Here is a 57,671-nt window from a genome sequence, read left to right as displayed (position 1 = left end):
GGGGACGCCCCAGAGTACATTTTTGAGCAGCCAGCCCTGCACCCAGGCGAAATCCGACACGCCATGACTGACGAACAGCAGGGCGAAGATGACGAAGGGAAACGCGGTGCCATCGTTCAGGCCCGCCTCGCCGGAGAGGCCGAAGCGCACGCGGTCGAAATCCTGCGCGTTATTGACCTGTACCAGTCCGGCGAGCACCGGGTCAGTGGGCGAAAGCATTGCCCCTAATAGCAGAGAAATGGCCCATGGCACGTCCAGCAGGTAGTGCGCTGCCAGGGAAACACCGGCAATGGTTGCCAGCATCACCGGTACCGCCAGCAGATAAGCAGAATGCCAAGCCTTACGGTGCAATGGCAGGCGCAGTTTGATCCCGGTGTTGAACAGCGAAAACAGCACAGCAACTTCAGTCAAGCGTTCCAGCCAGTGACGCGCGTCGCGGATGTCCAGTTGCACAAGGTCCAGCCCCCAGGGGCCAATGCCAGCGCCGAATGCCAGGCACACCGCCGAGGTGGTCACCGGCAGCCAGCGCAGGTAAGAAGAAGTCAGTGCCAGCAGCATCAGCAGGACACCGAACACGGTCATGCAAAGAATGAAACTCATCCGGCCTCGTCAACAGTCAGTGGGCATTTAAGGTGTGACTGTGACGAGGGGGGATAGTTGAATAAACAAATGGTTGGAGCGGTTCTTGATCGTTCCCACGCTCTGCTTGGGAGCGCATGGCAGGACGTTCTGCGTCAAGGTTGACGCGGAGCGTCAGATACTGCGTTACCACGCGGAGCGTGGGAACGATCATAAATCCACCGAAAATGCAGCGGATGTACCAGCCTCTTCGCGAGCAAGCTCCCTCCCACAGGATTTGCGGCGTTTCGGCGTTGAGCCCAGACTGCTACCGCTCGATCGTCCGGCTCCAGCGCGCATTCCACTCAGGGCGTATCTGGTTCACCTGATCCCAGTCGATGGTCACCGCGGTCTCCAGGTATTTGTTCATCGCCTCTACCTGGCCGCGGGTCCGTTCACTGGTCGGGGTTTTCGGGTTGGACGGGATCTGGTCACCCAGCTCCAGCGCAGGCGACTGGGCTTCTGGCGTGAGCAGGAACCGGGCAAGCTTCTGTGCCAGTTCCGGCTGGTCGTTGTTGGCGATGGTGCATTCCGCCACGTTCAATACCACGCCGCCTTCCTTCGGCGGCGCGTATTCGACCGGGATGCCCTTGAGTTTCAGCGCGGTGACCTGCGTCGGTGTCAGCGGGAACAACGCCGCTTCGCCGGTCTGCACCATCTCGGAGATCTTCGCCGAGCTTGCAATGTATTCCAGCACATTCGGGCCGACGGTCTTTGGCCAGGCCTTGAAGCCCGGTTCGACGTTGGTTTCATTGCCGCCCTGCAAGCGGTTGAACATCAGAAAACCATGCAGGCCGAAGGTCGAGGACGCCAGCGACTGGAACACCAGTTTGTCCTTGTAGCGCTTGTCGGCCATGTCAGCCCAGGAGGTGGGGGCCTTCCAGCCGTTTTCCTCGAACATCTTGGTGTTGTAGGCAAGGCCTGTGACACCCAGGCTCACCGCCACCGCTTCGTCCTTGATCTTGCCCTTGGCCGGAATGTCAGCCAGGGTCGCGCTCGGTTGCAGCTTGCCGCACAGGCCCATGGAAATCGCCCGGTACATGATGCCGTCATCGAGGAACATCACATGCATCTGCGGGTTGTCCTTGCTGGCCTGAACCTTGGCGAGGATGTCCGAAGAGGTGCCCGGCACGATCACCACCTTGACGTTGTTGGCCTTCTCGAACGCCGGCAAGACCGAATCGGCATACAGGCGCTCCATGGTGCCGCCGTTCATCCCCAGGTACAGCGTCGTCTCCGCCTGCGCGGGCATGGACGCGAGCAGGGCGGCGAACGGCAGACAAGACAGACCGGTCAGGGCAAAACGTTTGACGTTGTTCATGTGTTTCATGGCTGCGACCTTCCTCTGAGCAATGGGATGACGTTATCCGTACCGGTCGGCACGGCAGTGGCGGAGTGCATGGGCTGCAAGGTGGGTTGAGAAACGGCGTGAAAACGTTTGATCGAGAACGCGTCGAGGGCGATTTGCGGCGAACCGCTGCAGACGATCTGCGCCAGGGCTTCACCGGCCGCCGGGCCGATCTGAAACCCCGAGCCCGCGAAGCCGAAGCCATGCAGCAGGCCGGGTTGCGTCGAGCTTTCTCCGAGCACCGGTTCACGGTCCGGCAAGTAGCCTTCGGTGCCGCTCCAGGTGCGGATGGCCTGGGCGCCGGCCAGCGCCGGGTAGAGTTCGACGGCGTTGCGCAGGATTTCCAGAATCGCTGCCTGACCGGGACGCGCCCTGGTCGGATCGACAGGAAAACCCTGTCCGCCGCCAAGCACGCAATTGCCTCGCGCGACCTGTCTGGCATAGATACCGCCGCCTTCGACCCCGGTGCTGACGTCCATGAACAGCGGCAGCGGTTCGGTGACCAGCATCGCCGGATGCCCCGAGCGCATCGGTACCGGCTCGCCAAACTGCTCGGCCAGTTGCGCCGCCCAAGCCCCTGCGCAGTTCAGTAGCCAAGGGCTGCGAAAGCGTTGCCCGCCGGCAGTCGTGACGCTGAAGGCATTGCCGTCATGCGCCACTTCGGTGACATGGGCTTGCTCGAACAATTGCGCGCCCGCGCGGCCTGCCGCGAACGCGAAAGCGGGCGAGACGACTCGCGGGTTGGCATGGCCGTCGTCAGCGCACAACGATGCGCCCACCGCCACATCTCCGGCCCATGGGAATCGCGCCCGCAGTTGCGCGCGATCGAGCAATTGCAGATCGAGCCCGAAGCCTCGCGACGCTTGTTCGTAGGCCACCAGTGCGGCCATGTCCTTGTCACTGCGGGCCAGTTTCAGATGCCCGGAGCGCAGGTATTCGCCATCGATACCGATCAGGTTGTGCAAGTCGCCCCAGATGGCGTGAGCCCGCTGTGACAGCGGCAACTGCGACAACGGTCGACCCTGACGCCGTACGCCACCGTAGTTGACCCCGCTGGAATGCGAGCCAAAAAAGTCCCGTTCCAGCAATGCCACGCGCTTGCCGGTTCTGGCGAGAAACAGCGCGGCGGAGGCACCGACGATGCCACCGCCGATCACCAGCGCGTCCACTTCGATCGGCAGGCTCATTGTTCTGCCTCCACGCCGAAGGGCAGCGGCTTGATCGGAGCCTGGCCGCGCAGTCGACCGACGCTGGCAATGTCCCGGCCGCTGGCGTGAGCGACGATTTCCGCCGCCGCCAGCCCGCACATGCGTCCCTGACAGCGACCCATGCCAACGCGGCACATGGCCTTGACCCGGTTCACGTCCCAGTGGCCTTGCGCGACGGTCTGACGAATATCGCCTGCGCTGACTTCCTCGCAACGGCAGACGGTCATGGCGTCGGGTGCCTTCGCGGCCCAGTCCTCGGGGAAGGGGAACGCGGTCTCCAGACCGTGGCGGAAGCGTGCGATGCCGTCGAGTTTTTGTTGCAAACGGGCGCTGCGCGCCTGATCGATAGGGTGACCGGTGTCGCCAAGCAAGGTCAGCGCCGCCAGTTCACCCGCCATCTCGGCGGCATCGGCGCCCATGATTCCGGCGCCGTCACCGGCCAGGTAAACCCCTTTGACACTGCTGCGCCCGCTGTCATCACGGCTTGGCAGCCAGGCCCGGTTGAGCGCGCTCCAGCTGAATTCACAACCCAGCAGGTCCGCCAGTTGGGTTTCGCTGCGCAGGGCATGGGCGAAGGCCACGGCGTCGCAATCGAGGGTTTTGCGCTGTTCGCCAGCGAGCCATTCAACGCTACGGACGCGCTGCTGGCCTTGAATGCCGTTCAGCTGCACGCCCTGATGCACCGGGATGCCGTGGGCCGTGAGCCACCCTCGGTAGTACATGCCTTTGGCGAGTGTGGCCGGCTGGCCGAGCAGGGCGGGTAGAGCGCGGGTCTGGGCAGCAAGCGGCGAACTGTCGAGCACCGCCACAACCTTGGCCCCGGCCTTGGCGTATTGATAGGCGACCAGATACAGCAACGGTCCGCTGCCGGCGAACACCACCCGCTCACCGATGGCACAGCCCTGAAATTTCAAGGCAATCTGTGCCGCGCCGAGGCTGTAGACGCCGGGCAAAGTCCAGCCGGGCACCGGCAGAATGCGGTCGGTGGCACCGGTCGCGACGATCAGATGCTGGTAAGGCACCTGACCGGCAACTCCATTGCACAGTGTATCCAGCGTCTGCTCTTCGGCGTTCCACACCAGGGTTTCCGGGCGATAGTCGATGTCGGCCCTCAGGCGATCCAGCGTCCCATGCACGGCCTGGGCTTTCGAGGCTTCAAAGCCGTATAGCGCCTTGGCCGAGCGTTTGAAGTTTCCGGGCTGGCGACGATAGATCTGCCCGCCGCCGCGCAGGCTTTCGTCGATCAGGCAAGGCTGCAAGCCATAAGCGACCAGGGTTTGCGCTGCGCGAACCCCCGCAGGCCCGGCCCCGACGATGACGATCTCCGAGCCTTTCATTGGCAGCGCCCCGGCTCGCGACGCACGTCCTGCCCGGCTTCCAGCAGGGTTGCGCAGGCGCGCACCCGGCGACCGTCGCCGAGCTTGACCCAGCAATCCTGGCAGGCGCCCATCAGGCAGAAGCCGGCGCGGGGTTCGGCACTGAAGTCGCTGCCACGCAGATAGTCGCCGCCGGTCAGCACGGCGGTCAGCAAGGTGTCGCCCTGCATGCCGCTGGCAGGCTGGCCGTCGAGGGTGAAGGGCAGAACTTCGCGGTCGCGCTCTGCCAGGCGTTTCAGCAATGCCATGGTGCGTTCTCTGTGAGACCAAAACGGGGAAAGTGAAAATGAGTGGCAGGCGTCTGGTTCATCAGTGACGCCCCACGAGTACGCGGTCCAGGCCGTAAACCCGGTCGAGGATGATCATGGTCGCGGCGGTCAGCGCGATCACCAGCGCCGACACGGCGGCCATCATCGGGTCGATGGATTCGGTGGCGTACACGTACATGCGCACCGGCAGGGTCTGGGTGGACGGCGAGGTGACGAAGATCGACAGCGTGACTTCGTCGAAGCTGTTGATGAACGCCAGCAGCCAGCCCCCGGCAACGCCGGGCAAAATCATCGGCAGGGTGATCTGGCGAAATAGTGTGAAGCGGCTGGCGCCCAGTGATTCGGCGGCCTGCTCGGCGCTGCGGTCGACCCCGATGGCGGCCGCGATTACCAGACGCAGTACGTAGGGCGTGATCACCACGACGTGGGCGAACATCAGCCAGACGAAGCTGCCATTGACCCCCATCAGCGCGAACAGACGCAGCATCGCCACGCCCAGCACCAGATGCGGAATGATGATCGGCGACAGAAACAGGCCATTGAGGAAGTTGCGTCCGGGAAATTGATAACGGGTGATCGCCAGCGCGGCGGGCACCGCGATCAGCGTCGCCAGGGTCGCCGCCACGACCGCCAGAATCAGGCTGTTGTAGAACGACTGAATGAAGTCGGCGCGCTCGAACACCGCGGAAAACCAGCGCAGGGAAAAGCCGTGCCACGGCAGGCTCAGGGTGTTTTCCGGAGTAAACGCCACCAGACACACCACCGCCAGCGGCGCGAGCATGAACACCACGACCAGGGCGTGAAAGGACAGGGCCAGAGGGCCGTTCTTGGACATTGGTCATTCCCCCAGGGATTTTTTGTAGCGGCCTTCCACCAGCCGGTTCCACGACAGCATCACCAGCAGGTTGATCAGCAGCAGGGCCACGGCGATGGCCGCGCCCATGGGCCAGTTGAGTTCCGAGAGGTATTGGTCGTAGACCACCGTGGCCACCATCTTCAGGCGGCGCCCGCCGAGCAGACCGGGGATGGCGAAGGAACTGGCCGACAGGCCGAATACGATCAAGGTGCCGGACAACACCCCCGGCATGACCTGCGGCAGCACCACCAGACGCATGACTTTGGCCTGGGTCGCGCCCAGTGACAGCGCCGCTTGCTCGGCAGAGGCATCGAGCTTCTGCAGCGAGGTCCACACCGGAATGATCATGAACGGCAGCATCACGTGGACCAGCGCCAGAATGACCGCGAACGGGGTGTAGAGCATCTTGATCGGGCGCCCGCCGAGGGCCTGGATCGCCTGATTGACCAACCCGTCAGCGCCCAGCAGCAGGCTCCAGCCAAAGGCCCGTACCACCACCGAAATCAGCAGCGGGGTGAGAATCAGGATCAGGAAGATCGAGCGCCAAGGGGTGCCCATGCGGCTGAGGATGTAGGCTTCTGGAACGCCGATCACCACGCACAGCAGGGTAACCAGCGCGCTGATCCAGAAGGTGCGAAAGAAGATCTCGTAGAAGTACGAATCGGTGATCAGGTTCAGGTACTGGGCGAAGGTCCAGGCGTCGCCCTTGACCCCGACCTCGTAGTCGAACACGTTGAACGACAGCACCAGCGTCAGCAGCAGGGGTAACACCAGCAAGCCGATAAACAGCACCAGTGCCGGGGTCGACAGCAGATAACCGCGACCGCTGTCGCGCAGCACGCTTGCTCCACTCATGCCGACACCTCATCGACGGTCAGCACGCGCAGCAGCTCGGCCGGCCAGTCCAGGCCCACGGCGGTGCCTTCATTCAGCGGCGCATCGCCGTTGTTGCGGCGCACCACGGTGAGCTCGCCGATGGAGGTCTCGATGCGATACAGCCACTGACTGCCGAGGAAATAACGGGTAATGATCCGGCCTTGCAAACGACCTGCACCGGCGTCCACCAGATCGATCTTTTCCGGGCGCAGGCTGAGGGTCAGTTCGCCGTCGCCGTGCTCCTGACGAACTTGCGCCGCGCCACTGTGGTCGCGGTCGCCGCGCAGCAGGTTGGCCTTGCCGACGAAGCCAGAAATGAAGCGCGTGCGCGGGTGTTCGTAGAGCTTGTACGGTTCGTCGATCTGGGTGATGCGCCCGGCCTGCATGACCACCACACGATCACTGATCGACAGTGCTTCAGCCTGATCGTGAGTGACCATCAATGTCGTGATACCGACTTCGCGCTGAATGCGGCGAATCTCGAACTGCATCTCTTCACGCAGGTTGGCGTCGAGGTTGGACAGCGGTTCATCCAGCAGCAACACCGGCGGCTCGATCACCAGCGCCCGGGCCAGGGCGACGCGTTGACGCTGACCACCGGAGAGCTCGCGGGGATAACGTTCGGCGTGTTGATTCAAGCGTACGAGCTCCAGCACCCGTGACACCCGGCGCTGAATGTCGGCGGCCGGCACTTTGCGCATCTTCAAACCGAACGCCACGTTGTCGCGCACGGTCATGTGCGGGAACAGCGCGTAAGACTGGAACACCACGCCCAGACCACGGCTGGCAGGTTTGGCGTGGGTGATGTCGCGACCGTCAAGGAGGATGCGTCCGGCGCTGACATCGACGAAGCCGGCAATCATCTGCAGCGTGGTGGTCTTGCCGCAGCCGGAGGGGCCAAGCAAGGACACGAATTCGCCTTTGTCCACCGACAAGTCAGTGGCGACCACAGCGTCGACGGGGCCGTAACGTTTGCAGAGTGCCTGGAGTTGAAGAAAAGCCATGGCTGCGTTCCACCTTTTTTCGTGCGTGCCGGGGGCAAGCGTTTTTTATGGGCAGATGCGAAGAGAGAAGGCCTGCCGCAATGAGGTCGGCATGCTCTGTGGACGCTGGCGCTCGATCTGGGTCGGCTGCCGCTGTTATTCAAATCGCCCTGTGGACTGATCCTATGCCCGAGCATAGGATGGGCTCAACGTCGAATTTCATTGAATGAGTGGTTTTTTCAAGTTTATTCATTTGATGGATTGAATCAGGAAAACTGCAAGCATGAATTCCATTGAACGGAATAACCAAGAGCAAAAAGAGACCGGGGTGAGCGCTGTTTCCCGTCTGTTCGCCGTGTTGCGGTGTCTGGGTGATTGCCCCGAGGGCGGCGAGCGGGTGACGCAGATCGCGCAACACGTTGGTCTTTCGCAACCGACCACTCACCGTTTGCTGCGCAGCCTGGTGGACGAGGGGATGGTCGAGCAGGACGCCCGCAGCAAGCGCTATCGCCTGAGCCTGGAGTTTTTCGCACTGGCGGCCAGGGCGGGGCAGACCGGTAATCTGCGCGATGTGGTGCGGCCGAGTCTGCTCAGGCTTTCGGCGTCGCTGGGCGATTCGCTGTTTCTGCTGGCACGCAGCGGTTTCGATGCGGTGTGTCTGGATCGCAGCGAAGGGCCGTACCCGATCCGCACCTTCACCGGCGACATCGGTGGCCGTGTGGCACTGGGCGTGGGGCAGGGCAGCCTGGCGATTCTGGCGTTCCTGCCGGAGGAAGAGCGCGACACCGTGATCCGCTACAACCTGCCGCGCCTGCGTGATTTTCATCTGTACGACGAGGTGATGCTGCGCTCGGAAATCGACAACGTTCGGCGTCTGGGTTATGCGGCGCGCAACACCGGCGTGCTGGAGGGCATGGCGGGGCTGGCTGTGCCGATTCTGGATCGCGAAGGCCGTGCCGTTGCAGCCTTGAGCGTGGCCACCATCAGCGACCGCCTGAACGCCGAGCGCATGCCCACGGTGGTGGACATGCTCAAGCGCGAAGCGGCGGCGATCAGCCAGAAGATCAACCCGTTCGACCCGGTGCTGCGCCGGCCGTCCCAGGTGTTTGGGCAGAAGGAATAGAGGCAGGATTGTCCGCAGGCAACGGCAGAAATCGACGGGACTATATTTACACCACCCAAAGTGATAAACCGCTTGCCGCATACTTCACTTGCTACTCGGTGTAATCAATCGTGAAACGCCATTTCGATGATATTCAACTGGGCAGCATCGAGCTGTTCTGTCTGGCGGCGGAAGCCGGGAGTTTTACCGCCGCCGCACTGGCCGCAGGCGTGACCCCAGCGGCGGTGAGCCGTTCGATATCTCGTCTGGAAGAGCGGCTGGGCGCGCGAATGTTCGTGCGCACCACCCGCAGCATTCGCCTGACCGAAAGCGGGCGGGTGTATTTCGAACAATGCAACAGCGCGCTGGCCCAGTTGATCGAGGCAGAGCGTCAGGTCTCGGGCCAGCAATTGAAGCCCTCCGGCACGTTGCGCATGAGCATTCCCACCACCTACGGCCATCATCGCATCCTGCCGCTGCTTGCGGAGTTCCGCCGGCGCTTCCCTGATGTGACCGTGGACATCAACCTCAGCAATCGCAACATCGACTTCGTCGCCGAGGGTTACGACATGGCCATCCGCGTGCGGACCCAACCGGACTCGACGCTGATCGCGCGCAAGCTGGAAGACGGCGCGCTGGTGATGATCGCCACTCCCCAATACCTGCAACGTGCCGGAACCCCACAGACGCTGGAAGACCTCGCCGATCACGAATGCATTCAGTACGAACTGCCGAGCAACGGTCGGCGAATCCCTTGGCTGTTTCAGGAAAACGGCCAACCCAGGGAATTACTCGCCGAGAGTGGCTATTGCTGCTCGGACGATGTACTGGGTGGCGTGACCCTGGCGAAAAGCGGCGCCGGGCTGTTTCAGGCCTATCGTTTTTCCGTGGAAAAGGAATTGCGTGAAGGCGCCCTGGTAGAAGTGCTCAGCGACTACGCCGGGCGCTCGCGTCCTTTCACGTTGTTGTACCCAAGCAATCGCCATGTGCCGTTGAGGTTGCGGGCATTCATTGACTATCTGATGGAGTGCCGAGAGGGGTGGGCGTGATCATTAAATCAACCGTATTTCATACGGTTGGGCTCTTTGGGTCAGAATATTGACCCATGATTCAGCCGCTGTTTTGACGGTTTTGAACCGTCTATCGGATCTCTCGTCGACCGCTTAAAGAAGCCCTGCTGCAGGTCGAATCAACCTGTGTAAGGCCGCTGGTTTGAACGCTTTCGAACGGTTCAGGCAGCAACACAGGGAAGTGACTAGCGCGCGAACAGTCGGTTGTCAGAAAGACAGCCGAAGATGGCAGTCCTCCCTGATGAGATTCTCCGTATGTCGAAATCCCTGAAATTGCAGATCCTGGCGCTGCTCAGCGGCAGCCTGGTGCTGGTGGTGTTGATCGCGCTGGCCTGCTTCCATTTCCTCTCCAGTAACGTGCACGCCTATCGCGGATTGCTGGAAGGTCCACTGCACGCTTCGCAGTTGGTCGATCAAGCAAATCTGCAATTCAAGGTTCAGGTTCAGGAGTGGAAAAACGTGTTGCTGCGCGGCAAGCAGCCGGCTGATCGCGACAAGTTCTGGGGACAGTTCGAAGACCAGGAGCGTCAGGTTCAGGCGACCCTGGGGCAGTTGAGCGCCATGGCAGGGCTCGATGCAGTGGCCAAGTCTCAGGTCGACAAGCTGCGTGAAGAGCACCGTGCGCTGGGGGTGGCCTATCGCAAAGGGCGCGACGCGTTCGTTGCGGCGGGCGGCGATCCGGTGGCAGGCGATCAGGCGGTCAAGGGGGTGGACCGCGCTGCCAGCGAACAGATGAGCGAATTGGTGCTCAGCCTGCGCAAGCTCAGTGATGCACAATCCGTATCCATCAGCCGCACGGCCGATCAGACCATTCTCATTGGCACGCTGGTGATGCTGGCCTCAGCGTTGCTGGTGGGCGTGCTCACGCTGTGGATGGTCAACCGTAACATCGTCGGCCCTGTCAGCATGCTGATCGAATATGTGGCGCAGCTGAGTCAGGGCCGCTTCAGTGAACGCGTCAGCATTACCCGTAAGGATGAACTGGGGCGTCTGGCCGTTGCCGCCAATACGCTGCGAGATTTCCTTGCCGAGACCTTCACTCGGCTCAAGCGCAGTACCACCGACCTGGACAGCGCCGGTGGCGAATTGAAGGCGATTGCGGCGTTGATGGCCCAAGGCACACACGAGCAATTCGAGCGCACTGATCAGGTGGCGACCGCAATGACTGAAATGTCCGCCACCGCTCAGGAAGTCGCGCGTCATGCCGCCCAAGCCGCGCAGGCCGCCGATGAAGCCGATCGCAGTTCCCAGGATGGCGGCAAGGTGATGAGCGCGACCATTACCGCGATTACCCAGATGCGCGCAGAGATCAGTAATACCGCCGATGTCATTCGTCGTCTGGAAAGCGACAGCGGGCGCATCGGCAAGGTCCTGGAAGTGATTCGCGGGATTGCCGAACAGACCAACCTGCTTGCGCTCAACGCAGCCATCGAAGCGGCGCGCGCCGGAGATGCCGGGCGCGGTTTTGCGGTGGTTGCCGACGAAGTACGCACACTGGCGCAGCGCACAGCGGCCTCCACTGCCGAGATCAACCAGATCATCAGTTCGGTGCAGACCGGCGCCATCGATGCCGCGCAGGCCATCGAAAGCGGTCAGGCGCGCAGTCAGGAAAGCGTCGATCAAGTGGCGCTGGCCGGTTCCTCGCTGCAACGCATTACCACAGCGGTGGAAGCCATTCGTGACATGAACCGCCAGATCGCCACGGCGGCCGAAGAGCAGACCTCGGTGGCTGAAGACATCTCCCGCAACCTCACGGAGATCACCGCCATTGCTACCACTAACCAGAGCAACGTACAGCGCACTCAGACTGCAAGCGAGGATCTGCATGGGTTGTCGATGGGGTTGAACGATGTGATATCGCGGTTGAGTGCTTGATACACCGCGAGTTTCTGTCAGGCCGCATTCGCCACTGTCGTAACCTCCAGAAGCTCCCACAGTGGGCTATGTCCGGCGCAGGTCGCAGGTGCCTCAATTCCTGTGGGAGACGCCGGAGGTGACGACGGCAGCGATGGGGGGCCAGGTTAAGAGCTTCCACCGGATGCGACCCGCGCCAAAGTCCAGAATCCCAACGGATAGGTCCCATTGCAGAGTTCCAAGCCGCTCCGTTACTACGCGAGTGTTTAGCCCTGCCGGAAAACCAGCGCCTTCAACCCACCTCCAGGCTCGATATCGGCAAATTCCGGCGGGTTTTCGAGACGCTGTTCGAAGCGCAGCCCTGGTGCTTCGCGCATCACGCCCTCAATCAGGAAGTCCGCGCCGAGTGCCGGGTCGTTCATGCAGGCGAGGACTGTGCCGTCGGCGCTCAGCAGTTCGGGCAGTTTGCGCAGCACGCGCTGGTAGTCCTTGGTGAGCAGGAAGCTGCCTTTCTGGAACGAGGGTGGGTCGATGATCACCAGATCGTACGGCCCGCCGCTTTTCACCTTGCCCCAGGATTTGAACAGCTCATGGCCGAGGAAGCTGACCTTGCCCAGGTCATGGCCGTTCAGGCGGTGGTTGTCGCGACCACGGCTCAGCGCAGCACGAGACATGTCCAGATTGACCACGAAATCCGCTCCGCCCTCGATGGCGGCCACAGAAAACCCGCAGGTGTAGGCGAACAGATTAAGGATGCGTTTGCCTGCGGCGTTGGCGCGGACCCAATCGCGACCGTAGCGCATGTCGAGGAACAGGCCGGTGTTTTGTTTCTTGCCGAAATCCACGAGGTAGCGCAGGCCGCCTTCCGTCAGGGTCCAGTCATCCGGCATCTCGCCCAGCAGGGTTTCGGTCAGGCTGTCGGGCAGGTAGCGGTGTTGCAGCAGTAACGTGTGGGCTTCGCTGTTTTTCCAGGCCTGTGTCTGCATCAGATCCAGCAGCAGGCGTTTCAACCCGTCCAGTTCATCGGCCGCAGGTTCCTTGAACAGCGACACCAGTACCACGCCCTGCATCCAGTCCACGGTCAGCTGCTCCAGGCCCGGCCAGCGGCGACCGCGGCCGTGGAACAGGCGGCGGGTTTCGGCGGGCGCTGGGGCGAGGGCGGCGAGCAGGTGCTCGTTGAGGGTATTCAGGGCGTCGGCATTCATGGGGTGGCGGCGGTTCAGCTGTGAAGAAAGGGCGGCATTCTAAACCCAATCACGGCGCCAGCGTCTGCAAGGCTTCAAGGACCTGGCGCAAGGCCTTGCCCAACGGCTTGTCCTGACGCAGCACAATGCCCAGCGTGCGGCTCAGCGGAGGAGTCAATGGCTGCACCTGCAAACCCCGCCGATGGTGAGCAGCTGCAACCGACATCCGCGGCACGATGCTGTAACCCAGGCCTGCCGCGACCATTTCCTTGATTGCCTCGATGCTGCCCAGTTCCATCACCGGCTTGATGCGCAAGCCCGCACGCAGGTACCACTCATCAATCAGCAAGCGGGTGCTGCTGCCTGCTTCGAACACCACCAGCGGCAGAGTTTCCAGCGATTGTGGTGTGATCGCGGGCGGGAGGGTCTTTTGCTCGGCGCTGAAAATCGCCACAAACTCGTCGTCCAGCAGAGGCGTGATCGACAGGCTGCGTCCGGCGGCGGGGAGGGTGACCAGCGCCAGATCCAGCCGGTTTTCCTCGACCGCACGCAGAATGCCGTCGGTGTTGCCGGTGCTGACTCGCACGTCCAGCGCCGGGAACTGCCGACGCAAGGTTTGCAGAATGGGCGGCAGCAGATGAATGCAGGCTGTCGCGCCAGTGCCAATAGCGATCTGTCCGGCGACGCCCTGCGCGTGGCTGGCGAGGTCGAGCAAAGCGTCTTCCACCACCGCATCAATCCGCCCGATGTGTTCCAGCAGCGTGCTGCCGGCGGAAGTCGCCTTAATGCGTTTGCCTACTCGCTCGATCAACCGCAGGTTCAGGCGCTGCTCCAGTTGGCGGATATGCAGGCTGACGGCGGGTTGAGTCAGGTTCAGGCGTTCAGCGGCGGCCGAGAAACTGCCGTGGCGGATGACGTGGGCAAAGGTGTGCAGGTGATTGAGATTGAGCCGTTGCATGGCAAAGTTTTACTTATGCTGAGGATGACAAATCATAACTTTGTTTTGGTATATCGGCGCGTCATGATTGCGTCAGTGACAGCAAGCAAAAGCCATTACCCCGCACTTTCGTTCAAGAAGACTACTCATGCCCGACACTCTCATCCTGCGCGACGCCCATGAAGACGACATGCCTGCCGTACAGGCGATCTACGCCCACCACGTCATCCACGGCACCGCCAGTTTCGAGCTGGAGCCGCCGAACGTTGCACAGATGCTCCAGCGCCGCGCCGATGTCTGTGCCAATGGTTTGCCGTATCTGGTGGCCGAGCGCGACGGCGAGGTGGTCGGCTATGGTTACGCAACCCTCTATCGGCCGCGCCCGGCGTATCGCTTCACTGTCGAAGATTCGGTGTACGTGCGCGAAGGCATGGCAGGGCTGGGCATCGGTCAGGCTTTGTTGAACCTGATCATCCAGCGTTGTATCGAAGGCGGTCGGCGGCAGATGGTGGCGGTGATCGGCAACAGTGAAAACATTGCCTCGATCCGCCTGCATGAGCGTCTTGGGTTTCGAAAAGTTGGGGTGTTCGAGTCGGTGGGTTTCAAACATGGGCGCTGGCTCGATACCGTGCTGATGCAGCGCGAACTGGGCGAGGGCTCCGCCTGCGTGCCCCGTGGCTAGCGCCGCACTGGACTACCGGGTGGTCTGGCCGCTGGGGCTCGGGCAACTGATCAACTGGGGCGTGTCGTTCTACCTGCTCGGCGCTTTCGGCCAGGCCATGGTCGGCGATCTGGGATGGAGCGCGCCGCAGGTGTTCGCCGGCTTGTCGGTGGCGATGGTGGTGATGGGGCTGGTGTCGCCCCTGACCGGTCGTTTGATCGAGCGCTTTGGCGGGCGCAATGTTCTGCAGCTGGGGACCTTGATCAATGCGCTCGGTTGCGTGCTGCTGGCGTTCTGTGATTCACCGGTTGCGTATTACCTCACCTGGATGCTGTTAGGCACCGGCATGCGGCTTTCGCTGTATGACGCTTTGTTCGCGACATTGGCGGGGCTGGCCGGTGAGCGCGCCAGACCGGCGATGGTGCGTATCACCTTACTCGGCGGATTGTCTTCAGCGGTGTTCTGGCCGCTGGGGCACGCCCTGCAGGTAAGCCTGGGCTGGCGCAGTGGTGCACTCATCTATGCTGCGCTTGCCGTCGTCAGCGCCGCATTGCTCTTCGTTTTGCCAAAAGGGGGGGCTGTAATCGGCACAGATTGCCAAGCGAAGAGCGAACACGAAGACATCCCGGCACCCCTGTCGCGGCAGATTCTCTACGGCCTGAGCGTAACCCTGATTGGCGTGCTGTCAGCCGGACTCGGGCCGCAATTGCCCGGTTTGCTGGCGGGCATGGGCGCACCGATCAGCCTCGTGGCGCTGTGGGGAATCGGCCAGACCAGCGCGCGGTTGACCCAGAGCCTGTTCGGTCGATCGACGTCTGCGCTGTCGCTCAATCTGTTTGTGAGCGTTGGTCTGCCGCTGTGTTTCGCCCTGGGCTTGATGGCCCAGGGCAGAGTGATGCTGGCGTGTCTGTTCGTGTTTGGCTACGGCGCACTCAACGGGCTTTCGACGCTGTTGCGCGCCAGTTTGCCGTTCGAGCTTTTCGCGCACCGCCAGTACGCCCGATTACTCGGGCGGTTGGTGGCCCCGGGGTTCATCCTGTCGGCCTTCGCGCCCTGGTTTTTCGCTGCTGTGCGCGATCACTCAGGTGACCGGGCCTTGCTCGGCCTGGCCGTGGGCATTGGTATCGCCAGCCTCGTCGTGGCGCTGTTGCTCAGGCGTTTCGGCATGCAGGGCAAGGGTCTCGGGCACGGCCAGCCACAGCAACACGAAGGCCAGCGCGGCAATCACGGCCAGCGTGAGGAACGCGGCGCTGTAACCGGCTTCGCGAATCACCAGCCCGGCCAAGCCGTTGCTCAGCGCCGCGCCCAGGCCGAAAACCGTTGAAATCGCCCCGAGGCTGACGTTGAAGCGGCCAGTGCCCTGAGTCAGGTCCTTGACCACCAGCGGCAACAGGGCACCAAACGCCCCGGCGCCGATGCCATCGAGCAGTTGCACTCCGACCAGCCAGTACGGGTTATCGGACAGCACATACAACACGCCACGCAGCGGCAGGATGATGAAGCCCGCCAGCAGCAACGGCTTGCGTCCCCAGCTGTCGGCCTTGGCGCCCACCAGCCAGGCGACCGGCACCATCACCAGCTGTGCGGCGACGATGCAGGCGGAGGTCAGTGGCGTGGCAAGGTGGATGTCGATCTGCGAGAGCTTCTGGCTGACCAGCGGCAGCATCGCGGCGTTGGCCAGATGAAACAGTCCGCAGCAGATCGCAAAGACCAGTAGCGGCCGGTTGTGCAGCAGTACCGCCACGCCACTGGGTTGCTCGTTTGCCTGCTGAACGCCAGGGTCAAAACCCCGGGCGACCTCATGATCGATGGCGCTGCCGTCGACGAAACTCACCGCCACGATGCTCGCCGCTGCCATGAACGCCATCAGGTAAAACACCGCAATCGGCCCGAACAGCCACGAGCAACCGCCGGCCAGCAGCGCTGCACAGGCATTGCCGGCATGGTTCCAGGTTTCATTGCGACCGGTACGGCGAGTGAACGCCTTGGGCCCGGTGATCCCCAATGAGATCGCAGCGATGGCTGGGGCAAACACCGACCCCGCGATGGCGCTGAGGGATTGGGTAACCGTGACCCAGGTAAAAGAATGGATGAACGGCAATACCAGGCAACCGGCAGTCACCAGCAGGGCGGCGATTACCACCACCAGACGCTTGCTGCGGGTGCGGTCAATCAGCGCACCCGCTGGCGTCTGGGTGACCAAAGCGGCTATACCAGCGAGCGTCATGACCAGCCCGATGCTGGCCGGGTCCCACTTGTGGACAGCCAGCAGGTAGATCGCAAGATAGGGGCCGAGCCCGTCGCGCACGTCGGCGAGAAAGAAGTTGAGGCCGTCCAGCGAGCGGTTGTTGCGCAGGTCTGATGAGGTGTTCACGTTGGTCTCGATGCACGCGTAGGTGCAACCGGGATTGGCTGCCGCTCTTGCTTAATGACCCGGCCGCATGACGTTGGTTCGATGACCTCGATGGCACTGTTACCGGTTCGGTAATGGACTTTATTGCCGCGACATTTGAATCGAGAACGGCGCAGGCATAAGCTTCGCGCCATTGATATCGCCCGGACGTCGTACGTCCGGCGGTTTTCCGGAATATTTTCTTCAGGAACTGCCATGTCCAGTCTGTTTCCCGCCGCTCGTCCACGTCGCCTGCGCAGCAACGCAAACTTCCGCGCGCTGTTCCAGGAAACCGAATTCACCCTCAACGATCTGGTGCTGCCGATCTTCGTCGAAGAAGAGGTCGACGACTTCGTGCCGATCAACAGCATGCCCGGCGTGAGCCGCATTCCCGAGTCGAAGCTGGCGCAGGAAGTCGAACGCTATGCCCGCGCCGGCATCAAGTCGGTGATGACCTTCGGCGTGTCGCATCACCTGGACGCTACCGGCAGCGACACCTGGCAGGAGAACGGTCTGGTGTCGCGCATTTCTCGGACGATCAAGGACGCGGTGCCGGAAATGATCGTGATGTCCGACACCTGTTTCTGCGAATACACCGACCACGGCCATTGCGGCGTGATGCACGGTGCGCATGTCGACAATGACGCGACCATCGAGAACCTCGGCAAGCAGGCGGTCATGGCGGCGCGTGCCGGTGCTGACGTGATTGCACCGTCGGCTGCGATGGACGGTCAGGTGCGGGCCATTCGTGCCGCGCTGGATGCGGCGGGTTTCACCCAGACGCCGATCATGGCCTATTCGACCAAGTTCGCATCGTCGCTGTACGGTCCGTTCCGCGAGGCCGGCGGCTCGGCGCTCAAGGGCGACCGCAAAAGCTACCAGATGAACCCGATGAACCGCCGCGAAGCCCTGCGCGAGTCGTTGATGGACGAGGCCGAAGGCGCCGATGCGTTGATGGTCAAGCCAGCGGGCGCGTACCTGGACATCATTCGCGACATCCGTGAAGCCTCGAACCTGCCGTTGGCGGCGTATCAGGTCAGCGGCGAGTACGCGATGATCAAGTTCGGCGCACAGGCCGGCGCCATCGACGAAGGCCGCGTGGTGCGCGAAAGCCTCGGCGCAATCAAGCGCGCGGGTGCGGATCTGATTTTCACGTACTTCGCGATGGACCTGGCACTGGCCGGGATTTAATGGCGACAGGCATGCCGCCTTCGCCACCGTCGTAACCTCCGGCAGCTCCCACAGGTATCGCGTCGGACCCAAACATGTGGCGCCCCCAATCCCCGTGGGAGACGCCGGAGGTCACGACGGTACGGGCCGCGATTCGGACGAAGCGGTGTGTCAGACAACAACAGCTGCGACTGACCCACCGCTATCGTCCGACCGCGGCCCGGGCTGTCGCACAGCTCCAGCAGCTCCCACAGGGACGGTGTTGCCTGTTGCAGGTGCGCTGGCCTGCGGGTTGTGGCGTGTTTGCGAATGTTCGCCACGCCACAAAACCTGTGGGAGACGCCGGAGGTCACGACGGTACGGGCCGCGATTCGGACGATAGCGGTGGATCAGTTAGAAAACGAATCAGCTGAACCACCGCAATCGCAGCTGTTCCACAGCTCCAGCAGCTCCCACAAGGTCATGCGTACACCAGGGGCGCGGCTCTCCGGTCGTGCCCACTTGGCGACTTTCGGCTGGGTGCGCTACCCCTGCCAATCCTTGCTCGCTTCGGTCAGCATTTCCTCGATCAAAACCCCAAAACGCTGGCTCAGCAAGCTCTGCGGCCGATCCTCTGGCAGCAGCAGGTACGTCGAAAAGCGGATCTGCGGCAGGAACGGGCGGGTTTCGATGCCCATGTGCAGGTACTCCAGCGCCACCATCGGGCTGACGATACTCACCCCCAGCCCCAACGCCACCAATGAACACACGGTTGCCGCATAAGGCGTTTCCAGGTTCAACTTGCGGTGCTCCTTATCGCCGGCGAACGCCCGATCCACTCGGGTGCGCGAGCCGTCGTTCAGCGACAGCGAAATGAATTCCTCGCCTTTCAGATCCTCAGGTTTTACCGACTTCAGTTCCCCCAGCCTATGCCCCTTGGGAAACACGCAGACCCCCGGCACGTCGCAGATCTTCCGGGTGCGCACGCCGGGCATGTCCTCGCCAACATATGACGCCAGCCCCACATGACAGAACTGCGAGGCCGCCCAGTGGGCAACCATCGGTGAATCGCTGGTGTGGATCGAAATGGCCGCGTCGGGGTTTTCCTTACGAAAACGCTGGATGACCTTCGGCAACACCGTCAGTGACAGCGACGGCACGGCAGCGATGCGTAACTGACCCGTCCCGCCCTGGCGAATGTTCTGCGCCGACTTCTCCAGGCTTTGCAAGCCGATGAAAGCCCGTTCCACATCGGCGAACAGCGCCGCGCCTTCATCCGTGGGCAACAGGCGGCCGCCCACACGCTCGAACAGTTTGAAGCCACTGGCCCGTTCGAGCTGCGCGATCAGGCGGCTGATGTTGGGTTGCGAGGTGTGCAGCGACTCCGCTGCGGCGGTCATCGAGCCGCTCAACATCACGGCGCGGAAGGCTTCGACTTGTTTGAAGTTCATGGCAGGCCATATCAATTCGGTATGGGTGACCAATGTATTGTCATTTGTTGGCATGAGCTAGAGGCTTTATAACTGTTTTCGACATCGAAGATTCCGCGCAGACGGACGCGATGTTCAAGCGCACCTCGAACCCTGAGACCGCGCTGTAAATCCCGCTGCTCTCTGCCCTTGAAATCGTTGCGTGTCGTCGCATTCTGCGGCGCTGCGCTGGTAGGTAACCAGGAGGCAATATGTCGTTCTCATGCAAACTGTTTTCGTTGAACGTATTGGGTCGTGCACTCGCGTTCTCGTGTGTCTCCCTGGCTGGTGTGGCGCAGGTTCATGCCGCGGAACTGCCGCCGGTTCCTGATGAAATCAAGGACGCCGGTCAATTGCGCGCCGGGGTGCGTTGCGACCAGCCGCCATACGGCTTCCAGAACGGCAACGGCGAGTTCGCCGGGGTCGAAGTGGAGATGTCCAGGCAGATCGCGCTCTGGGCACTGGGCTCCAAAGACAAGGTGACCTTCACCTGCGTCACCGCTGAAAACCGCGTTCCGCAGTTGCTGGGGCGCAAAGTGGATTTCCTCATCGCTACCCTCGGCGTCACCCCGGAGCGCCAGCGCGTGATCGACTTCACCACACCGTATCGCTGGGGTGCCAGTGACGTGGTGGTGAAGAAGGACAGCCCGATCAAGTCGATCAAGGACCTCAACGGCAAGACCCTCGCCACGCTCAAGGGCTCGGTGCAGGCCAAGTGGTTCGAAGACCACATGCCGGAGGTCAAGACCCTGCGCATGAACAGCGCCGCCGACGCCTTGCAGACGTTCCGCCAAGGCCGCGCCGATGCCTACACCCACGACGCCGCGACGTTGGTGGTGGTCGCCGCCAACGACAGCGATGCGCGCCTGATCAACGAGCCGTTCCAGATCTCCGACGCGGCCATCGGCGTGCGCAAGAACGACGAACAGTTCCGTGACTACCTCAGCGCCGCAGTGGCGAAGATGCACGAGGACAAACTGTTCGGCGGCTGGGTGCGTCAGTACGTTCCGGAAAACATTCAGAGCTACTACCTGAGCGTGTTCGAGCAAGCCAAACCCGCCGAAACACTCTGACCGGGCGCTGTCATGGATTTCGATTTCAATTACCTGCTGGCGCAGTGGCCGGCGCTGCTCGACGGGGTCTTGATGACGCTACGGGTTTCGCTGCTGGCCATCGCATTCTCCCTGCTGATCGGCGTCCTTGGCGGTGCGGCACGGGCGATGCGCATTCCGGTATTGGCGCAGATCGTGGCGCTGTACGTGGAGTTGATCCGCAACACGCCGATTCTGGTGCAGCTGTTCTTCATCTTTTATGGCTTGCCAGCGATAGGTCTTGAGCTGTCGCTGTTCTGGTCCGGGGTGTTCTGCCTGTCGTTGTGGGCGGGGGCCTATCAGGTGGAGAACATGCGCGGCGGCCTGGCCACGGTGGAACACAAGATGCGCGAGGCGAGCATGGCCCTGAGCCTCAAGCCTCACCAGTATCTGTGCCTGGTGGCCTTGCCGATCGCCTTTCGCACCAGCCTGCCTGCGGTGCTCAACACGGCGATCTCGTTGCTGAAAAACTCGTCGTACCTGCAAGCCATCGGGCTTGCCGAACTGACCTTCGTGGCGGTGGACCGCATCGCTACGGATTTCCGTGCCATCGAGATGTTCAGCGCGATCTGTGTGATGTACCTGGCGCTGGTAGCGGTTCTTTCGCTATTGACCGGACGCCTGTCTGCCCACCTGCAACGTCCTTTCAGGCACTGAGGTTGCGATGAATTTTCTGATCGAGAACTGGGGGTTCGTGCTCAAGGGCTTATGGATGACCGTGCGCCTGGCGCTGGTGATCCTGCTGTTCACCACGATCATCTCGGCCGTTTTCGGTGTGCTGGCGACGCTCAAGAATCGTCTGTTGCGCCTGGTGATTCACGGCTATGTCGAGCTGTTCCGCTCGATCCCGCTGATCGTCAACGTGTTCTTCATCTTCTTCGGCGCGCCGATGCTCGGGCTCGACCTGAGCCCGTTCGCTGCGGTGGTCACTGGCCTTACCTTGTGGGGCAGCGCCAATGGCATCGAGATCGTTCGGGGCGGGCTGGAATCGGTGAACCGCCACCAATGGAAGAGCGCCTGGACTCTGGGCCTGCGCCCTTTGCAGATCTACTTGCATGTGATTGCGCCGCAATCCATGAAGGCAATTCTGCCGGCCTACACAGGGCTGCTGACCATGCTGGTGCAGGCCACGTCGCTGGGCGCGCTGGTGGGGGTCGGCGAGTTTCTCAAGGTCGGCCAGATCATCGTCGAACGCTCCACGGTCATGACCGGCGTCAGCCCCGCATTCAGCGTCTACGGGCTGGTACTGCTGGTGTACTTCGTCATCTGTTCATTGCTGAGCTGGCTCAGCCGTTATCTCGAACGTCGCCTGGGTCGTCCGGCGATGCGCGTAACTCGTCAAGGGGTTTGATCATGCAAGAATCCAAAGTCAGTCGTCGCTTGAAAGAAACCACCGCCCCTGAGGTCAACGAGTACATCTACCGGCCGCGCCTGGAAGGTTTCGCCGATGGCTTCATCAACCTGGGCAACGTCAACAAGGCGCACATCGTGATGCTCGCCGAGCAGGGCCTGATTCGCGGCGAACACGCGACGGCACTGGCCAAGGGCGTGCTGGAAATGGAAGCCGCGGGACCCGGCGAGGTAACCCTCGATCCGTCCCGCGAAGACGCCTATTTCAACTACGAGGCGCACCTGATCGAGCAGATCGGCACCGATATCGGCGGCCGATTGCACACTGGGCGCAGCCGCAACGACATCCTCGCGACCCTCGACCGTCTGCGCTGCCGGGAAGTGCTGATGAGCCTGATCGATGCGCTGATCCAGACCCGCCAGACCGCGCTGAACAACGCCGAAGTCTTCGCCGAAGTGGTGATGCCGGGCTACACCCATTTGCAACCGGCGCAGCCGATCACCTACGGCTATTACCTGTCGGCGGTGGAGCAGGCGTTGGAGCGTGACTGCAAGCGCCTGACCCAGACCCTGGAGTCGATGAACCAGAGCCCTTTGGGCGCCGCTGCGTTTGCCGGTACGCCGTTCGACATCGACCGTGCGCGCACCGCAGAACTGCTGGGTTTCGACGGCTTTCTGGACAACGCGCTGGATGCGGTGGGTTCGCGGGATTTCATTCTCGAAAGCCTGTCGCATTTGAGCCTGCTGTCGGTGTTCTGGAGCCGCGTGGCGCAGGACTACTTCGTCTGGAGCACCCACGAGTTCAGCCTGATCGATTTCCCGGACAGCGTGGCGGCGACGTCGAGCATCATGCCGCAGAAGAAAAACCCCACCGTGCTCGAATACCTCAAGGGCCGCACCGGGCATATCGTCGGTCTGCTGATGGCGGCGAGCGTGACGGTCAAGGGCAGCAATTTTTCTCACACCGGCGACGCCAACCGCGAAGGCACGCGGGGTTTCTGGGAAGCGGCGGAAGAAACCCTGCGCTGCCTGAAACTGCTGGAACTGGTGCTGCGCACGGCGATCCCCAATGCTGACCTGGCGGTGCGTCGTGCCGGTGACGATTTCTCCACCGCGACCGGTCTTGCCGACCTCATCGTGCGCGAAGCCGATCTGTCGTTTCGTGAGGCACATCACGTGGTTGGCGCGGCAGTGCGCATGGCCATGGACGCGGGTTTGCCCGCGCATAGAATCGACACCGACATGGTCGACGCCTGCGCCATGGAGCAACTGGGGCACGCGTTGAATCTGCCGGCGCACAAGGTCCGCGAATGCCTGGACCCGACTGCCAACGTGCAGTCTCGCAATTCTGCGGGGGGGCCGGCGTTGTCGTCGCTGCACCCAAGTTTGCTGCGGGCCAATGCGCGCCTGCAGGTGGAGCGTCAGGCCAACCAGGCGCGACGTGATCGTCTGCAAGTCGCCCAGGACAAGCTGCAAGCCGCTACGCGCGCGCAGGCTGGCCTATGAAAAGCATGTTGACGGTGCGAGGACTGCACAAGCACTTCGGCGAGGTCGAGGTGGTCAAGGGCGTGGATCTGGACGTGGCGCAGGGTGAGGTGGTGGTGATCATCGGCCCGAGCGGTTCCGGCAAATCGACCTTCATTCGCTGCCTCAACAGCCTGGAGGAGCCGTCGGCGGGCAGCGTGGTGGTGGATGGCGGTGACTCGGTGCGCGCCGACGACCGCAAGGCCATGGCTCGCTTGCGTGAAGACATCGGCATGGTGTTTCAGGATTACACGCTGTTCCCGCACATGACGGTCATGGCGAACATGATTCTGGCACCGGTCAAGGTCAAGAAGCAGAGCAAGGCTGACGCCCAGGCCAATGCGCTGGCCTTGCTGGACCGTGTCGGACTGCGGCACAAGGCAGAGGGCTATCCGAGCGAATTGTCGGGCGGCCAGCAACAGCGTGTCGCAATCGTCCGCGCACTGGCGATGAAACCGCGGCTGCTGCTGTTCGATGAACCGACCTCGGCGCTGGACCCTGAAACCGTGGGCGAGGTGCTGAACGTGATGAAGGGCCTGGCGGCGGAAGGCATGACCATGATCGTGGTGACCCACGAGATGGGCTTTGCCCGTGAAGTGGCGGACCGGGTGGTGTTTTTCGACGGCGGCAAGATCGTCGAAATGGGCCCGCCCGCGCAGATCTTCTCCGCGCCTGAGCACCCGCGTACCCGGCAGTTTTTGCAAAGTGTGTTGCACTGAAACCCAGCGGGTTTGCTTTCAGCGATTTGTCGGGCTTATGCCTTGGGTTCGATCACCGCCAAAACCGTGGGAGGGAGCTTGCTCGCGAAGGGGCGAGTACAGACGCTAAATATCCAGCGGCTGGAAGTCAGTTTTCGCGAGCAAGCTCCCTCCCACGGTAGAACGTGATTGCCGACAGATCGCGATCCGCGTTGCTTTTTGCGATCTACCGGGCTTACGCGTTCGATCCGATCACCGCCAATCGTGGGAGGGAGCTTGCTCGCGAAAGGGCGAGTACAGACGCTGCCTATCCAGCGGCTGGAAGTCAGTCTTCGCGAGCAAGCTCCCTCCCACGGTAGAACGTGATTGCCGACAGATCGCGATCCGCGTTGCTTTTTGCGATCTACCGGGCTTATGCGTTTGATCGGATCACCGCCAAAACCGTGGGAGGGAGCTTGCTCGCGAAGGGGCGAGTACAGACGCTAAATATCCAGCGGCTGGAAGTCAGTTTTCGCGAGCAAGCTCCCTCCCACGGTAGAACGTGATTGCCGACAGATTGCGATCTGCGTTGCTTTTTGCGATCTACCGGGCTTATGCGTTTGATCGGATCACCGCCAAAACCGTGGGAGGGAGCTTGCTCGCGAAGGGGCGAGTACAGACGCTGCCTATCCAGCGGCTGGAAGTCAGTTTTCGCGAGCAAGCTCCCTCCCACGGTAGAACGTGATTGCCGACAGATTGCGATCTGCGTTGCTTTTTGCGATCTACCGGGCTTATGCGTTTGNAGTACAGACGCTGCCTATCCAGCGGCTGGAAGTCAGTTTTCGCGAGCAAGCTCCCTCCCACGGTAGACGGTGGTCGCCGACATAATGCGATCCGCGCTGCTTTCAGCGATTTGTCGGGCTTATGCCTTGGGTTCGATCACCGCCAAAACCGTGGGAGGGAGCTTGCTCGCGAAGGGGCAAGTACAGACGCTGCCTATCCAGCGGCTGGAAGTCAGTTTTCGCGAGCAAGCTCCCTCCCACGGTAGACGGTGGTCGCCGACATAATGCGATCCGCGTTGCTTTTTGCGATCTACCGGGCTTACGCGGTCGATCCGATCACCGCCAATCGTGGGAGGGAGCTTGCTCGCGAAGGGGCCGTATCTACCGCCATGATTCAGCTATTCGACCTAAGGTCCGGGTCTTGCGCAAACGCCTCCGCCAGAAAATCCACAAACGCCCGCACCCGTGCCGACTGCCTGCGGTTGGCCGGGAACACGGCGTAGATCGGCAGGGACGAGGGCGTGTAGTTGGGCAGAATCTGTACGACCTGACCGGCGTCGATGTCCTCGCGGTACAGCCATGAAGGCGACAGCGATATCCCGAGCCCGCTCAGCACCATTTCCCGAATCGCCTCGCTGTTGTTGCTGTGCACGTTGCCTCTGACCTGCACGCTGTAACGGCCGTCATCAAAACTCCAGGTGTCGAACTGCTTCAGCAGGGTGAACAGCAGGCAATTGTGCTGCGCCAGTTCTTCAGGCGTCTGCGGTCCCGGATGCTGCGCCAGGTAGGCGGGTGAGGCCACCGTCAGGCGCCGAGTCAGGCCGATCTGGCGGGCGATCAGGTTGCTGTCTTTGAGTTCGCCAATGCGAATGGCGACATCGACGCCTTCGCTGAGCAGATCCACATTCTGGTCGCTGAGCTGCAGGTCGACGCTGACTTGCGGATGAACCTGAAGAAACCCGCGCAAACGTGGTGCAAGCTGCAAACGGCCGAAACTGACAGACGACGCTACCCGCAGCGGCCCGGCCACCGCTTCGCGTCCGGTCTGGAAACTGTGCTCGGCGTTATCGATGGCCGCGAGGATGTCCCGGCATTGCTGGTAATAACGTTGTCCCTCATCGGTCAGCGACAGTTGTCGGGTGCTGCGGGCGATCAGGCGGCCGCCCAGGCGTTGCTCCAGGGCGCTGATCTGCTTGCTGATGGTGGGTTGGGTCGTACCCAACTCGCGGGCCACGGCGGAGAAGCTGCCGCGTTCGACCACGCGCACAAAAACAGACATCGCCTCGAGAGTGTCCATCGTCAGCTCATTTGGGTAGGTTCAGGAATAAGTACTATAGGCATTTGTCGTCTTATCGGCATCAAGCCATGGGGCCAGACTCTCTCCAACGCCCCGCGACGGGCCCCCGAATCTGGAGTACACCATGAGCACCACCATGCACGCTGCTGTCGCTGTCGAACATCAACAGCCTCTCGTATTGCAAGACTTACCCGTCCCGCAGCCAGGCCCGGGTCAGGTGTTGGTACGGGTGTTGGCCAGCGCGGTCAATCCGCTGGACACCAAGATCGCTGCGGGCAAGGGCGGCCATGCCAATCAGACTTTGCCCGCCGTGCTGGGCATGGACCTGGCGGGCGTGGTGGAAAGGCTCGGGGAGGATGTAACGGCATTCTCGGTCGGTGCTGAGGTGTACGGCATGGCCGGTGGCATCGGCGGCAATCAGGGCGCGCTGGCGCAGTACATTGCGGTCGATGCTGACCTGCTGGCGCGCAAGCCGCACAACCTGAGCATGCGAGAGGCTGCCGCCTTGCCGCTGATCTTCATCACCGCGTGGGAAGGGCTGGTGGACCGCGCCAATGTGCGCGCAGGGCAGAAGGTCCTGATTCATGGCGGCGCAGGCGGGGTCGGGCATGTTGCGGTGCAGATCGCCAAGGCACGGGGTGCCGAGGTGTTTGCCACAGGCTCTGCGCACAGTCGAGCGGCCATCGAAAGTTTCGGCGCAACCCCTATCGACTATCGCAGCAGCACAGTCGACGACTACATGGCGCAGCACACCGACGGCGAAGGTTTTGACGTTGTCTACGACACCGTTGGCGGCAGCACGCTGGATGCCTCGTTCGCCGCCGTGAAAATCTACACCGGCCACGTGCTCAGTTGCCTGGGTTGGGGCGAGCACAAGTTGGCGCCGTTGTCGTTCCGCGGCGCGACCTATTCCGGGGTCTTCACCTTGTTGCCGCTGTTGACCGGCACGGGCCGCAAACACCACGGCGAAATCCTGGCCCAGGCGACGCGGATGGCGCAAGCGGGGCAGTTGCGGGTGTTGCTGGACGCGCAGCGGTTTACCCTCACAGAGGTCAATCAGGCGTATGAGCGGGTCAGCAGCGCGGGCAATCAGGGCAAAGTCGTGATCGATATCGCTTGAGGACAACGAGCGTCGTCAGGCGGTAGCGGTTTCGCCCGATGAGTCGCAGGGTTCGTTCTGTGCCTTACGCCACGCGTCCAGCCCGCCGACCAGCGCCTTGCCTCGGGTCAGGCCGTGGGCGCGCAGTTTTTGCGCCAGCAATGCCGCCGACAGCTCGTTGGGGCAGGCGCAGTAAAACACCATGTCGACGTCAGCCAGTTTTTCGACCCAAGGCTCCAGCGGTTCTTCGAGGCTGATCGATACCGCGCCAGGAATGCCTTCGATGACAGCCGTGTGAAACTTGGGCCGCACGTCGATGATCACGGGGGCATCCACCGTGTCGCGCAGGGCCAGCAGTTGCGGCACGCTGATGCGCGGCACTTGTGAGGTGCGGGCCAAGAGGCGCCGACGTTTCCAGTATTTCCAGCTGATGAACAAGGCCAGCGCTGCCACGACGCAGCCAATCGCCAGCGGCAGATAGCCGGTCAGCCAGTCCAGCAGCGGCAGAATGGCATCGGTGAACAGCATGCCCAGCAACAGTGCCGAACCTGCCCAGATGAACGAGCCCGCCAGCGAATAGCGAATGAAAATGGGAAGTGGCGTGGCGTTCATGCCCGCAACGGTGGTGACCAGCGCCCCCGCGCCAGGCAGAAACTTGGACAGCAACATGGCGCGCGGTCCGACCCGGTCATAAACGTTCAACCCCTGGCGAATGCAGGTGTCCTGAGAAAGCGAAATCTTGCAGATGGATTTGAGCAACACGCCGCCATAGCGCTTGCCCGCCCAGTACCACAGGGCGTCGGCGATCAGGCAGGCGAGCATTGCGACCAGAACGCCGGCGCCCAGCAAAGGCTTGCTTTGCATGGCCAGCGCGCCGGTGACGATCAGTGTCGGATACGCCGGGACCGGCAGACCGATCTGCTCCAGCAACACGTTGACGAACACCAGCAAGAGGCCGTGGCTTTCGTTCAGTTGCTGGAGTTCGTTCATGGCCGGTCGCTCTCGAAGAAAAAGGGCGCAAGAAAAAGGGGGTGTCAGTACCGTGGCCTGAACACCCCCTTGTGTCAACGCCGAATGTCGTTAGCCGATGCGTTCGATGGCTGCCGCGACACCCGCGCCATAGGCCGGATCGGCCTTGGTGCAGTTATCGATATGACGCTGCTTGACCACTGCCGACGCACCGCTGATGGCCCGCGCGGTGTTGTCGAACAGCACTTGCTGCTGCGCCGGGGTCATCAGTTGGAACAGCGCACGAGGCTGGGAATAGTAGTCGTCATCGTCCTTGCGGAAATCCCAGTTGGCCGCCGCGCCGTGCAGTTCCAGAGGTGGCTCGGAGAAATCCGGCTGTTCGATCCACGCACCCTTGCTGTTCGGCTCATAGCCGATGGTGCCGCCAGCGTTGCTGTTGACTCGCATCTGGCCGTCGCGGTGGTAGCTGTTGACCGGGCATTTCGGGGTGTTGACCGGGATCTGGTGATGGTTGACCCCCAGACGATAACGCTGGGCATCGCCGTAGGAGAACAGACGGCCTTGAAGCATCTTGTCTGGCGAGAAACTGATGCCCGGCACCACGTTGGCCGGGTTGAACGCGGCCTGCTCCACGTCGTGGAAGTAGTTGTCCGGATTGCGGTTCAGCTCCAGGGTGCCGACTTCGATCAGCGGGTAGTCGCCATGCGGCCAGACCTTGGTCAGGTCGAACGGATGAATCTTGTAGGTGTTGGCGTCCTGCTCCGGCATGATCTGCACGAACATCTTCCAGCGCGGGAAATCACCCTTTTCGATGCTGTCGTACAGGTCGCGCTGGTGGGTTTCGCGATCACCTGCCACCAGATCCGCGGCTTCCTGATCGGTGAGGTTCTCGATGCCTTGCTCGGTTTTCAGGGTGAACTTGACCCAGAAACGCTCGTTCTGCGGGCTGATGAAGCTGAACGTGTGGCTGCCGAAACCGTGCATGTGACGGTACGACTTGGGCAGACCACGATCGCTCATGACCACAGTGACCTGGTGCAGCGCTTCAGGCAGCGAGCTCCAGAAGTCCCAGTTGTTGTCGGCGCTGCGCATGTTGGTGCGCGGGTCGCGTTTGATGGCGTGGTTCAGGTCCGGGAATTTCAGCGGATCGCGCAGGAAGAATACCGGCGTGTTGTTACCCACCAGATCCCAGTTGCCTTGCTCGGTGTAGAACTTGATGGCGAAGCCACGAATGTCGCGCTCGGCATCGGCGGCGCCGCGCTCACCGGCCACGGTGGAGAAGCGGATGAAGATGTCGGTCTGCTTGCCGATTTCAGAAAACAGCTGCGCCTTGCTGTAGCGGCTGATGTCGTGGGTCACGGTAAAAGTGCCGAACGCGCCCGAGCCCTTGGCGTGCATGCGGCGCTCCGGGATCACTTCACGGTCGAAATGGGCCAGTTTCTCCAGCAGCCACACGTCCTGCAGCATCAACGGACCGCGCGGGCCTGCTGATTGCGAGTTCTGGTTGTCGACGACGGGTGCACCCGCCACTGTGGTGAGTTTATTCATTATCAGGCTCCGGTTTGGGACGGTCAGTCTTATGGGTTCAACGATTTTTTTATTGCACAGTCGTGCGTTTTTCTCTTGTTGCGGTGTCTGCTTCGCTTGAACGCAGGGCCCGTTTTAGAGCGTTTTGCCCGCGAATGGCAAGGACCTCTACACGCAATTGGAGGGTGTCGGTGAATTACACGCGTCGTTCGGGTTGGATCAGCGTAGACCTCCTTACTCAATAGGTGAAAATCATGACGGGCCCATGACGTTCGTCATTGAGGTATTACACAAAAAAAGCGCCCTGTTCGGGCGCTAAAGGAGGAGAGAAAGGGTGTTGCAAACGGACTCAGAAACGGTAACTTTCGGCGGCGCTGACGGCCAGCAATCCGGGGCTCTGCGCCCAGACTTCCATGGTTGAAAACCAGGTGTGCGGGCGTGTGGGCTGGCGGCATTCACTGGTGAACGAGGCACCTGAGGGAATGTCCATCTTGATCTTGCAGATCAGCTGATTGGTGCGGTAAAGCAACTCGCTGACCAGGTTGGCGGTGGCGTAATCGCCGGCATCCACCGCACGGTCCATGAAGCGTTGAGCGCGTGCGGTGAGCAGGGTGAGCTGCTGCGACAACTGATGAATTTCTTTGAAGCATTCGCGAAAACCCGGGGCTTGTTCAGCGTCGGCCAACGGCGACGCAGGCAGCTGGTCCTGAGCGATCCTGCCGCCCAATCCGTGAATCCTGGCGTGCAGGAACAGCATGAACTGCTGGGTCGACTGATCGAGGCTTTTGAACAGTTCCTTGATCGCCTGGTAGTTGAGTTTGCGCAAACGCCAGCGCACTTCCCGGGCGAACCCGCCGACCTGTTGCGTGGTGCGCAGATGCTCATCCAACAATTGCAAAAACAGCTCGCGGTCGCGGCCGTGCAAAGTGGTGTACAGGCCGTGGGCGTCGGCGGCGAACTCGGCATGCAGCTCGGATACTGGATCGATGTCGGCAAACATGTGACTTTCCTCGCAGTAATCGTTACGGGCCTGTCCGGTACGGTCTGTGTCCCACAGCTTTCAGAGAGGTCGGGCCTGGATGACAGGAATGATTAAAAGGTATCCCTGCCGATGGCGGGCGTCACTTGTACCTTGGTACCACAGGCCGATACGTAGGTTTTTGGCGGTCATACTTTGGTTTGTGCAGATCTGTGGCCGCCACGACATCCCGTAGCAGTCCGGCAAGCCGTGCTGCTACGGGACGGGATCACTGTGATGTCTTCAACAACACCGGCTGTTCGCTGTAGCGGTCGGCGAACAGTTGCTTGAGTTGACCGACCTTCGGCAGGTCGTTGATCACGATGTAGGGGTAGGTCGGATGGGTGGTGAGGAAGTTCTGGTGATAATCCTCGGCCGGGTAGAAGCCGTTGTACTGCTCGATTTTGGTGACGATCGGCGCATTGAACGACTTGGCGGCATCCAGCTGAGCGATATAGGCCTGGGCGACGGCCTGCTGTTCCGGGCTTTCGGCAAAGATCGCCGAGCGGTATTGCGTGCCGTGGTCGGGGCCCTGGCGGTTGAGTTCGGTGGGGTTATGGGCCACCGAGAAGAAGATCTGCAGCAGCTTGCCGTAGCTTACCTGCGACGGATCGAACGTGATCTCCACCGATTCGGCATGCCCGGTATCACCCTCGCTGACGCGCTCATATTGCGCAGTATCGGCCTTGCCGCCGGCGTAACCGGACACGACTTTCTTCACCCCCTGGACATGCTGGAACACCCCTTGAACCCCCCAGAAACAACCGCCCGCCAGCACGGCCGTTTCGGTAGTCGAGGAACTGACCCTCTCATCCTTTTGCGGTGGCGCGATACTGACCGCGTCTTCGGCGGCAAACGAACAGGCGGCGGTTTGCAGAAGCGCCGCGCCAAGCATCAGGCGCAGGCCGTTGCGGCGCCAGGCGGGTAGAGCAGAGGTGAAGCGTGCAACGCTGAATGTGGTCATGTCTGACACTCCTGAAACGCTGTGGAATCAACCAAAAGTGAAGGCGTAAGCGGACACGCCCGGGTCGCTGAACTCGATGCTGAAGGTGTGATCGCCGACATCACCCGCCTGGCGTACCAGTTGGTAGAGGCGCTGTTCGGTCACGGTGCCGCTGCCGTCGGGTGCGACGTCGGTGCCGTGGGACTCGCCGGGCACCTGGCCATCGATCATGACCTTGAAGCGCACCGGTTTGCCGTCGCCGCCCGGGCCGAGTACCAGGTGCAGGTCACGGGCGTGGAAGCGGTAGACGATCTTGCCATTGGGGGCGCTGAGGCTGGCGCGTTCCGAGCCGATGTTCCACTGGCCGTCCAGACCCCAGTTGTTGAGTGCCAGGGTATTCGGTGTGCTGTAGCTGGCGACGCGGTCACCCTTGGCACCGCCGGGGGACACGAAGTTTTCGGCGCGCTCGAAGCCCAGGTAGGTTTCGGGTGATTTCACCTCGCGCATGTCCGCGGCCTGTTGCACGCCGTTGCCGTTGGCATCGATCAGATCAGTGGTGATCTGCTGGTTGCCTGCTTCACGCAGCAGTTCCTGAATCACTCGCTCGGATTCGTCGTAGGCGCCTTCGCCGAAGTGGTGATAACGGATCTGGCCTTTGGCGTCGGCGAAGTAGTGGGCCGGCCAGTACTGATTATTGAAGGCGCGCCAGATCTTGTAGTCGTTGTCGATGGCGACCGGGTAGTTGATGCCCAGGTCGGCCATGGCCTTGGTAACGTTTTTCACGTCGCGCTCGAAGGCGAATTCAGGCGCGTGAACGCCGATCACCACCAGACCCTGGTCGCGGTATTTGTCAGCCCAGGCTTTGACGTAGGGCAGGGTGCGCAGGCAGTTGATGCAGGAGTAGGTCCAGAAATCCACCAACACCACTTTGCCTTTGAGCTGTTCAGCGGTGAGCGGTGCAGAGTTCAGCCATTGCACGGCGCCATCGAGCGACGGCAACTGGCCCTCCACCGGCAGGCTCGGCGTCGTGTTTTTCGCCGCCATCATCATCGCGCCGGAGGCTTGCATGCTGGCGCCTGCTTCATCGCGACCGGGGATGTTCTGCGCCATCATCGCGCCGCCCTGCATCACGTTGCTGTCGGCTTGGGCGTGGCCCGTGAGGCGTCCTACCAACGACTGTTCCAAGCCACCGGTTGATGCGGTAGAGACCCTGGCCAGAATCCCGGTGTCCAGACCCAGCGCAATGGCGGCAACACCCGCAAGCATCGCAGCCCCTAGACCGCGGCGAATCCACTCGCCTGCGCCCAGCGAGCGCTTCATGGCGCTGAACACTTTGCCGCCCAGCAGCAATGCCAGTGCCAGGGAAGTCGCGGCGCCCGCGGCGTAAGCCAGCAGCAGTAACGTGGTGCCAACGCTTGCGCCTTGCAGCGCGGCGCCAGTCAGTACCAGACCGAGGATCGGCCCGGCGCACGGGGCCCACAGCAGGCCGGTGGCAACGCCGATCATGAACGATGCCCACGGGCTGGGTCTGGCGTCCACCCCGGCATTTTCGGATAGGCGACTGCCCGCAGCCACTAACGGCCGGGTGAGACGCTCGGCGAGTTTGGGCAACAGCAGCGTGAGGCCGAACAGCGCGACGAAGATCAGCGCCAAACCGCGACCGTACTGATTCAGCTGGACCACCCAGCCGCCACCGACCGCCGCCAGCGTGGCAACCAGCGCAAAGGTCACGGCCATGCCCACCAGCAACGGCAGGCCGCTGCGCACGAAAGGTTGACCGGTGCGCGCGAAAACGAACGGCAGGACCGGCAAGATGCACGGGCTGACGATGGTCAGGACGCCGCCGAGGTAGGCAAGGATGATCAGTAACATGGGTTAATTCCCTTCAAATGGATCAAAAGTCTGGTCGGTGTACATAGGGATGATCTCCCTGCAGCAATCCGGCTTGCCGGCGATAGCGGTGCCACTCGCGCCACCGTCGTCAAGCCGTGCTGCTGCGGGGCATGCGTCGCATTGGCCAGGTCACGCCTGCTCGGCAAAACTCATCGCCAAACCGTTCATGCAATACCGCAAGCCGGTGGGTTTCGGGCCGTCGGTGAAGACGTGGCCGAGGTGCCCGCCGCAGCGGCGGCAATGAACTTCCTTGCGTAGCACGCCGAACGAGGTATCGGTGCGGATGGCCGTGGCGTTGTCCAGCGGTTGCCAGAAGCTGGGCCAGCCGGTGTGGCTGTCGAATTTGGTGGTCGAGGAGAACAGCTGCAGCTGGCAACCCGCGCAAGCAAACGTGCCGGTCCGGTGCTCGTCGTTCAGCGGGCTGCTGTAGGGGCGTTCCGTGGCTTCGCGACGCAGCACCTGAAACTGCTCGTCGCTGAGCAACTTGTGCCACTCGGCGTCGCTGTGGCTGACTTCGAAGCTGCCGATTGGCGAGTCTTGAGGTGTCAGGGTTTGGCCATCGGCAAACTTGGGTAACACGCCCAGTGCGATGGCGGCGACCCCGGCGCTGCTGCTCAGCACCATGAACTGTCTTCTTGAAAGCATGATGTTCTCCTCTGCACAGCCTGTTCCGGTGTCCGGGCAGGCTTCTGATGCGATGGAGCAAGACTAGGCGCCGGCTGTTCCCGGAATCCTCACCGAGAGTTAAACAATTCGTGATAACTGCCCGCCGACAAAATCGGCACAATGGCGACATTGCGCGACCGATGCGCCTGTAAGGTTTGCTTTCAATGGATCAGCCCAAACGCATTCTGGTGGTCGAGGACGATAGCCATATCGCCGACCTGATTTGTCTGCACCTGCGCGACGAGCACTTCGACGTGGTGCACAGCGCCGATGGCGAGAAGGGCCTGCGCCTGCTGGAGCAGGGCGGCTGGGATGCACTGATCCTTGACCTGATGCTGCCCGGCGTCGACGGCCTGGAAATCTGCCGTCGCGCCCGCGCCATGACCCGCTACACGCCGATCATCATCACCAGCGCCCGTTCCAGCGAGATGCACCGGATTCTCGGGCTTGAACTGGGCGCCGATGACTACCTCGCCAAACCCTTCTCGATGATGGAACTGGTGGCGCGGGTCAAGGCGTTGTTACGGCGGGTCGACGCCATGGCGCGCAACCTGAAGATGGAAGCGGGCAGCCTGTCCAGCGCCGGTCTGTTCATCGATCCATTGACCCGTGAAGCATCCCTTGAAGGCCGCTTGCTGGACCTGACGCCCAGGGAGTTCGACCTGCTGTACTTCTTCGCTCGCCAGCCGGGCAAGGTGTTTTCAAGGCTCGACTTGCTGAACTCGGTCTGGGGCTACAACCACGAAGGTTACGAACACACCGTCAACACCCATATCAATCGCCTGCGCGCCAAGATCGAGGCCGATCCGGCGCAGCCGCTGCGCATCCTCACGGTGTGGGGGCGAGGCTACAAGTTCGCCGAACCGGGCGAATCGTCGGGGAGCGCAACGTGAAGATGACCCTGACCCAGCGCCTGTCGCTGGTGTTCGCGCTGCTGTTGCTGATCTGCTGCGGCACCTCGGTGCTGTTGCAGGTGCGCTCGAACAAGATGCATGAGCTGGAAGTGGTGCAGGGCCTGTCTCGCGATCTCGCGCAGCACATCGCCCGCGATACCCAGTTGATGGACGCCAACGGCCTGAAGCCGGACGCGGTGCGCGAGCTGTTCAGTCAGTTGATGCTGGTCAACCCCAGCGTCGAGGTCTATCTGCTGGACATGGACGGCAAGATCGTCGGCGATGCGGCACCCAAGGATCGGATTCTGCGTGACCGGATCAATCTGGAGCCGGTACGCGAGCTGCTGAGTGGCGCACCACTGCCGATTCTGGGCGACGATCCACGCAGCCTGGACGCGCGCAAGGTGTTCAGTGCCGCGCCGCTGATGGTGATGGGCAAGCCGTCGGGGTTTCTGTACGTCGTGCTGTTGGGCGAGGCCCATGACCGTTTCGCCGAGCGCGGCGCCACCAGCGAGGCCTTGAGTACCGCGCTGTGGTCCATTGGCCTGATCGCTCTGTTGTGCCTGCTGGCCGGTCTTGCGGCGTTTGGCTGGATCACCCGGCCGTTGCGGCGCCTGACCGATTCCGTCGGACGCTTCGATATCAACGCCGCTCCCGTCACGCTGCCTGTGGCGTCGGCGGAACCTGTGCGTCAGGGCCACGATGAAATCGCGGTGCTGGATGCCACGTTCAAGCAGATGCAGAACCGTCTGAGCGAGCAGTGGCGGACCCTGACCCGACAAAGTCAGGACCGCCGTGAACTGGTGGCGAATATTTCTCATGACCTGCGTACGCCACTGGCATCGCTGCATGGCTATCTGGAGGTGTTGTCGGTCAAGGACGCCAGCCTGAGTCCCGAGGAGCGGCGGCGTTATCTGGGCATTGCGCTGGACCAGAGCCGCAAGGTCGGAGGCCTGGCGCAGTCGCTGCTCGAGCTGGTGCGTCTGGAACATGGCTTCGTGGTGCCGGTGGTGGAGCGTTTTTCCCTGACCGATCTGGTGCAGGACATCTTCCAGAAGTTCGAGCTGAGCGCCGAGGCCAAGGCCGTGACCCTGACCCCGCACTTCGCGCCGTCGATTCCCGGTGTGCATGCCGATCTGGGGTTGATCGAACGGGTGCTGACCAACCTGCTGGACAACGCCTTGCGCCATACGCCCAACGGCGGCGAGGTCAAGGTATCGCTGCTGCCCAAAGGCCGGTTTGTCGATGTGACGGTCAGCGACAGCGGGCCGGGCATTGCCGCCGAACTGCGCGAGGGGCTGTTTCTGCGACCGTTCAACATCGGCGGCGCGCGCCGCGATGGCGGGCTGGGGCTGCGAATCGTGCACCAGATTCTGCAATTGCATGGGCACCGGATCGAGTTGGTGGATGTGCCGGGGCAGGGTGCGACGTTCCGGTTTGCGCTGCCGGTTGATCAGGAGACGGCGGAAAAGGTGTTGCCGCAGGGGTGATTACACCTGCTGGAAAACCCAACGCGGAATCTGTGTGAGCAGTAGCAGGCACAACACAGTAGTCGTGTCGGGCCTTGTACGTGTGGAGTACAGGATTACGGCAACAACAACCCATGCTCCATCGCGTATTTCACCAGCCCCGCCGGTTTGTCGACTTTCAGCTTGCGGCGGATGCTCAAGCGGTGGGTTTCGACCGTGCGTACGCTGATCGCCAGATCCCGGGCGATGGTCTTGTTGTCCAGCCCTTTGGCCAAGCCCACCAGCACTTGCACTTCGCGCGGGGTCAGCTCGTTTTCCTCGGTTTTCCTGGACACCAGTTTCAGCGTCACTTCGGCGCTATAGAAGGTGCCGCCGGTGGCGATGGCTTCGATGGCGGCGACGATTTCCCGCGACGGGGCGTTCTTCAATACATAGCCGCTGGCCCCGGCGCGGATCGAGGTGGCGACGTACTCCTGATTGTCGTACATGCTCAGGATCAGAATCTTGATCGCCGGGCAGCGCTGGCGAATCAGCTGGGTCAGTTCCAGCCCGTTCATGTCCTGCAGACCGATGTCCACCAGCAGAATGTCCGGCTTTACCTCTTCGCACATTGCCAGCGCCTGAACGGCGTTCTCGGCTTCACCGACCACTTCGAACAGCGGGCGGGTGGAAAGCAGGGCGCGCACGCCGTCGCGAACCAGCGAATGGTCGTCGACCAGGGCGATGCGGATGGTCTGGCTGGCGCTCATGATCGGGCGGGGTTTCCTGAGTCGGTGAAGGGATTCATGCGGCAACGCTGACCGGCATGGTCACGGTCAATTCGCTGTGCCCCGGTGCCGAGTACAGATCGAGCTGACCATGGAAGTGCTCGACGCGCTCGCGGATATTACGCAAACCGATGCCGCCTTGTATCTCTTGCAGGTTGGCGACATCGACGCGAAAGCCCACGCCGTCGTCGCGAACCGTCAGTTGCACCTGCTTTTTCGTGCCTTGCAGGTCGATGTAAACGTTTTGCGCGTGGGCGTGGCGCTCGATGTTGGTCAACGCCTCCTGAAGAATGCGGAACAGCGCGACCGGCGCACCTTCGGCCAGTTTCAGATTGCTCAGGTTGTGGGTGTAGTGAATGGTCAGCCCGGTCTGTTGTTCGAATTCGGCCACCAACTGCGTGACAGCGGCGGCAAGACCCAGGGTGTCGAGCAGGGAAGGGCGCAGATCATGGGAGATGGTGCGGATTTCGCCGATGGCCTCGCCCAGTCGTTCGGTGCCCTGGCGCAAGGTGTCCAGCCCGCGCTGATCGTTGCCTTCCAGTTGCAGGCCGGCCAGTTCGAACTGGAACTTGATCGACACCAGCACCTGACTGATGCCGTCGTGCAGTTCTCGCGACAGCCGCGAGCGCTCTTCTTCCTGCAGATTCATGATGCGCTGGTTGAGCATCTGCAGTTTGCGGTCGGCGAGGCGATGTTCACTGGCGTTGAGGGTGACGCCACAGATGAACACCAACAGCACCGCGATCAGGGCAACGGCGCCGATGTCGAGCATGGTCGCGTAGATCCCGCGAGCGACTTCATGGCGGGCCTGTTGCGTGGCGCGCTCGACGTCCTCCAGATAGATCCCGGTGCCCAGCATCCAGCCCCAGCGCTTGAGCAGCACCACATGGGCGAGCTTGTCGGTGACTTGGCCGGTGGAGGGTTTTTCCCAGGCGTAATGCTGAAAACCGTCGCCGGATTGGGCGCTTTTCAGCAACGCGCGGATGACCAGCAGGCCCTGCGGATCGGTCATGTTCCACAGGTCCTTGCCCACCAGCGCCGCCTGGCGAGGGTGCATCAGGCTGCGGCCGTGCTCGTCATACACGAAGAAATAACCGTCGATGCCGAAGCTCAGCTTGGACAGCTCTTCGAGCACTTGCTGTTTGGTCTGTTCGTCGTTGCGGCCGCTGTCGTAGATCGGCGCCAGAGCGCTCATGGCCATTTCCACGTAATTCTTGAGCTCCGCTCGCTTGCTGGCCAGGATGCTGTCTTCGATCAACTGCGCCTGCTGCTCGCCCAGACGCTGGTTCTGCACGATGACCAGCGCGCAGATCACCGACACGGCGAGGATCAGCGGCAGGATGCCCAGGGCGACGATCTTGTGTTTGAGTTGCATGGTGTTGGCGTCCGGCGGGCGGTTTGTTATCCGGCGTATTACAGCATGAACATTTGCTTTGGCTGGAAGATCTTTCGTGAATGAATTCGCTCCCTCAGATGATCAGGTGCGCCGCAGAAAGGCGAGGAATGCGGTTCAAATCGTGGGAGGGAGCTTGCTCGCGAAGGCGTAGGGTCAGGCGATGGACGGTTGTCTGGCAGATGGGATTCTCGAGCAAGCGCCCTCCCACAGGGAATGTTGCATGGCGTGGAAGCGGCGGTGCTTCAGTGCTTTCTGCGTAGAACTACGCAGGCGATCCCGTAGTAGTACGAATTTCTCTTGGTGACAGCAGCGTGGATAGTGGCGACGCTCCGTTATCCCGGGGCACACAATAACAATTACGCCGCAAGCCATGAGCTTCGGCAGGAGACCCACAATGTCCCGACTGACCAAACATCTGGGTTGGTTCGCCGTCGCTGCCCTTGGGGCATGCGCCTTGGGTGTCGTCGCGCTGCGCCGCGGTGAAGCCATCAACGCACTCTGGATCGTCGTCGCTGCGGTTGCCATCTATCTGGTCGCGTACCGCTACTACAGTCTGTTCATCGCCAATCACGTCATGCAACTCGATCCGACCCGGGCCACCCCCGCGGTGATCAACAATGACGGCCTGGATTATGTTCCGACCAACAAACATATCCTCTTCGGTCACCACTTTGCTGCCATCGCTGGCGCTGGCCCGCTGGTCGGCCCGGTGCTTGCCGCGCAAATGGGCTATCTGCCGGGCACCCTCTGGCTGATCGCCGGCGTGGTGCTTGCCGGTGCGGTGCAGGATTTCATGATCCTGTTCCTTTCCACCCGCCGCAACGGCCGCTCGCTGGGCGACATGGTCCGCGAAGAAATGGGCCGTGTTCCCGGCACCATCGCGTTGTTCGGCTGCTTTTTGATCATGATCATCATCCTTGCGGTGCTGGCGCTGATCGTGGTCAAGGCCCTGGCCGAAAGCCCGTGGGGCATGTTCACGGTGCTGGCGACCATCCCGATCGCGATGTTCATGGGCGTGTACATGCGCTACGTGCGTCCGGGTCGTATCGGCGAAATCTCGATCATCGGCGTGGTGCTGTTGCTGCTGTCGATCTGGGCCGGTGGTCAGGTCGCTGCAAGCCCTGAGTGGGCTCACGTCTTCACCTTCACCGGAATCCAGATCACCTGGATGCTGGTCGGTTACGGTTTCGTCGCTGCCATGCTGCCGGTCTGGCTGCTGCTGGCGCCACGTGACTACCTTTCGACCTTCCTGAAAATCGGCACCATCGTCGCCTTGGCGATCGGCATTCTGATTCTGGCGCCCGAGCTGAAAATGCCGGCCCTGACCCAGTTCACCGACGGTACCGGTCCGGTCTGGAAGGGCGCGCTCTTCCCGTTCCTGTTCATCACCATCGCCTGTGGTGCCGTATCCGGTTTCCACGCGCTGATTTCTTCGGGCACCACGCCGAAACTGCTGGATAACGAGAAGAACGCGCGTTACATCGGTTATGGCGGCATGCTCATGGAGTCGTTCGTGGCGATCATGGCCATGGTCGCGGCCTCGGTCATCGACCCGGGCGTGTACTTTGCCATGAACAGCCCGGCGGCCGTTGTCGGCGGCGACGTGGTGACCGTGGCTCAAACCATCACCAGCTGGGGCTTCGCGATCACGCCTGACACCTTGACCGCAGTGGCCAAGGACATCGGCGAAAACACCGTACTGGCCCGTGCCGGCGGTGCGCCAACGTTGGCGGTGGGTATCGCGCAGATCCTGCACCAGGTGCTGCCAGGCCAGAACACCATGGCTTTCTGGTACCACTTCGCGATCCTGTTCGAAGCGCTGTTCATCCTGACCGCTGTCGACGCCGGTACTCGTGCCGGGCGCTTCATGCTGCAAGACTTGCTCGGCAGCTTCGTGCCAGCGCTGAAACGCACCGAGTCCTGGACCGCCAACGTGATTGGTACCGGTGGTTGCGTGGCGCTGTGGGGTTACCTGCTGTACCAGGGTGTGATCGATCCACTGGGTGGCATCAACACCTTGTGGCCGCTGTTCGGTATCTCCAACCAGATGTTGGCGGGTATCGCGCTGATGCTGGCGACCGTGGTTCTGATCAAGATGAAGCGTCAGCAGTACGTGTGGGTCACCATTCTGCCGGCGTCGTGGTTGCTGATCTGCACCGTGACCGCAGGCTTCATCAAGCTGTTCGACCCGAGCCCTGCGGTTGGTTTCCTGGCGCTGGCGAAGAAGTACAGCACGGCGGCAGATGCCGGTCAGATCCTCGCTCCGGCCAAGACGGTCGAGCAGATGCAGCACGTGATCTTTAACGCCTACACCAACGCGGCGCTGACCACGTTGTTCCTGTTCGTGGTGCTGAGCATTCTGTTCTACGCCGTGAAAGTGGGCCGTGCGGCATGGGTCAAGAAGGAGCGCAGCGACAAGGAAGCCCCGTTCCAGGCCATGCCGGAAGCGCGCTGATGTTCAATGACCTGAGTCGCCTCGGCAAATACCTCGGGCAGGCGGCCCGCCTGATGGTGGGCATGCCTGACTACGATAATTATGTCGAGCATATGCACAAGACTCATCCGGATCAGCCGGTGATGTCGTACGAGGTGTTCTTCCGCGAGCGGCAGGACGCACGGTATGGCGGCAAGGCTGGGCCCAAGTGCTGTTGACGGACTAAGTCGCAGCCTTCAACAAAAAAACGCGCCACGATTCGTCGTGGCGCGTTTTTTTATGCCTGGCTGATGACCCTCACTGGTATTCGCGCCACTGCTCGATGACGGCCGCCATCAGTTTGCGGTTCAACTCCGGGTCATTGGACGCCTTGGCAATGGTCATGGCACCGGAAATCGAGGCGACGACCTGCAACGCCTCTGCCTCCGAGACAAGTTTCCCGTCGCGGCCCTTGCAGGTTTTCAGAATGCTCAACAGACGTTGCAAGCCCTGGGTCCACGACTCGCTCGCCAGGCCGCCCATCCGGGACACATCGGCTGCCAGCGTGGGAATCGGACAGCTGTCGAGCGTGTTGTCGCGATGCTCATCGCAGACATAGCATTCGACGACCTCGGCCAGGGTGGTCTTGCTCGACCACAGCGCCTGATACTCGTCGAATGAACGCGCGATGGCTTCCGACACCAACTGTTGCTTGCCGTCCGGAAACTGGCGGTAAAAACCGCCGTGGGTCAGACCCACTGATCGGGTCAACTCACCGATGCCGATGCCGTCGATTCCATGCTCGCGGTAGAGCCGGGCAGCGGCCTTGAGAATCTGTTCCTTGTTGTGAGTCTTTTGCTCTTTGGTGACTTTCATTGCGACCTCTGGATGTGAATCTTCGCGATGCCGCCGGGAGCAACGTCGCATCCTGTGCCTGCGAGCTCGCATGACGCCTGACGGAAACCGGTTGACATGAAACTCGAGCGCTAAAGATTATATGTGTAATCTTTAAGCGCTGGAGATGCAAGTGTACCCACACAAAAAAGCCGGATTTGCGGCAGAAGGAGGTTTGGATGCTCGATGACCTGCATTCCACAGACCTGAACCTCATGGTGGTCTTCGCGACGTTGATGCACGAGCGCAGCGTGACGCTGTGCGCCGCTCGGCTGGCGGTACGGCAATCGACCATCAGCGGCTCGCTTGCCCGCCTGCGGACGCTTTTCGACGACCCCTTGTTCATCAGAGCAGGGCGCGGCGTGCGTCCCACCCAAAAGGCACTGGAACTGGCGCGTTCGATTGGCCCGGCGCTGGAATTGCTGCATGCAGCGCTCACGCACGATTGCTCGTCGCTTTCCACAGAATCACCCACAGAATCCCCCACGCAAGCGATCCCCAACCCCTGAATTCTTCTTTAGCACCCTTTGTATTACGGTTAGCATATTTACTTCTTCAATGATGATGCCTATCATCAAACGCATCAGAGGCGGCTGCCGGTGGTTCATATCCGCCGCTGCCGTCGATTTTTTCGTCATGCCAATCAAGGGGGGCGCCGGTGAATTCTGCACAACACGAACAGGCCAGAACGTTGAACGAGGCGATACCGCCCAGCCGCAAAAAATATGCGTGGCTCGCTGTCGGGACCGGAGCGGTGATTGCCGTTTTAGGCACTGCCATGTTCAGTGCGCTGGAAGACGACGCTAAGGCGTCAGTTCAACCCGCAGCGCTTCCGGAAGTGGTGGCCAGTCGGCCACTGGTGCGCAATCTGGAGAATCGTCTGGGGTTTCTGGGACAGTTCTCGGCGGTCGACAAAGTCGAGCTCAGGGCTCAGGTCGGCGGAACACTGACCGGTATCCACTTCACCGACGGTCAGTGGGTGAAGAAGGGCGCACTGCTGTTCAGCATCGACCCGGTGCCATATGAAATCCGGCTGGCGCAGGCGCGCTCGCAGCAGCAACGTGCCACGGCCCGGCTGGCTTACGCGAAGAGCGAGTTCCACCGTGCGGACGAACTGGCGAGTAATCAGGCCGGCTCGGTGCAGAGGATGGAGCAGCGCAGATCGGACTGGCAGGAAGCAGAGGCCGCACTTGCCGAGGCCAACGCACAAATCCGCGATGCACAGTTCGACCTCGACCATTGCCAGATCTTCGCCCCTTTTTCAGGGCGAATCGGCAACCACTACGTTTCGGTCGGCAACCTGATCGCAGGCAGCCGCGCGGCGGCAAGCCCGACCACGTTGCTGGCGACCGTTGTCTCGCAAGACCCTATCTACCTTGACTTCGACATGAGCGAAGCCGATTACCAGGCGTATCAGCGTCTGGGGGCCAAGCGCCAGGCTGGCGCGGGAACCCGGGTCGAGATTGCCGTGGGTGGCTCCAGCGATTTCTCCAGTGTCGGCACGCTGGACTTCCTCGACAACAGCCTGAACCGGGCCAGCGGCACGATCCACGCCCGAGCCACCGTCACAAACCCGGATAACGCACTGACGCCGGGTGCCTTCGCACGGGTGCGCGTCGTTGCTTCTGCTGCCGCTCCGACATTGCTGGTGCCCGACGCAGCGGTACTGCCCGATCAGTCGCGCTTCAACGTGCTGACCGTTGGCGACGACGGCGTGGTCGCTGCCCGTCAGGTGCAGGTGGGCGACATGCGATCCGGGTTGAGGGTCATCACCGCAGGCTTGGCCGCCACCGATCGCGTCATCGTCGGCGGCCTGCCGTTTGCCGCGCCTGGGGCGAAGGTGAGCGTCAAGGAAGGCGAGATCAAATCCGACAACGATCAACTGAAGGATTAGATCTCGATGCGTATTGCTCATTTTTTCATTGACCGGCCGCGTTTCGCCGTCGTCGTCAGTTGCTTCATTACGTTGATCGGCCTGGGTGCGATGTTCGTCCTGCCGGTCGCGCAATACCCCGAGATCGTTCCGCCCACGGTTCAGGTGGTCACGTCCTATCCCGGAGCGTCTGCCGAAACCATCTCGAAAACCGTCGCCACGCCGCTGGAGCAACAGATCAACGGCGTGGAAAACATGCTGTACATGAGCAGCCAGTCGACCGGTGATGGCAAGCTCACGATAACCGTGACGTTCCGCATCGGCACCGACCTGAACGTGGCACAGAACCTCACGCAGAACCGGGTCCAGAACACGCTCTCGCGATTGCCGGACGATGTGCAGAAACTCGGCGTTCAAGTCCGCAAGTCCACCCCAAGCATTCTGCTGGCGGTGCATCTGTACTCGGACGATGGCAGCAAGGATCCTCTCTACCTTTCGAACTACGCGACGCTGCACATCAAGGACACGCTGGCGCGTATCCCCGGGGTCGGTGACGTGCAGTTTCAGGGCGGGCGCGAGTACGCCATGCGCATCTGGCTCGATCCGGACAAAGTGGCCGCGTATGACCTGAGTGCAAGTGAAGTCCTGGCGGTGCTGCGGGCGCAGAACATTCAGGTCTCGGCGGGCGTGCTCAACCAGCCGCCGGTCAAGAGCGCCGAGGCGTACCAGATCAACATCGAAGCGTTGGGGCGCCTCTCGACGCCGGAGGAGTTCGCGCGGGTGGTGGTCAAGACGGACGCCGCAGGCCGCGTCACACGCATTGGCGACATCGGTCGCGTCGAAGTGGGCGCCGTGGACTACGGCTCTACCGCGTACATGGACAAGAGCGATTCCACTACGCTGTTGATTTATGCCCAGCCCGGCGCCAACTCGCTGGCAGTCGACCACGACGTCCTCGCAGCGATGGTCGGGATGAAAGGCGATTTCCCGCCTGGCGTCGCGTACAAGATCATTTATGACCCGACGATCTTCATCGGCAAGTCGGTGGACGAGGTCATCACCACCATTTTCGAGGCCATTCTGCTGGTGGTGCTGGTGGTGTTCGTGTTCCTGCAGAACTGGCGGGCGACCATCATTCCGGTGGTGGCGATCCCGATCTCGCTGCTGGGGTCGTTTACGGTGCTGTACCTGTGCGGCATCTCGCTGAACAACCTGTCGCTGTTTGCGCTGGTGCTGGCGGTCGGGATCGTGGTGGACGACGCCATCGTGGTGGTCGAAAACGTCGAGCGCAACATCCATGCCGGGCTGTCCCCGCCAGAGGCGGCGCACAAGACCATGGACGAAGTGGGCGGGGCGTTGCTGTCCATCGCCCTGACACTGTGTGCGGTGTTTGTACCGGCAGCGTTCCTCAGTGGCATCTCGGGCCTATTCTTCCGCCAGTTCGCGGTCACCATTGCGGCCTCCACCGTGATTTCCTGCATCGTCTCGCTGACCCTCAGTCCGGCCCTGTGCGCAGTGCTGTTCAAGCACAAGGACAGCAGCGCGCATCCTCGATTCGCAGGCTTTCGGCGTCTGATGGATGCGACGTTCGGGCGTTTCAATCGAGGCTTCGATCGGCTGTCGTTCGGCTACGGCCAGCTCACCCGCAGAATCGCTCGCGGTCTGGGGCTGGTGATGCTGGTGTACGTGGCGCTGATCGCGCTCACCGGCTGGCAGTTTCATCGCGCCCCGACCGGGTTCATCCCCGAACAGGATCAAGGCATTCTCATCACCATCGTGCAGTTGCCGCCGGGCGCATCCCTGGCCCGTACCGAAGCGGTGGTTCGTCAGGTTCGCGACATTGCCCTCGACACCCCCGGTATCGAACACGTTGCGCCTTTCATCGGCCTCGATGCAACGACCTCAACGGTTGCGTCCAACGCCGGCACCGTGTTCACCGGGTTGCCATCGCTCTACGGCCACTCGATACCGGGCGTGACCGCGCAAACCGTGCTCGCCGATCTGCGCAAGCGCCTGTCGGTGATCAAGGACGCCTACGTGCTGACGATTCCACCGCCTCCGGTTCAGGGGCTGGGCAGTTCGGGTGGCTTCAAACTGATGCTCGAAGACCGTGCGGGTCTGGGGTCGAAGGCCTTGGCCGACGCTGCCAACAGACTGGTGGCCGCGGCCAGGCAAGACCCGGAATTCGTCGGCGTCTTTACCTTGTTCAACGCAGGCTCTCCTTCGCTGTTCGCCAACATCGATCGGGTGAAAGCGGAAAAAGTCGGGGTCAAACCTGCCGATATCTTTTCGACCCTGCAAATCTATCTGGGCTCGCAGTACGTCAACGACTTCAACTACCTGGGCCGTACCTATCAGGTCGTGGCCCAGGCGGACGCTGCTTTCCGTGGAACGCCGCAGGACATCACCCGGTTGAAGGTTCGCAATGACGCCGGCGACATGGTGCCGATTGGCGCCGTGGCCGACATCGAGCACAACACCATTCCTTACCGTGTGCCACGCTACAACCTGTATCCCGCCGCCGAAGTCCAGGGCGCCGCAGCGCCGGGTGTCGCCACTGGCACTGCGTTGCTCAAGATGGAAGCGCTGGCGCAGCAGGTACTGCCCAAAGGCATAGGGTTCGAATGGACGGAGCTTGCCTATCAGCAACAGCAGAAAGGCACGCCGACCCTGCTGGTGTTCGGCGCGGCCGCGTTGTTCGTGTTCCTGGTGCTGGTGGCGCAATACGAAAGCTGGAGGCTGCCGCTGGCGATCATCCTGATCGTGCCGATGTGCATTCTGGCGGCCATTACCGGCTTGTCGGTGCGCGGCATGCCGGTCGACATCCTCGCGCAGATCGGCTTCATCGTCCTGATAGGACTGGCGGCGAAGAACGCGATCCTGATCGTGGAGTTCGCCAAGCAGAATCAGGATGAAGGCGCCACCGCGGTCGAGGCGGCCGTGCATGCCGCACGTACCCGGCTGCGCCCGATCCTCATGACCTCGCTGGCGTTCATTCTTGGCGTGGCGCCTTTGACGATCGCGACCGGAGCCGGTGCCGAGTTGCGGCAATCGCTGGGGACTGCCGTGTTCTTCGGCATGCTCGGAGTCACGGTGTTCGGGCTGTTGTTCACGCCAGCCTTTTACATCTTCATCCGCACATATTTCCACGGGAGACGCTGATGACCCGTCTGACGTATCGCATCCATGCTGCAGTGTTGGCGCTCGCGCTCTCCGGCTGTGCAGTGGGGCCCGACTATCACGTGCCTGAACCGTCGCTGCAGCCGTTCCACAACGGCGCCAACCCCAGACCGGCAGACGCTGCGACCGAGCAGGCGCTGTCGGCCTGGTGGAATGAGTTCAACGACCCGATGCTGGCGAGCATTGTCAACCGGGCGCTGTCGCAGAACCTCGATCTGGCCGCCTCGCTGGCCCGCGTTGAACAGTCCCGGGCTGCGGCGCAAGCGGCGGGTGCCGAGCTGTATCCAACGTTAGATTTCAACGGTTCGGCGACCCGTCAACGGCAAAGCCTGCAAAGCCCTTTGGGCTCGCTGGCGCGCAACCTGCCGGGGTATGAACGCAACCAGAAAGAACTGGTCGCGGGCACCACGGCCAGTTGGGAGCTTGATGTGGCGGGGGGCTTGCGTCGCGGAGCCGCGGCCGCCAGCGCCGAGGCTCAGGCAGCGCAAGCCGCACACGCAGGCACACGGGTCACGGTGGTGGCCGAAGCGGCCGATGCCTATATGCAGATTCGCGGGTATCAGGCCCGGTTGTCGGTGGCGGCGGACCAGATCGACACCGACGAACGCCTGTTGTCGCTGGTCAATCTTCGCCAGCGGCTCGGTGACGTCGATGAGCGTGACGTCGCGCAGGCCAATGCGTTGCTCAAACAGGCGCGAGCCAGCGTGCCGCCGTTACGTATCGGTCTGGCGTCGCAGTTGAACCGGCTTGATGTACTGATGGGCGATCAACCGGGAACCGGTGCTGTGCACCTGGGTGTGGCGTCTGCCATTCCCAGGCTGTCGTCGGTCAAGGACAGCATCGCGCCCGCCGATGTGTTGCGTCGCCGCCCGGACATCATCGCCGCCGAGCGCCGGTTGGCGGCGTCCAACGAACGTATTGGCCAGGCGATCGCCGATTACTACCCGAAGGTGTCGCTTTCAAGCGCCCTGGGGTTTGACAGCATCACCGGCAATCACATGTTCACAGGCAGCGCCTTCCAGCCGTCGATTGGCGGGCTGGTTCGCTGGCGGCTGTTCGACTTCGGGAAGATCGACGCTGAGGTGGCACAGGCCAGGGGCGCCAATGCTCAGGCCCTGGCCGAGTACCGGCAGGCCGTATTGAAAGCCTGTGAGGATGTCGAAAACGCGCTGGTCACCTTGTCCCAGACAGAGCTTCGCAATAACGAGCTTGCCGATGAAGTCGCGGCCCTTACCCGAGCGCGGGACCTCTCCGAGGTGGCGTACAAGGCCGGTGATATACCGCTGACGGACGTTCTGGAGACCAACCGGCAATTGCTCGACGCCAGAGACGGTTTGAACAGCACGCAAGCCGACTCCGCCCGTGCCGCCGTTTCGCTGTTCCGGGCAATGGGTGGCGGCTGGGAAACATCGGCGAACAAGACGGTGCAACTCCAATCGAGCAAACGCGACATCTGACGCTGTCGGCCCCGGTCCAGACCGGGTCCGGGCCCTTGATCCTCTGCCGGGGCTGATGCTCCGGCCCTTGAAAACCCACAGGAATACCTTATGAAAATCGCAGGATCAGTTGTTTTCGTCACCGGCGCCAGCCGCGGTCTGGGTCTGGCATTCGCCAAGGTAGCTCTGGCGCTGGGCGCGTCGAAAGTGTACGCAGGCGTTCGCAACCCGCTGGGTTTCGATGTGCCTGGTGTTATCCCGGTACAAATCGATGTGACCGACGACGCCTCTGTCGTGGCCGCCGCAGCGCAATGCAAGGACACCACCTTGCTGGTCAACAACGCAGGCATCGCGACCCTGCATGAAGGTGCACTGGACGTCGGCATGATCGAGCTGACCAAGCACCTGATGGAGACCAACTGCTACGGCATCGTGCGCACGACTCAGGCCTTTGCCCCGATTCTTGCTGCCAACGGCGGTGGCGCGGTAGTGAACGTGCTGTCTGATGTGACCTGGTTGAGCGTTCCGATGCTGGCAGCCTACGCGGCCTCCAAATCAGCGGCATGGAGCGTCACCAACGCACTGCGCTTGAGCCTGAAAGCGAGCAATACCACCGTGGTTGGCGTACACGTGGGTTTCGTCGACACCGACCTGACGCAAGGCTTCGACGTCAAGAAATCCGCACCGCAAGACGTCGCCCGTGCTGCGCTCACCGGGCTTGAAGCGGGTGATCTGGAAGTGCTGGCAGATGAGGGAACGCGCTACATCAAGTCGACCCTGTCGCAGCCGGACGCCGTGTACTTCAACCCGCCTGCACCGGTCTGACCAACTGACCCACCGCATCGCTGCCGTCGCACAGCTCCGGCTTCTCCCACAGGGATCGCATCGGTCTTCAGTTGAGCGTTCCCACGCTGAGCGCTGATCGTTCCCACGCTGAGCGCACGCTCTGCGTGGGAATGCCTTTCAGGACGCTCTGCGTCCAGGCTGACGCGGAGCGTCAGTCGCTGCGTTACCACGCGGAGCGTGGGGACGATCAGTACCTTGATGATTGAGATTCGACCCTCAATGGATACTCGATGCCAGTTCGAAGATCGGGATGTACATCAGGATCACGATCAGCCCGATCAGCAGCCCGATAAAGGTCATCAACAAAGGCTCGAACAGGCGCACGAACCATTCGATCCAGCGGCTGATTTCCTCGTCGTAGAAATCGGCGGTGCGTTCCATCATCTGTCCCAGATTGCCCGACTGCTCACCCGCGCGGAGCATGCGCAGGGACACCGGCGTGGAGAGGCTGTTCTGCTCCAGCGCCACTGAAAGTGCCTGACCTTCGCGGATGCGCTCGCTCGCGGCATCAAGGCGTAGCTGGGATGCGCTGCCCAGCAGGTTGCGGACCATGCCCATCGCCGTGAGGATCGGGATGCCGCCCTGCAGCAGGATGCCCAACGAGCGATAGAACCGCGCGAGCTCGTACATGAACACGCGCTGGTAGACCGTTGGGATTCGCTCGATGGTGCGGTTGAAGGCCAGGCGAAAACGACGCTGACGCACCATCATCACCGAGCCGATCACGAACGCGACGAAGCCCATGGCGAAGTCCATCTGGTGGGCATGCAGGAACATACCGGTCTCCATCAACACTCGCGACAGCCAGGGCAGATTCGAGCCCAGGCCTTCGAACACCAGGCTGAAGCGCGGCACCACGTAACCCATCAGGAACAACACCACCGCGCCGCCGACGATCAGCAGCAACATCGGATAGACCGAGGCGCTGACGATGCGCTGGCGGACTTCGTCCATGCGTTTGCGATAGGACACATAACGCCCCAACGCTTCGCCGACCGCACCGGTCTTCTCGCTGGATTGCACCAGCGCCACATAGAGCGTGGGGAACACCGCTGGAAACTGGGTCAGCGCCTGGGAGAAGGACTTGCCTTCATATAAGAGCCGCACCAAACCACTGAGGGTCTTGCGGGCCTGGGGTGCGGTTTCCTTTTCGGCCAGGCTTTCCAGCGCGTCGATCAGCGGCAGACCGGCGTTGAGCAGGGTGGTCAGCTCCTGGCTGAACAGCACCAGATTGAAATGTTCCCGCTTGCGAAAACCGCGGATCGCCCAGCGCGATTCGGCGCGTACGTTGAGCACGCGCATGCCTTGGGCTTGCGCCAGACTTTGCGCATCGATCGAGCTGTCGGCGTCCATCGTCAGAGACAGGACTTCGCCGCGTTTGCCTACTGCCTTGATCAGAAATTTCATGATGGTCACTGCCAACTGGTGACTTCAGCGTCTTCACCCTCGCCACCGGGCTGGCCGTCCTTGCCCATGGAGAGCAGGTCGTACTCGCCGTTTTCACCTGGGTAGCGGTAGACGTAGTTCCGGCCCCATGGGTCCTGCGGCACGCTTTTCTGCAGATATGGCCCGGTCCAGCGCGACTCTTCGGGCGGCGCGGCGACCAGGGACTGCAGGCCCTGTTCGGAAGACGGGTAGTGGCCCACTTCAAGGCGATACAGGTCCAGCGCCTTGGACAGGCCTTCTATCTGGGCGCGGGCGACTTTCGCCTGGGAGCGGCCCAACTGGCTGAAGTACTTGGGTGCGACGATGCCGGCCAGAAGGCCAAGCACCACCAGTACCACGAGCAATTCGAGCAGGGTGAACCCGCGCTGAAAACGTGGGGAAGAAGACGGCGCACAGCGGGTGAAATGCCCCATGGAAACCTCCGCAGACTGAGTTGTGCAGAGGTCTCATGCAATTGCCGTGCGCGCTGCCAGCACCGGCCTTGAGCTTTTCTGCGCGGCCTTCTGGGCCGGGGTTCTGCGGGGGGTGGCAGTTCGGCACAGCCTTTGCGTTGCCCCTCCCCATGGCACCGCGAGTGGGGAATAACCCCCAGTTTTAGCGAGCGTGCCAGAGGAGGCACGGATGGACTTTGAACGTACGTTCAGAGGCGTATTGCTTACGCTGTGCATACTGCCGCTGGCCGCTCAGGCCGACGTGTATATCTCCAGGGGACCGGACGGCAATTACATCATTTCCAACGTCAAGCGCGCCGGTCGCGACGTTCAAAGAGTCTTCCACGAACCGGTGTCGCAAGCGCCGTTTCAATCCGCAAGCCCGGCGCTGGCCGGTACTGACGAAAAGAGCATGACGGCCAGTCAGCGACCTTATGCGCAGGAAGTCTCTCAGGCCGCTGCGAGCAACGGTCTGCCCGAGGCGTTGTTGCACGCGGTGATTCGCATCGAGTCTGGCTACAACCCCTCGGCGCGGTCGGTGAAAGGCGCTGCCGGGCTGATGCAGTTGATGCCCGACACGGCTCGCGAAATGGGGGTGACCAACGTCTGGGACCCGCGCTCGAACATCCAGGGCGGCGCCCGTTATCTCAAGCAGTTGATGGTCATGTTCGGCAACGACGTGTCCTTGGCCGTCGCCGCCTACAACGCAGGGCCCGCTGCCGTAAGCAAGCGTGGCAACGTGATCCCGCCGTTCGCCGAAACCCAGCGTTATGTCCCGGATGTACTGCGCGATTACCACCGCCTGCTGGGGGATGCGTCGCCGGTGATGGCGAATTAAGCGCATTTCCAGAAACCGCTATCGCCACTGTCGCACGGCTCCAGAAGCTCCCACAGGTTTTGCGCCTGCCATGAATTCCTGCGTCAGCCCGAGAGTGCCCACAGGTTTTGCGCCGGCCATGAATTCCTGCGTCAGCCCAGAAGTGCCCACAGGTTTTGTGTCTGGCTTGCATCTGTGGGAGACGCCGGAGGTCACGACGGCAGCGAAGGCGATGTGTCGGTCGCAGATGAGTTTCCTGACCCATGGCATCTGTAAAAAACCGACTGGGGAATTGCCCCACTTCCGGGGACTGGGGGTTGTACGGACCTGCTGCTATTCCCCGATCTGAACGATCTGTGCATCTAAGTGATTGATTTTTAAGCCGTGAGTATGTGGCATGTTCGTTGCTCAGGGCTGTTATGCGCCGTTATGTGAGATTCCCTTTGCGGAGACCCTTCACGATGAAGCCCTATCCATCCCGTCTGCTGAATATTTGTCTGTCGTTCAGTGCGTTGTTCGCCGTCGAGGACACCGTCGAAGCCGCCATTCGCTGCGAGCGCAATCTGGTCGCCAATGTCGTGGCCCTGGATCAGCCGCTGATGTACAACCGTCTCGGCGCGCAAAACGCCAACGGCATGATCTACGCCCTGCGCGGTGATGTGGTCGACGAACACAACGTCCCGCTCACCAAGGGCGGGTCGGCGGTGCCGGGCAAGGTTTCCCTGCGGCCGGACAAGCGCCCGCGGCCGCTGGTCTTGCGGGTCGCGGCCGGTGACTGCCTCACCGTCACCTTGCAGAACCTGCTGGCATTGCAGGCCAACCCCAACAGCAGTGGTTTCGAGCCTGAAGAGCCGGAGGGTGAAGAGGGCGAAGAGAACGAAGCACCTGAGGCCAACATGCCCGAGGACTTCGTGGTCAACGATCAGGTCAGCGAGCGCTATGTGGGCTTCTCGGTCAACGGCATGCAGGCCGTCAACAGCATCGCCGACATGTCCTCCAACGTCGGTCGCAACGGCAACTTCCTGCTGGCCCCCGGCGGCACACGCTCCTACACCCTGTACGCCGAACGCGAAGGGGCGTTCAACGCCAACAGCCAGGGCGCCACATTCGGCGGTGAAGGCACCTCCGGCAACATGGCCAACGGGCTGTTTGCGCAAGTAGTGGTGGTGCCCAAGGGCGGGCGGATGTACCGCAACACCCTGAGCGAAGAAGAAATGCGCCTGGCCAGCGTTGGCCGTGCGCCGACCGGTCAACCCATCGTCGACTACGAAGCCCGCTATCCGCAGCGCCAACCGTGGATCACCGAAGGCAAGGCGGGGCTGCCGATCATCAACATGGTCAACGGCAACGAGATCATCAACAGCGAAACCGATGCCGTGGTGATGGGGCCCAACACCGATGGCAGTTTCCCACCCTCGACCTACCCGCTGGAAAGCATCGGCAAGCGCAACCCGGCGGTGCCCAATCGACTGGAACCGTTCCGTGACTTCGCCGCCGTGTTCAATGATGAATCGGCAGTGACCCAGGCCTTTCCCGGTTACTTCGCCGACCCTGTGTTTGGCCACATGCTCGAACCGACCCGCGACGCCTTCATGATCAACTACGGCTCTGGCGGGATTGGCGCCGAAGTGATCGCCAACCGGCTGGGGGTAGGGCCGATGCATGACTGCCTGTCCTGCGCCTACGAGGAGTTTTTCCTCAGCTCGCATACCGTGGGTGACATCGGCATGCTGGTGGACATACCGGCCAACGTCGGCCTGGAGCAGATCCTGCCCGGCCAGGTGCCGCCACGGGATGCCACCGGCATCAAGGCGAGCATGGCGCTGTATCCGTCAGAGCCGTCCAACGTCAACCACAGCTACATCGGCGACATGGTGAAGATCCGCAATACCCATAACGGCAAGGAACAGCACATCTTCCACCTGCATGGGCATCAGTGGCTGTTCAACCCCAACGACGACAACTCCGATTACATGGACGCCCAGGGCATCGGCCCGGGCGCCGGTTATACCTATGAAATCGCCAACGGCGGCTCGGGCAACCGCAACCGGGTGTCGGGCGATGCGATCTACCACTGCCACTTCTATCCGCACTTCGCCCAAGGCATGTGGACCATGTGGCGGGTGCACGACGTATTCGAAGAAGGAACCCGGCTTGAGGTCTCTCAGGCAAGTAACGACGGGTTCCACACCACTCCGTTTGCCCTGCGCAGCGGTAAACCGGCTGCGGGTGCCCGCGCATTGCCGGACGGTGAAATCGTAGCGGGCACACCAATTCCGGCCATCGTGCCGTTACCAGGCAAGGCCATGGCGCCGATGCCTGGCAAGGTCGCCGTGGTGCCGAAGCTCGGCGAGCTGGTGGCGGCCAATGACGACGATGACGATGATGAAGGCGACGATCACGACGCCAATCATCCGGGTGAGGGCGGGCAGTCGGTCATTGGTTCCGTGGCACTGGTGGACCGCAGCGAAGCCAACCGCAACGCCGACGGCTCGCTGAAAAACCCCGGCTATCCGTTCTGGATCGGCGGCATGGAAAGCACCGTCGGCCAGCGTCCGCCAACCCCACCGCTGGACATGCTCGACAGCGCCAAGGCTCAGGCCCTGCGTGACAGCGGCAATGCCCTGTGGGCCAACCTCGATCCGCTGCAGTCCGGCGGCTGGGACGGCGGCCTGCCACGGCACGCGCTGGATGGCGTCGCGGCCGGTGGCGAAGCCGAAACGGTGACCACCGCCACCGATCTGTCGAAGGTCGTGCACAAGGCCAAGGCCGTGTTCATCCCTGAAGAGGGCACGGACGTCGAGCAGGCTGCGATGCTGTTCCACTCCAAACCGGATCACCCAAGCTTCGCGCTGCTGCCTGGCAAACAGGTGGTGGCCAAGGCCTTCCGCACCAACGGCGCTCTGCCGGTGGCGGGCGCGCCGTTCTACGAACCCTGCATGGATGACCGTGGCAAGCGTCTGACCTCCATGGCGGGCAGCGGCATGTTCAACAGCGGCGAAACCACCAGTGGTCAATCCTTTACCGGCTCGTCGCAATACACCGCCGATCACCCGCGTATCTACAAAGCCGCCAACCTGCAGTTCGACGCGGTGTACAACAAGGTCGGCTATCACTTCCCGCAGGCGCGCATCCTGGCGTTGTGGGAAGACGTCTGGCCGGTGATCAACAAACAGCGTCCGCCTGAGCCGCTGGTGATGCGGATCAACACCTTTGATTGCGTGATGTACCAGCAGACCAACCTGATCCCCAACTATTACGAGCTGGACGACTATCAGGTGCGCACGCCAACCGACGTGATCGGTCAGCACATCCACCTGCCGAAATGGGACCTGACCGCCGCCGACGGCTCGGCCAACGGCTGGAACTACGAAGACGGTCTGCTTTCACCCGCCACCGTGGTCGAGCGCGTGCATGCCATTCGCGCCTTCAACAACTGCACCGAAGCGGATGCCCGCGACGGTACACAAGCCTGTCCGAAAGCCAAGTCGCACCCCTATTTCGGGCAGTACGGCAGGGCTGACTGGATGGGCGCACGCACGGCCATGCAGCGTTGGTTCGCGGACCCTGTGGTCAACACACGCGGGATCGACCGTGGCCTGGGCACCATCTTCACCCATGACCACCTTGGCCCATCGACCCACCAACAACTGGGGCTGTACGCCACTGTGCTCGCCGAACCCGCTGGCTCCACCTGGTTCCACGCCGAGACGGGCGAGCCGCTGTACAACGGCGCGCGTCAGGATGGCGGCCCGACCTCATGGCAAGCGGTGATTTCCACCGGCGATCTGGATGGCGACGGCAAGAACGACAGCTTCCGCGAGTTCTTCCTGGAGTACAGCGACTTCGTGCATGCCTACGAAGCCGGCGTGTATGTGGGCGCAGGCCCCAACGGTGTGCCGAACGGCAGCGCCTATCCGGCCAATACCAACAGCTTCCGCTACGCCATCAATCCACCGGGGCGCAAGGCTGCGGCCAACCTGCTGGATTCGGTGCTGGAAGTGGGCAGCGGCGAGCTGGAAGGCTGCCCGACCCGGCCATGTCCGCAGGCCATCTCGGTGGATGACCCAGGCATTTTTGTCGTCAACTATCGGCATGAGCCAGTGGGGCTGAGGGTCTATGACCCGAACCGCACGGCGCCGGATGGCAAGCCGGGGATGCAGGCCAACGGTCTGGCAGGGGATTTGGCGTACGCCCTGCAAACCCGTACCGACCGCGCGATCCCCGCGTTGAACCTGGCACCGAGCGCAATCACCACGGCCACCGGGCCTACCGGTGGCATCACCCAGTTCCCACCGCACATCAACCGTGGCGGCGACATGCCGGGCGACCCGTTCACCCCGATGCTGCGTACCTATACCGGTGACAACGTGCGTCTGCGGCTGCATGCCGGTGGTCACGAAGAGGAGCACAACGTCACCCTGCACGGCGTGAAGTGGCTGCACTCCGGCAGCGGCTTCGGCAACAGCTCCAACTCGGGCTGGAAGTCGTCGCAGATGGTCGGCATCTCCGAACAGATGGGCTTCAATGCGCCGGTCACGACGATCTCCAGCGCAGCCAGCGACACGGGCGACTATCTGTACTCGATGGATGCATCCCTGGAAGGTTACTGGAACGGGATGTGGGGCATCATGCGCAACTACGGGTCGCAGCGTAATGACCTGTTCGCACTGCCGAACAACCCGAAACCGGTGATCGCGCGCAACACCACGGCGTTCGACGGTGTCTGCCCACGCTTTACCACCAATGCCAACGGCATCGGCACGCGGCCAACCGTGCAGCGCAACTTCGAGGTGGTGGTCACACTGGCCAACGACATCCTCGGCAACCCGTTGAACCTGATCATCGGCGATGCCGCAGGCCAGGGCCAGCATGTCGGCGCCCCGCTGAATCCTGCGGGTGGCACGTTGGTGTACAACAAACGCGCGGTGACCATTCCACAAGCGACCGTCACCGACCCGGAAGATGGCGTGACCTTCACCCTCGGCGGTCATGCCGGGCCATTGCACGATCCGACCGCGATCATGTATGTGCGCAAGGCTGACCTGGACCCGATCACCGGCAAGCTCAAGGCAGGTGTGCCGATCGAGCCGCTGATGCTGCGCGCCGGTGCGGGCGACTGCATCAATGTGACCCTGGAAAACCGTCTGCCGACCGCCATGCCGGATCTGCCGAACTACGCTGTCATGGCAGGCACCGTCAAACGCGATCGCAACAGTGCGCAGGGGTCGACCACCTTCAACAACAACCTGATCCGTCCGTCGAGCCATGTGGGCCTGCACACGCAGTTGCTGGCCTACGACATCACCAAATCGGACGGCTTCAACGTCGGCCTCAACCCTGTGCAGACCGTTGCCCCTCGGGCAGGCACATCGGGCGCCTGGCCGACCCGCAGCTATCAGTACTACGCCGGGCATCTGGAGCGTGAAGGCAAACCGGTCTCGCAACTGGGCCGCAGCGTCGACAACATCAACACCACGCCCATCGAGTTCGGCGGCTTCAACCTGACCTCGGCCGACATGATCAAGCAGCCGCAAAAAGGCCTGGCCGGTGCCATGGCGATCATGCCGCTGGGCGCGACCTGGACCGAGGACGCCAAGTCGCGGGCCAACGCCACGGTCA

General features: G+C 62.0%; 46 protein-coding genes and 1 pseudogene (2 of these 47 only partly in view). 23 read left to right on the top strand and 24 right to left on the bottom strand.

Features of this window, described 5'->3' with window-relative positions:
* The 8 genes from BWR59_RS24390 to BWR59_RS24355 all read right to left on the bottom strand — a co-directional run.
* Nucleotides 1-600 carry the 5' end (the start) of a sodium:proton antiporter gene (locus BWR59_RS24390; protein ID WP_081568201.1) on the bottom strand. It extends 771 nt beyond the left edge of the window, so the window shows 600 of its 1,371 coding nt (coding positions 1-600); the start codon lies at nt 598-600; its stop codon lies off the left edge, out of view.
* 286 nt (nt 601-886) lie between these two features.
* A complete protein-coding gene (locus BWR59_RS24385) occupies nt 887-1,939 on the bottom strand; it encodes an ABC transporter substrate-binding protein (protein WP_081568405.1) in 1,053 nt (350 codons plus the stop codon).
* A gap of 5 nt (nt 1,940-1,944) precedes the next feature.
* Entirely contained in the window at nt 1,945-3,153 is a 1,209-nt protein-coding gene (locus BWR59_RS24380; protein ID WP_081568200.1) for an FAD-dependent oxidoreductase, read from the bottom strand.
* Nucleotides 3,150-4,511: an FAD/NAD(P)-binding oxidoreductase gene (locus BWR59_RS24375; RefSeq protein WP_081568199.1), complete on the bottom strand. Its 1,362-nt coding sequence runs from the start codon at nt 4,509-4,511 to the stop codon at nt 3,150-3,152. Before BWR59_RS24375 ends, BWR59_RS24380 begins: the two co-directional genes overlap by 4 nt.
* Entirely contained in the window at nt 4,508-4,798 is a 291-nt protein-coding gene (locus BWR59_RS24370) for a (2Fe-2S)-binding protein (protein ID WP_081568198.1), read from the bottom strand. Before BWR59_RS24370 ends, BWR59_RS24375 begins: the two co-directional genes overlap by 4 nt.
* A 61-nt stretch (nt 4,799-4,859) precedes the next feature.
* On the bottom strand, nt 4,860-5,654 hold the full coding sequence (locus tag BWR59_RS24365) for an ABC transporter permease (RefSeq protein WP_081568197.1): 795 nt from the start codon (nt 5,652-5,654) through the stop codon (nt 4,860-4,862).
* 3 nt (nt 5,655-5,657) lie between these two features.
* Entirely contained in the window at nt 5,658-6,530 is an 873-nt protein-coding gene (locus BWR59_RS24360; protein ID WP_081568196.1) for an ABC transporter permease, read from the bottom strand.
* A complete protein-coding gene (locus tag BWR59_RS24355; RefSeq protein WP_081568195.1) occupies nt 6,527-7,555 on the bottom strand; it encodes an ABC transporter ATP-binding protein in 1,029 nt (342 codons plus the stop codon). Before BWR59_RS24355 ends, BWR59_RS24360 begins: the two co-directional genes overlap by 4 nt.
* Before the next feature lie 262 nt (nt 7,556-7,817).
* On the opposite strand from BWR59_RS24355, the gene BWR59_RS24350 reads away from it, so the two are divergent.
* The 3 genes from BWR59_RS24350 (at nt 7,818) to BWR59_RS24340 (ending at nt 11,581) form a co-directional block, all read left to right on the top strand.
* Nucleotides 7,818-8,657 (top strand): IclR family transcriptional regulator, encoded by an 840-nt coding sequence (locus BWR59_RS24350; protein WP_081568194.1) that lies wholly within the window; start codon nt 7,818-7,820, stop codon nt 8,655-8,657.
* A 110-nt stretch (nt 8,658-8,767) separates the two neighbouring features.
* Nucleotides 8,768-9,685, top strand: coding sequence for a LysR family transcriptional regulator (locus tag BWR59_RS24345; RefSeq protein WP_081568193.1), 918 nt, complete (start codon nt 8,768-8,770; stop codon nt 9,683-9,685).
* Nucleotides 9,686-9,961: 276 nt separating this feature from the next.
* Nucleotides 9,962-11,581 carry a methyl-accepting chemotaxis protein gene (locus tag BWR59_RS24340; protein ID WP_081568192.1) on the top strand — a complete coding sequence of 540 codons (1,620 nt, stop codon included), beginning with the start codon at nt 9,962-9,964 and terminating at the stop codon, nt 11,579-11,581.
* Between the two features lie 245 nt (nt 11,582-11,826).
* Here BWR59_RS24340 and BWR59_RS24335 read toward each other — a convergent pair whose 3' ends face one another.
* Both BWR59_RS24335 and BWR59_RS24330 read right to left on the bottom strand, forming a co-directional pair.
* Nucleotides 11,827-12,765, bottom strand: a complete 939-nt coding sequence (locus BWR59_RS24335; protein ID WP_081568191.1) for a class I SAM-dependent methyltransferase — start codon at nt 12,763-12,765, stop codon at nt 11,827-11,829.
* A gap of 49 nt (nt 12,766-12,814) precedes the next feature.
* Complete coding sequence (locus BWR59_RS24330) at nt 12,815-13,702, bottom strand: LysR family transcriptional regulator (RefSeq protein ID WP_081568190.1); 888 nt, start codon at nt 13,700-13,702, stop codon at nt 12,815-12,817.
* A gap of 127 nt (nt 13,703-13,829) precedes the next feature.
* Here BWR59_RS24330 and BWR59_RS24325 point away from each other — a divergent pair, with 127 nt between their 5' ends.
* On the top strand, nt 13,830-14,363 hold the full coding sequence (locus BWR59_RS24325) for a GNAT family N-acetyltransferase (protein WP_081568189.1): 534 nt from the start codon (nt 13,830-13,832) through the stop codon (nt 14,361-14,363).
* A pseudogene (locus tag BWR59_RS24320) lies at nt 14,356-15,504 on the top strand (MFS transporter); the annotation flags it as partial. The gene BWR59_RS24325 and the pseudogene BWR59_RS24320, both read left to right, overlap by 8 nt.
* On the opposite strand, the gene BWR59_RS24315 reads toward BWR59_RS24320, so the two are convergent.
* Entirely contained in the window at nt 15,424-16,716 is a 1,293-nt protein-coding gene (locus tag BWR59_RS24315) for an MFS transporter (protein WP_081568188.1), read from the bottom strand. The pseudogene BWR59_RS24320 and the gene BWR59_RS24315 sit on opposite strands and share 81 nt — an antisense overlap.
* A 234-nt stretch (nt 16,717-16,950) precedes the next feature.
* Between BWR59_RS24315 and hemB the strand changes: the two genes are divergently transcribed.
* Nucleotides 16,951-17,925, top strand: a complete 975-nt coding sequence (gene hemB / locus BWR59_RS24310) for a porphobilinogen synthase (RefSeq protein WP_081568187.1) — start codon at nt 16,951-16,953, stop codon at nt 17,923-17,925.
* A gap of 503 nt (nt 17,926-18,428) precedes the next feature.
* On the opposite strand, the gene BWR59_RS24305 is transcribed toward hemB, so the two are convergent.
* Nucleotides 18,429-19,334: a LysR substrate-binding domain-containing protein gene (locus BWR59_RS24305; protein WP_081568186.1), complete on the bottom strand. Its 906-nt coding sequence runs from the start codon at nt 19,332-19,334 to the stop codon at nt 18,429-18,431.
* A 230-nt stretch (nt 19,335-19,564) separates the two neighbouring features.
* Here BWR59_RS24305 and BWR59_RS24300 point away from each other — a divergent pair, with 230 nt between their 5' ends.
* From BWR59_RS24300 to BWR59_RS24280, 5 genes are read left to right on the top strand one after another with little or no spacing between them, the layout of a single operon-like run.
* A complete protein-coding gene (locus BWR59_RS24300; RefSeq protein WP_081568185.1) occupies nt 19,565-20,425 on the top strand; it encodes a transporter substrate-binding domain-containing protein in 861 nt (286 codons plus the stop codon).
* Between the two features lie 12 nt (nt 20,426-20,437).
* Nucleotides 20,438-21,100: an amino acid ABC transporter permease gene (locus BWR59_RS24295; protein ID WP_081568184.1), complete on the top strand. Its 663-nt coding sequence runs from the start codon at nt 20,438-20,440 to the stop codon at nt 21,098-21,100.
* Nucleotides 21,101-21,107: 7 nt separating this feature from the next.
* Entirely contained in the window at nt 21,108-21,794 is a 687-nt protein-coding gene (locus tag BWR59_RS24290) for an amino acid ABC transporter permease (protein ID WP_081568183.1), read from the top strand.
* Between the two features lie 2 nt (nt 21,795-21,796).
* The gene (argH, locus tag BWR59_RS24285; protein ID WP_081568182.1) at nt 21,797-23,299 is read left to right on the top strand and encodes an argininosuccinate lyase; all 1,503 of its coding nucleotides are present in this window, start codon (nt 21,797-21,799) and stop codon (nt 23,297-23,299) included.
* A complete protein-coding gene (locus BWR59_RS24280) occupies nt 23,296-24,036 on the top strand; it encodes an amino acid ABC transporter ATP-binding protein (protein WP_081568181.1) in 741 nt (246 codons plus the stop codon). Before argH ends, BWR59_RS24280 begins: the two co-directional genes overlap by 4 nt.
* 1,134 nt (nt 24,037-25,170) lie before the next feature.
* Here the strand turns inward: BWR59_RS24280 and BWR59_RS24275 are convergent.
* Nucleotides 25,171-26,073, bottom strand: coding sequence for a LysR family transcriptional regulator (locus tag BWR59_RS24275; RefSeq protein ID WP_081568180.1), 903 nt, complete (start codon nt 26,071-26,073; stop codon nt 25,171-25,173).
* Between the two features lie 124 nt (nt 26,074-26,197).
* On the opposite strand from BWR59_RS24275, the gene BWR59_RS24270 reads away from it, so the two are divergent.
* Nucleotides 26,198-27,193: a zinc-dependent alcohol dehydrogenase family protein gene (locus BWR59_RS24270; RefSeq protein WP_081568179.1), complete on the top strand. Its 996-nt coding sequence runs from the start codon at nt 26,198-26,200 to the stop codon at nt 27,191-27,193.
* A 15-nt stretch (nt 27,194-27,208) separates the two neighbouring features.
* On the opposite strand, the gene BWR59_RS24265 is transcribed toward BWR59_RS24270, so the two are convergent.
* The 6 genes from BWR59_RS24265 to msrB form a co-directional block, all read right to left on the bottom strand.
* On the bottom strand, nt 27,209-28,162 hold the full coding sequence (locus BWR59_RS24265) for a VTT domain-containing protein (RefSeq protein ID WP_081568178.1): 954 nt from the start codon (nt 28,160-28,162) through the stop codon (nt 27,209-27,211).
* 90 nt (nt 28,163-28,252) lie between these two features.
* A complete protein-coding gene (locus tag BWR59_RS24260) occupies nt 28,253-29,689 on the bottom strand; it encodes a catalase (RefSeq protein ID WP_081568177.1) in 1,437 nt (478 codons plus the stop codon).
* 328 nt (nt 29,690-30,017) lie between these two features.
* A complete protein-coding gene (locus BWR59_RS24255) occupies nt 30,018-30,668 on the bottom strand; it encodes a hypothetical protein (protein WP_081568176.1) in 651 nt (216 codons plus the stop codon).
* Between the two features lie 247 nt (nt 30,669-30,915).
* Entirely contained in the window at nt 30,916-31,581 is a 666-nt protein-coding gene (msrA, locus tag BWR59_RS24250; protein ID WP_143490934.1) for a peptide-methionine (S)-S-oxide reductase MsrA, read from the bottom strand.
* Between the two features lie 96 nt (nt 31,582-31,677).
* Complete coding sequence (locus BWR59_RS24245; RefSeq protein ID WP_081568174.1) at nt 31,678-33,501, bottom strand: cytochrome c biogenesis protein DipZ; 1,824 nt, start codon at nt 33,499-33,501, stop codon at nt 31,678-31,680.
* A gap of 150 nt (nt 33,502-33,651) precedes the next feature.
* Nucleotides 33,652-34,167: a peptide-methionine (R)-S-oxide reductase MsrB gene (msrB, locus tag BWR59_RS24240; protein ID WP_081568173.1), complete on the bottom strand. Its 516-nt coding sequence runs from the start codon at nt 34,165-34,167 to the stop codon at nt 33,652-33,654.
* 185 nt (nt 34,168-34,352) lie between these two features.
* Between msrB and BWR59_RS24235 the strand changes: the two genes are divergently transcribed.
* Together BWR59_RS24235 and BWR59_RS24230 are read left to right on the top strand one after the other, a co-directional pair.
* A complete protein-coding gene (locus tag BWR59_RS24235) occupies nt 34,353-35,081 on the top strand; it encodes a response regulator transcription factor (RefSeq protein WP_081568172.1) in 729 nt (242 codons plus the stop codon).
* Nucleotides 35,078-36,571 carry a HAMP domain-containing sensor histidine kinase gene (locus BWR59_RS24230; RefSeq protein ID WP_081568171.1) on the top strand — a complete coding sequence of 498 codons (1,494 nt, stop codon included), beginning with the start codon at nt 35,078-35,080 and terminating at the stop codon, nt 36,569-36,571. Before BWR59_RS24235 ends, BWR59_RS24230 begins: the two co-directional genes overlap by 4 nt.
* Nucleotides 36,572-36,666: 95 nt before the next feature.
* Here the strand turns inward: BWR59_RS24230 and BWR59_RS24225 are convergent, their stop codons facing one another.
* Both BWR59_RS24225 and BWR59_RS24220 read right to left on the bottom strand, forming a co-directional pair.
* Nucleotides 36,667-37,299, bottom strand: a complete 633-nt coding sequence (locus BWR59_RS24225; protein ID WP_081568170.1) for a response regulator transcription factor — start codon at nt 37,297-37,299, stop codon at nt 36,667-36,669.
* A gap of 34 nt (nt 37,300-37,333) precedes the next feature.
* The gene (locus BWR59_RS24220; protein WP_081568169.1) at nt 37,334-38,692 is read right to left on the bottom strand and encodes a cache domain-containing protein; all 1,359 of its coding nucleotides are present in this window, start codon (nt 38,690-38,692) and stop codon (nt 37,334-37,336) included.
* Nucleotides 38,693-39,107: 415 nt separating this feature from the next.
* Between BWR59_RS24220 and BWR59_RS24215 the strand changes: the two genes are divergently transcribed.
* Together BWR59_RS24215 and BWR59_RS24210 are read left to right on the top strand one after the other, a co-directional pair.
* A complete protein-coding gene (locus BWR59_RS24215) occupies nt 39,108-41,168 on the top strand; it encodes a carbon starvation CstA family protein (protein WP_081568168.1) in 2,061 nt (686 codons plus the stop codon).
* Entirely contained in the window at nt 41,168-41,365 is a 198-nt protein-coding gene (locus BWR59_RS24210; protein WP_081568167.1) for a YbdD/YjiX family protein, read from the top strand. Before BWR59_RS24215 ends, BWR59_RS24210 begins: the two co-directional genes overlap by 1 nt.
* A 79-nt stretch (nt 41,366-41,444) precedes the next feature.
* Here the strand turns inward: BWR59_RS24210 and BWR59_RS24205 are convergent, their stop codons facing one another.
* Nucleotides 41,445-42,002: a TetR/AcrR family transcriptional regulator gene (locus tag BWR59_RS24205; protein ID WP_081568166.1), complete on the bottom strand. Its 558-nt coding sequence runs from the start codon at nt 42,000-42,002 to the stop codon at nt 41,445-41,447.
* A gap of 197 nt (nt 42,003-42,199) precedes the next feature.
* Between BWR59_RS24205 and BWR59_RS24200 the strand changes: the two genes are divergently transcribed.
* The 5 genes from BWR59_RS24200 to BWR59_RS24180 all read left to right on the top strand — a co-directional run bounded on the left by BWR59_RS24200 (nt 42,200) and on the right by BWR59_RS24180 (nt 49,334).
* Complete coding sequence (locus BWR59_RS24200) at nt 42,200-42,529, top strand: LysR family transcriptional regulator (RefSeq protein ID WP_081568165.1); 330 nt, start codon at nt 42,200-42,202, stop codon at nt 42,527-42,529.
* 149 nt (nt 42,530-42,678) lie between these two features.
* Nucleotides 42,679-43,914 carry an efflux RND transporter periplasmic adaptor subunit gene (locus BWR59_RS24195; RefSeq protein ID WP_230982078.1) on the top strand — a complete coding sequence of 412 codons (1,236 nt, stop codon included), beginning with the start codon at nt 42,679-42,681 and terminating at the stop codon, nt 43,912-43,914.
* A 6-nt stretch (nt 43,915-43,920) separates the two neighbouring features.
* On the top strand, nt 43,921-47,055 hold the full coding sequence (locus tag BWR59_RS24190) for a multidrug efflux RND transporter permease subunit (RefSeq protein ID WP_081568163.1): 3,135 nt from the start codon (nt 43,921-43,923) through the stop codon (nt 47,053-47,055).
* Nucleotides 47,055-48,530, top strand: a complete 1,476-nt coding sequence (locus BWR59_RS24185; RefSeq protein ID WP_081568162.1) for an efflux transporter outer membrane subunit — start codon at nt 47,055-47,057, stop codon at nt 48,528-48,530. The genes BWR59_RS24190 and BWR59_RS24185 overlap by 1 nt, the downstream gene beginning before the upstream one ends.
* A gap of 90 nt (nt 48,531-48,620) precedes the next feature.
* Nucleotides 48,621-49,334 (top strand): SDR family oxidoreductase, encoded by a 714-nt coding sequence (locus BWR59_RS24180; protein ID WP_081568161.1) that lies wholly within the window; start codon nt 48,621-48,623, stop codon nt 49,332-49,334.
* A gap of 237 nt (nt 49,335-49,571) precedes the next feature.
* Here BWR59_RS24180 and BWR59_RS24175 read toward each other — a convergent pair whose 3' ends face one another.
* Nucleotides 49,572-50,762, bottom strand: coding sequence for a type II secretion system F family protein (locus BWR59_RS24175; RefSeq protein ID WP_081568404.1), 1,191 nt, complete (start codon nt 50,760-50,762; stop codon nt 49,572-49,574).
* 5 nt (nt 50,763-50,767) lie between these two features.
* Nucleotides 50,768-51,214 (bottom strand): type II secretion system major pseudopilin GspG, encoded by a 447-nt coding sequence (gspG, locus tag BWR59_RS24170; RefSeq protein ID WP_081568160.1) that lies wholly within the window; start codon nt 51,212-51,214, stop codon nt 50,768-50,770.
* A gap of 208 nt (nt 51,215-51,422) precedes the next feature.
* Between gspG and BWR59_RS24165 the strand changes: the two genes are divergently transcribed.
* Nucleotides 51,423-52,070, top strand: a complete 648-nt coding sequence (locus BWR59_RS24165; RefSeq protein ID WP_081568159.1) for a lytic transglycosylase domain-containing protein — start codon at nt 51,423-51,425, stop codon at nt 52,068-52,070.
* Between the two features lie 440 nt (nt 52,071-52,510).
* On the top strand, nt 52,511-57,671 hold the 5' portion of the coding sequence (gene mnxG, locus BWR59_RS24160) for a manganese-oxidizing multicopper oxidase MnxG (protein ID WP_081568158.1). The gene runs 686 nt beyond the window's last position; only the first 5,161 of its 5,847 coding nucleotides appear in the window; its start codon is at nt 52,511-52,513; its stop codon lies beyond the right edge, outside the window.

Source organism: Pseudomonas sp. Bc-h (assembly GCF_002080045.1).
In the GTDB taxonomy this organism is placed as follows: Bacteria; Pseudomonadota; Gammaproteobacteria; order Pseudomonadales; family Pseudomonadaceae; genus Aquipseudomonas.
This window is presented reverse-complemented; position numbering and strand designations above follow the sequence as displayed.

What these genes read in the sequence shown, in the direction of transcription:
- BWR59_RS24385 (WP_081568405.1), bottom strand. Translation starts at nt 1,939, where the DNA reads ATGAACAACGTCAAACGTTTTGCCCTGACCGGTCTGTCTTGTCTGCCG.
- BWR59_RS24380 (WP_081568200.1), bottom strand. Translation starts at nt 3,153, where the DNA reads ATGAGCCTGCCGATCGAAGTGGACGCGCTGGTGATCGGCGGTGGCATC.
- BWR59_RS24375 (WP_081568199.1), bottom strand. Translation starts at nt 4,511, where the DNA reads ATGAAAGGCTCGGAGATCGTCATCGTCGGGGCCGGGCCTGCGGGGGTT.
- BWR59_RS24370 (WP_081568198.1), bottom strand. Translation starts at nt 4,798, where the DNA reads ATGGCATTGCTGAAACGCCTGGCAGAGCGCGACCGCGAAGTTCTGCCC.
- BWR59_RS24365 (WP_081568197.1), bottom strand. Translation starts at nt 5,654, where the DNA reads ATGTCCAAGAACGGCCCTCTGGCCCTGTCCTTTCACGCCCTGGTCGTG.
- BWR59_RS24360 (WP_081568196.1), bottom strand. Translation starts at nt 6,530, where the DNA reads ATGAGTGGAGCAAGCGTGCTGCGCGACAGCGGTCGCGGTTATCTGCTG.
- BWR59_RS24355 (WP_081568195.1), bottom strand. Translation starts at nt 7,555, where the DNA reads ATGGCTTTTCTTCAACTCCAGGCACTCTGCAAACGTTACGGCCCCGTC.
- BWR59_RS24350 (WP_081568194.1), top strand. Translation starts at nt 7,818, where the DNA reads ATGAATTCCATTGAACGGAATAACCAAGAGCAAAAAGAGACCGGGGTG.
- BWR59_RS24340 (WP_081568192.1), top strand. Translation starts at nt 9,962, where the DNA reads ATGTCGAAATCCCTGAAATTGCAGATCCTGGCGCTGCTCAGCGGCAGC.
- BWR59_RS24335 (WP_081568191.1), bottom strand. Translation starts at nt 12,765, where the DNA reads ATGAATGCCGACGCCCTGAATACCCTCAACGAGCACCTGCTCGCCGCC.
- BWR59_RS24330 (WP_081568190.1), bottom strand. Translation starts at nt 13,702, where the DNA reads ATGCAACGGCTCAATCTCAATCACCTGCACACCTTTGCCCACGTCATC.
- BWR59_RS24325 (WP_081568189.1), top strand. Translation starts at nt 13,830, where the DNA reads ATGCCCGACACTCTCATCCTGCGCGACGCCCATGAAGACGACATGCCT.
- hemB (WP_081568187.1), top strand. Translation starts at nt 16,951, where the DNA reads ATGTCCAGTCTGTTTCCCGCCGCTCGTCCACGTCGCCTGCGCAGCAAC.
- BWR59_RS24305 (WP_081568186.1), bottom strand. Translation starts at nt 19,334, where the DNA reads ATGAACTTCAAACAAGTCGAAGCCTTCCGCGCCGTGATGTTGAGCGGC.
- BWR59_RS24300 (WP_081568185.1), top strand. Translation starts at nt 19,565, where the DNA reads ATGTCGTTCTCATGCAAACTGTTTTCGTTGAACGTATTGGGTCGTGCA.
- BWR59_RS24295 (WP_081568184.1), top strand. Translation starts at nt 20,438, where the DNA reads ATGGATTTCGATTTCAATTACCTGCTGGCGCAGTGGCCGGCGCTGCTC.
- BWR59_RS24290 (WP_081568183.1), top strand. Translation starts at nt 21,108, where the DNA reads ATGAATTTTCTGATCGAGAACTGGGGGTTCGTGCTCAAGGGCTTATGG.
- argH (WP_081568182.1), top strand. Translation starts at nt 21,797, where the DNA reads ATGCAAGAATCCAAAGTCAGTCGTCGCTTGAAAGAAACCACCGCCCCT.
- BWR59_RS24280 (WP_081568181.1), top strand. Translation starts at nt 23,296, where the DNA reads ATGAAAAGCATGTTGACGGTGCGAGGACTGCACAAGCACTTCGGCGAG.
- BWR59_RS24275 (WP_081568180.1), bottom strand. Translation starts at nt 26,073, where the DNA reads ATGGACACTCTCGAGGCGATGTCTGTTTTTGTGCGCGTGGTCGAACGC.
- BWR59_RS24270 (WP_081568179.1), top strand. Translation starts at nt 26,198, where the DNA reads ATGAGCACCACCATGCACGCTGCTGTCGCTGTCGAACATCAACAGCCT.
- BWR59_RS24265 (WP_081568178.1), bottom strand. Translation starts at nt 28,162, where the DNA reads ATGAACGAACTCCAGCAACTGAACGAAAGCCACGGCCTCTTGCTGGTG.
- BWR59_RS24260 (WP_081568177.1), bottom strand. Translation starts at nt 29,689, where the DNA reads ATGAATAAACTCACCACAGTGGCGGGTGCACCCGTCGTCGACAACCAG.
- BWR59_RS24255 (WP_081568176.1), bottom strand. Translation starts at nt 30,668, where the DNA reads ATGTTTGCCGACATCGATCCAGTATCCGAGCTGCATGCCGAGTTCGCC.
- msrA (WP_143490934.1), bottom strand. Translation starts at nt 31,581, where the DNA reads ATGCTTGGCGCGGCGCTTCTGCAAACCGCCGCCTGTTCGTTTGCCGCC.
- BWR59_RS24245 (WP_081568174.1), bottom strand. Translation starts at nt 33,501, where the DNA reads ATGTTACTGATCATCCTTGCCTACCTCGGCGGCGTCCTGACCATCGTC.
- msrB (WP_081568173.1), bottom strand. Translation starts at nt 34,167, where the DNA reads ATGCTTTCAAGAAGACAGTTCATGGTGCTGAGCAGCAGCGCCGGGGTC.
- BWR59_RS24235 (WP_081568172.1), top strand. Translation starts at nt 34,353, where the DNA reads ATGGATCAGCCCAAACGCATTCTGGTGGTCGAGGACGATAGCCATATC.
- BWR59_RS24225 (WP_081568170.1), bottom strand. Translation starts at nt 37,299, where the DNA reads ATGAGCGCCAGCCAGACCATCCGCATCGCCCTGGTCGACGACCATTCG.
- BWR59_RS24220 (WP_081568169.1), bottom strand. Translation starts at nt 38,692, where the DNA reads ATGCAACTCAAACACAAGATCGTCGCCCTGGGCATCCTGCCGCTGATC.
- BWR59_RS24215 (WP_081568168.1), top strand. Translation starts at nt 39,108, where the DNA reads ATGTCCCGACTGACCAAACATCTGGGTTGGTTCGCCGTCGCTGCCCTT.
- BWR59_RS24210 (WP_081568167.1), top strand. Translation starts at nt 41,168, where the DNA reads ATGTTCAATGACCTGAGTCGCCTCGGCAAATACCTCGGGCAGGCGGCC.
- BWR59_RS24205 (WP_081568166.1), bottom strand. Translation starts at nt 42,002, where the DNA reads ATGAAAGTCACCAAAGAGCAAAAGACTCACAACAAGGAACAGATTCTC.
- BWR59_RS24200 (WP_081568165.1), top strand. Translation starts at nt 42,200, where the DNA reads ATGCTCGATGACCTGCATTCCACAGACCTGAACCTCATGGTGGTCTTC.
- BWR59_RS24190 (WP_081568163.1), top strand. Translation starts at nt 43,921, where the DNA reads ATGCGTATTGCTCATTTTTTCATTGACCGGCCGCGTTTCGCCGTCGTC.
- BWR59_RS24185 (WP_081568162.1), top strand. Translation starts at nt 47,055, where the DNA reads ATGACCCGTCTGACGTATCGCATCCATGCTGCAGTGTTGGCGCTCGCG.
- BWR59_RS24180 (WP_081568161.1), top strand. Translation starts at nt 48,621, where the DNA reads ATGAAAATCGCAGGATCAGTTGTTTTCGTCACCGGCGCCAGCCGCGGT.
- BWR59_RS24175 (WP_081568404.1), bottom strand. Translation starts at nt 50,762, where the DNA reads ATGAAATTTCTGATCAAGGCAGTAGGCAAACGCGGCGAAGTCCTGTCT.
- gspG (WP_081568160.1), bottom strand. Translation starts at nt 51,214, where the DNA reads ATGGGGCATTTCACCCGCTGTGCGCCGTCTTCTTCCCCACGTTTTCAG.
- BWR59_RS24165 (WP_081568159.1), top strand. Translation starts at nt 51,423, where the DNA reads ATGGACTTTGAACGTACGTTCAGAGGCGTATTGCTTACGCTGTGCATA.